49 protein-coding genes and 2 pseudogenes (1 of these 51 running past the window's edge) are annotated in these 57,671 nt (G+C 50.1%); 30 read left to right on the top strand and 21 right to left on the bottom strand.

All coding sequences use genetic code 11. The features are described from left to right. The 6 genes from ACO0LF_RS19680 to ACO0LF_RS19655 form a co-directional block, all read left to right on the top strand. A protein-coding gene (locus ACO0LF_RS19680) for a tetratricopeptide repeat protein (protein ID WP_423017065.1) crosses the window boundary here: on the top strand, positions 1-291 show its 3' end. It extends 864 nt beyond the left edge of the window; 291 of the gene's 1,155 nt are visible here — the last part of the coding sequence; its start codon lies beyond the left edge, outside the window; its stop codon occupies positions 289-291. A gap of 149 nt (positions 292-440) precedes the next feature. Next, positions 441-1,298, top strand: coding sequence for a DUF3034 family protein (locus ACO0LF_RS19675; RefSeq protein ID WP_423017063.1), 858 nt, complete (start codon positions 441-443; stop codon positions 1,296-1,298). A 10-nt stretch (positions 1,299-1,308) separates the two neighbouring features. Beyond that, positions 1,309-1,764 carry a group I truncated hemoglobin gene (locus ACO0LF_RS19670; protein ID WP_423017061.1) on the top strand — a complete coding sequence of 152 codons (456 nt, stop codon included), beginning with the start codon at positions 1,309-1,311 and terminating at the stop codon, positions 1,762-1,764. Positions 1,765-1,943: 179 nt separating this feature from the next. Then, complete coding sequence (locus ACO0LF_RS19665; protein WP_423017408.1) at positions 1,944-2,792, top strand: DUF3034 family protein; 849 nt, start codon at positions 1,944-1,946, stop codon at positions 2,790-2,792. A 46-nt stretch (positions 2,793-2,838) separates the two neighbouring features. Continuing rightward, the gene (locus ACO0LF_RS19660) at positions 2,839-3,276 is read left to right on the top strand and encodes a group I truncated hemoglobin (RefSeq protein WP_423017059.1); all 438 of its coding nucleotides are present in this window, start codon (positions 2,839-2,841) and stop codon (positions 3,274-3,276) included. Positions 3,277-3,303: 27 nt separating this feature from the next. Continuing rightward, the gene (locus ACO0LF_RS19655) at positions 3,304-3,963 is read left to right on the top strand and encodes a methylamine utilization protein (RefSeq protein ID WP_423017057.1); all 660 of its coding nucleotides are present in this window, start codon (positions 3,304-3,306) and stop codon (positions 3,961-3,963) included. Positions 3,964-4,007: 44 nt separating this feature from the next. Here ACO0LF_RS19655 and ACO0LF_RS19650 read toward each other — a convergent pair whose 3' ends face one another. Next, the gene (locus ACO0LF_RS19650; protein ID WP_423017055.1) at positions 4,008-4,961 is read right to left on the bottom strand and encodes a collagenase; all 954 of its coding nucleotides are present in this window, start codon (positions 4,959-4,961) and stop codon (positions 4,008-4,010) included. Between the two features lie 468 nt (positions 4,962-5,429). Here ACO0LF_RS19650 and ACO0LF_RS19645 point away from each other — a divergent pair, with 468 nt between their 5' ends. Together ACO0LF_RS19645 and ACO0LF_RS19640 are read left to right on the top strand one after the other, a co-directional pair. Then, complete coding sequence (locus ACO0LF_RS19645) at positions 5,430-8,162, top strand: TonB-dependent receptor (RefSeq protein WP_423017053.1); 2,733 nt, start codon at positions 5,430-5,432, stop codon at positions 8,160-8,162. A gap of 177 nt (positions 8,163-8,339) precedes the next feature. After that, positions 8,340-9,551, top strand: coding sequence for a M24 family metallopeptidase (locus ACO0LF_RS19640; protein ID WP_423017051.1), 1,212 nt, complete (start codon positions 8,340-8,342; stop codon positions 9,549-9,551). A 62-nt stretch (positions 9,552-9,613) separates the two neighbouring features. Here ACO0LF_RS19640 and ACO0LF_RS19635 read toward each other — a convergent pair whose 3' ends face one another. The 4 genes from ACO0LF_RS19635 to tagH all read right to left on the bottom strand — a co-directional run bounded on the left by ACO0LF_RS19635 (position 9,614) and on the right by tagH (position 14,108). Further along, entirely contained in the window at positions 9,614-10,132 is a 519-nt protein-coding gene (locus ACO0LF_RS19635; RefSeq protein ID WP_423017049.1) for a TssQ family T6SS-associated lipoprotein, read from the bottom strand. A gap of 11 nt (positions 10,133-10,143) precedes the next feature. Then, a complete protein-coding gene (locus tag ACO0LF_RS19630) occupies positions 10,144-11,877 on the bottom strand; it encodes a serine/threonine protein kinase (RefSeq protein ID WP_423017047.1) in 1,734 nt (577 codons plus the stop codon). Between the two features lie 101 nt (positions 11,878-11,978). After that, positions 11,979-12,770, bottom strand: coding sequence for a PP2C family protein-serine/threonine phosphatase (locus tag ACO0LF_RS19625; RefSeq protein ID WP_423017045.1), 792 nt, complete (start codon positions 12,768-12,770; stop codon positions 11,979-11,981). Positions 12,771-12,776: 6 nt separating this feature from the next. After that, positions 12,777-14,108 (bottom strand): type VI secretion system-associated FHA domain protein TagH, encoded by a 1,332-nt coding sequence (gene tagH / locus ACO0LF_RS19620; protein WP_423017043.1) that lies wholly within the window; start codon positions 14,106-14,108, stop codon positions 12,777-12,779. Between the two features lie 432 nt (positions 14,109-14,540). Between tagH and ACO0LF_RS19615 the strand changes: the two genes are divergently transcribed. Further along, positions 14,541-15,029, top strand: coding sequence for a helix-turn-helix domain-containing protein (locus ACO0LF_RS19615; protein WP_423017041.1), 489 nt, complete (start codon positions 14,541-14,543; stop codon positions 15,027-15,029). A 40-nt stretch (positions 15,030-15,069) separates the two neighbouring features. Here ACO0LF_RS19615 and ACO0LF_RS19610 read toward each other — a convergent pair whose 3' ends face one another. After that, positions 15,070-17,880, bottom strand: a complete 2,811-nt coding sequence (locus ACO0LF_RS19610; RefSeq protein ID WP_423017039.1) for a TonB-dependent receptor — start codon at positions 17,878-17,880, stop codon at positions 15,070-15,072. 474 nt (positions 17,881-18,354) lie between these two features. On the opposite strand from ACO0LF_RS19610, the gene ACO0LF_RS19605 reads away from it, so the two are divergent. Genes ACO0LF_RS19605 through ACO0LF_RS19595 form a run of 3 tightly spaced genes read left to right on the top strand, consistent with a single transcriptional unit; the run spans position 18,355 to position 22,236 of the window. Next, entirely contained in the window at positions 18,355-19,407 is a 1,053-nt protein-coding gene (locus tag ACO0LF_RS19605) for a proline racemase family protein (RefSeq protein WP_423017037.1), read from the top strand. Further along, positions 19,404-20,495 (top strand): M24 family metallopeptidase, encoded by a 1,092-nt coding sequence (locus ACO0LF_RS19600; RefSeq protein ID WP_423017035.1) that lies wholly within the window; start codon positions 19,404-19,406, stop codon positions 20,493-20,495. Before ACO0LF_RS19605 ends, ACO0LF_RS19600 begins: the two co-directional genes overlap by 4 nt. A 13-nt stretch (positions 20,496-20,508) precedes the next feature. After that, the gene (locus ACO0LF_RS19595) at positions 20,509-22,236 is read left to right on the top strand and encodes an MFS transporter (protein WP_423017033.1); all 1,728 of its coding nucleotides are present in this window, start codon (positions 20,509-20,511) and stop codon (positions 22,234-22,236) included. Positions 22,237-22,400: 164 nt separating this feature from the next. On the opposite strand, the gene ACO0LF_RS19590 is transcribed toward ACO0LF_RS19595, so the two are convergent. From ACO0LF_RS19590 to ACO0LF_RS19555, 8 genes are all read right to left on the bottom strand, one after another. Next, a complete protein-coding gene (locus ACO0LF_RS19590) occupies positions 22,401-22,910 on the bottom strand; it encodes a DUF1993 domain-containing protein (RefSeq protein WP_423017031.1) in 510 nt (169 codons plus the stop codon). Positions 22,911-22,993: 83 nt separating this feature from the next. Then, a complete protein-coding gene (locus tag ACO0LF_RS19585; RefSeq protein WP_423017029.1) occupies positions 22,994-24,358 on the bottom strand; it encodes a sensor histidine kinase in 1,365 nt (454 codons plus the stop codon). After that, on the bottom strand, positions 24,355-25,758 hold the full coding sequence (locus ACO0LF_RS19580) for a sigma-54-dependent transcriptional regulator (RefSeq protein ID WP_423017027.1): 1,404 nt from the start codon (positions 25,756-25,758) through the stop codon (positions 24,355-24,357). Before ACO0LF_RS19580 ends, ACO0LF_RS19585 begins: the two co-directional genes overlap by 4 nt. 122 nt (positions 25,759-25,880) lie before the next feature. Further along, entirely contained in the window at positions 25,881-27,083 is a 1,203-nt protein-coding gene (locus ACO0LF_RS19575; RefSeq protein WP_423017025.1) for an ABC transporter permease, read from the bottom strand. After that, positions 27,083-28,318, bottom strand: a complete 1,236-nt coding sequence (locus ACO0LF_RS19570) for an ABC transporter permease (RefSeq protein WP_423017023.1) — start codon at positions 28,316-28,318, stop codon at positions 27,083-27,085. Before ACO0LF_RS19570 ends, ACO0LF_RS19575 begins: the two co-directional genes overlap by 1 nt. 10 nt (positions 28,319-28,328) lie before the next feature. Further along, positions 28,329-28,994, bottom strand: a complete 666-nt coding sequence (locus ACO0LF_RS19565; RefSeq protein ID WP_423017021.1) for an ABC transporter ATP-binding protein — start codon at positions 28,992-28,994, stop codon at positions 28,329-28,331. Positions 28,995-29,022: 28 nt separating this feature from the next. Beyond that, entirely contained in the window at positions 29,023-30,270 is a 1,248-nt protein-coding gene (locus ACO0LF_RS19560; RefSeq protein WP_423017019.1) for an efflux RND transporter periplasmic adaptor subunit, read from the bottom strand. Between the two features lie 286 nt (positions 30,271-30,556). Then, positions 30,557-31,171: an OmpW/AlkL family protein gene (locus ACO0LF_RS19555; protein WP_423017017.1), complete on the bottom strand. Its 615-nt coding sequence runs from the start codon at positions 31,169-31,171 to the stop codon at positions 30,557-30,559. Between the two features lie 244 nt (positions 31,172-31,415). Here ACO0LF_RS19555 and ettA point away from each other — a divergent pair, with 244 nt between their 5' ends. The 5 genes from ettA (at position 31,416) to ACO0LF_RS19530 (ending at position 37,585) form a co-directional block, all read left to right on the top strand. Further along, a complete protein-coding gene (gene ettA, locus ACO0LF_RS19550; protein ID WP_423017015.1) occupies positions 31,416-33,083 on the top strand; it encodes an energy-dependent translational throttle protein EttA in 1,668 nt (555 codons plus the stop codon). 317 nt (positions 33,084-33,400) lie between these two features. Further along, positions 33,401-33,805 carry a flagellar basal body-associated FliL family protein gene (locus ACO0LF_RS19545; protein WP_423017013.1) on the top strand — a complete coding sequence of 135 codons (405 nt, stop codon included), beginning with the start codon at positions 33,401-33,403 and terminating at the stop codon, positions 33,803-33,805. A gap of 159 nt (positions 33,806-33,964) precedes the next feature. Then, positions 33,965-34,552: an IMPACT family protein gene (locus ACO0LF_RS19540; RefSeq protein WP_423017011.1), complete on the top strand. Its 588-nt coding sequence runs from the start codon at positions 33,965-33,967 to the stop codon at positions 34,550-34,552. A gap of 246 nt (positions 34,553-34,798) precedes the next feature. After that, positions 34,799-36,994, top strand: coding sequence for a protein kinase domain-containing protein (locus ACO0LF_RS19535; RefSeq protein WP_423017009.1), 2,196 nt, complete (start codon positions 34,799-34,801; stop codon positions 36,992-36,994). Positions 36,995-37,165: 171 nt separating this feature from the next. Further along, complete coding sequence (locus tag ACO0LF_RS19530) at positions 37,166-37,585, top strand: hypothetical protein (RefSeq protein ID WP_423017007.1); 420 nt, start codon at positions 37,166-37,168, stop codon at positions 37,583-37,585. A gap of 288 nt (positions 37,586-37,873) precedes the next feature. Here the strand turns inward: ACO0LF_RS19530 and ACO0LF_RS19525 are convergent, their stop codons facing one another. Next, positions 37,874-39,403: a sigma-54-dependent transcriptional regulator gene (locus ACO0LF_RS19525; protein WP_423017005.1), complete on the bottom strand. Its 1,530-nt coding sequence runs from the start codon at positions 39,401-39,403 to the stop codon at positions 37,874-37,876. A 189-nt stretch (positions 39,404-39,592) separates the two neighbouring features. On the opposite strand from ACO0LF_RS19525, the gene ACO0LF_RS19520 reads away from it, so the two are divergent. The 4 genes from ACO0LF_RS19520 (at position 39,593) to ACO0LF_RS19505 (ending at position 42,552) form a co-directional block, all read left to right on the top strand. Next, positions 39,593-40,144 carry a hypothetical protein gene (locus ACO0LF_RS19520; protein ID WP_423017003.1) on the top strand — a complete coding sequence of 184 codons (552 nt, stop codon included), beginning with the start codon at positions 39,593-39,595 and terminating at the stop codon, positions 40,142-40,144. A gap of 47 nt (positions 40,145-40,191) precedes the next feature. Beyond that, the gene (locus tag ACO0LF_RS19515) at positions 40,192-40,494 is read left to right on the top strand and encodes a hypothetical protein (RefSeq protein ID WP_423017001.1); all 303 of its coding nucleotides are present in this window, start codon (positions 40,192-40,194) and stop codon (positions 40,492-40,494) included. A gap of 45 nt (positions 40,495-40,539) precedes the next feature. Beyond that, the gene (locus tag ACO0LF_RS19510) at positions 40,540-41,598 is read left to right on the top strand and encodes a hypothetical protein (RefSeq protein WP_423016999.1); all 1,059 of its coding nucleotides are present in this window, start codon (positions 40,540-40,542) and stop codon (positions 41,596-41,598) included. A gap of 252 nt (positions 41,599-41,850) precedes the next feature. Further along, positions 41,851-42,552: a transglutaminase-like cysteine peptidase gene (locus ACO0LF_RS19505; protein WP_423016997.1), complete on the top strand. Its 702-nt coding sequence runs from the start codon at positions 41,851-41,853 to the stop codon at positions 42,550-42,552. Positions 42,553-42,754: 202 nt separating this feature from the next. On the opposite strand, the gene ACO0LF_RS19500 is transcribed toward ACO0LF_RS19505, so the two are convergent. Next, a complete protein-coding gene (locus ACO0LF_RS19500; RefSeq protein WP_423016995.1) occupies positions 42,755-44,713 on the bottom strand; it encodes a bifunctional diguanylate cyclase/phosphodiesterase in 1,959 nt (652 codons plus the stop codon). Positions 44,714-44,963: 250 nt separating this feature from the next. Here ACO0LF_RS19500 and ACO0LF_RS19495 point away from each other — a divergent pair, with 250 nt between their 5' ends. From ACO0LF_RS19495 to ACO0LF_RS19485, 3 genes are all read left to right on the top strand, one after another. Beyond that, complete coding sequence (locus ACO0LF_RS19495; RefSeq protein WP_423016993.1) at positions 44,964-45,263, top strand: DUF2288 domain-containing protein; 300 nt, start codon at positions 44,964-44,966, stop codon at positions 45,261-45,263. A gap of 99 nt (positions 45,264-45,362) precedes the next feature. Then, positions 45,363-45,998 (top strand): hypothetical protein, encoded by a 636-nt coding sequence (locus ACO0LF_RS19490; protein ID WP_423016991.1) that lies wholly within the window; start codon positions 45,363-45,365, stop codon positions 45,996-45,998. A gap of 214 nt (positions 45,999-46,212) precedes the next feature. Beyond that, complete coding sequence (locus ACO0LF_RS19485; RefSeq protein WP_423016989.1) at positions 46,213-47,493, top strand: tetratricopeptide repeat protein; 1,281 nt, start codon at positions 46,213-46,215, stop codon at positions 47,491-47,493. Positions 47,494-47,735: 242 nt separating this feature from the next. On the opposite strand, the gene ACO0LF_RS19480 is transcribed toward ACO0LF_RS19485, so the two are convergent. Genes ACO0LF_RS19480 through ACO0LF_RS19470 form a run of 3 tightly spaced genes read right to left on the bottom strand, consistent with a single transcriptional unit; the run spans position 47,736 to position 50,473 of the window. After that, complete coding sequence (locus ACO0LF_RS19480) at positions 47,736-49,340, bottom strand: ammonium transporter (RefSeq protein ID WP_423016987.1); 1,605 nt, start codon at positions 49,338-49,340, stop codon at positions 47,736-47,738. Positions 49,341-49,360: 20 nt separating this feature from the next. After that, positions 49,361-49,699, bottom strand: a complete 339-nt coding sequence (glnK, locus tag ACO0LF_RS19475) for a P-II family nitrogen regulator (protein ID WP_423008144.1) — start codon at positions 49,697-49,699, stop codon at positions 49,361-49,363. A gap of 15 nt (positions 49,700-49,714) precedes the next feature. Further along, positions 49,715-50,473 (bottom strand): TorF family putative porin, encoded by a 759-nt coding sequence (locus ACO0LF_RS19470; protein WP_423016985.1) that lies wholly within the window; start codon positions 50,471-50,473, stop codon positions 49,715-49,717. 429 nt (positions 50,474-50,902) lie between these two features. Here ACO0LF_RS19470 and ACO0LF_RS19465 point away from each other — a divergent pair, with 429 nt between their 5' ends. The 3 genes and pseudogenes from ACO0LF_RS19465 (at position 50,903) to ACO0LF_RS19455 (ending at position 53,958) form a co-directional block, all read left to right on the top strand. Further along, positions 50,903-51,145: an accessory factor UbiK family protein gene (locus tag ACO0LF_RS19465; RefSeq protein ID WP_423016983.1), complete on the top strand. Its 243-nt coding sequence runs from the start codon at positions 50,903-50,905 to the stop codon at positions 51,143-51,145. Between the two features lie 9 nt (positions 51,146-51,154). Then, a pseudogene (locus tag ACO0LF_RS19460) lies at positions 51,155-52,276 on the top strand (YifB family Mg chelatase-like AAA ATPase); the annotation flags it as partial. A 326-nt stretch (positions 52,277-52,602) separates the two neighbouring features. Continuing rightward, positions 52,603-53,958 (top strand): TniQ family protein, encoded by a 1,356-nt coding sequence (locus tag ACO0LF_RS19455; RefSeq protein WP_423016981.1) that lies wholly within the window; start codon positions 52,603-52,605, stop codon positions 53,956-53,958. A 621-nt stretch (positions 53,959-54,579) separates the two neighbouring features. Here ACO0LF_RS19455 and ACO0LF_RS19450 read toward each other — a convergent pair. Continuing rightward, the gene (locus ACO0LF_RS19450) at positions 54,580-54,924 is read right to left on the bottom strand and encodes a hypothetical protein (protein ID WP_423016979.1); all 345 of its coding nucleotides are present in this window, start codon (positions 54,922-54,924) and stop codon (positions 54,580-54,582) included. A gap of 230 nt (positions 54,925-55,154) precedes the next feature. Next, entirely contained in the window at positions 55,155-55,388 is a 234-nt protein-coding gene (locus ACO0LF_RS19445; RefSeq protein ID WP_423016977.1) for a hypothetical protein, read from the bottom strand. Between ACO0LF_RS19445 and ACO0LF_RS19440 the strand changes: the two genes are divergently transcribed. From ACO0LF_RS19440 to ACO0LF_RS19430, 3 genes and pseudogenes are all read left to right on the top strand, one after another. Further along, positions 55,387-55,521, top strand: a complete 135-nt coding sequence (locus ACO0LF_RS19440; RefSeq protein WP_423016975.1) for a hypothetical protein — start codon at positions 55,387-55,389, stop codon at positions 55,519-55,521. The two genes, ACO0LF_RS19445 and ACO0LF_RS19440, sit on opposite strands and share 2 nt — an antisense overlap. A gap of 353 nt (positions 55,522-55,874) precedes the next feature. Further along, on the top strand, positions 55,875-56,177 hold the full coding sequence (locus tag ACO0LF_RS19435; RefSeq protein WP_423016973.1) for a hypothetical protein: 303 nt from the start codon (positions 55,875-55,877) through the stop codon (positions 56,175-56,177). Between the two features lie 383 nt (positions 56,178-56,560). Continuing rightward, positions 56,561-57,671, top strand: a pseudogene (locus tag ACO0LF_RS19430) (hypothetical protein); the annotation flags it as partial.

The raw sequence follows: 57,671 nt of genomic DNA, 5'->3' as shown, positions 1-57,671 counted from the left end.
GATGCAGCTGAGCAGATGTTGCATGAATCACTGGAGCAATTGGCTAAACTCACCAATTCACGCAATTATGCGCTGACCATCAGCGTGCTGGCCGACGTCGCGCTGGACCGGCGCGATTACCATTTAGCCTTGAATTTGTTCACCCAGCTGGCCATGCTGCCGGGGGCGCAAGAGCAGGCAGATTTGCAGGAAACTGCCAGCCTGGGGCAAGCCAAAGCGCAGGCCAAACTCAAATCTCCAGCGCGTGAAACTAATGCCAACAAAACTGCAGTACTTGTTGCAAAGCGTTAATTCGTCTTGAACAAGTTTCACCTGGCTAGTATAAATAAGTCCTGTACGTTTCATGCCAGCAAGATGCTGGCTAACTATCATCAGTCGCGACGATTTATATCATGCTGCCTCGAAAACAAAAGCTTATTTTCTGTCTGACTCTGTTGTGCATGGCACAGACTGATACCAGCTTTGCCCAGAGTTTGCCCGCGCCGGATAAAGGCCGGTTGCTGGCAACTGGCGGTGTCATACAGCTCGAAGGCGCAGGTGGCGGTGGCCTGACACCATGGGCGACCATTACCGGTTACGGCAGTGAAGACAGCTATGGGGTAAATCTGCATATCACCCAGGTCAGCACCCAGGATTATCGTTTGCAAACTGCCGGAGTGGCTGTAGGCATCGCCGACAAGCTGGAAATGTCCCTTGCGACACAAAAATTTACAGGCAGCCTGGCCCCTTTGGACAAGCTGGAATTACAGCAAGACATCGTCGGTATCAAACTCAAAGTTGCTGGTGATCTGGTCACCGATCAGGATAACTGGCAACCGCAAGTTGCCATCGGGGCCATGTATAAGCGCAATCATGCAGTCAAAGGTCTGGAGGCACTGGGTGTGACCAGCGTCAAACAACTGGGGGCAGTGGACGATAGTGGTGTTGATTACTATGTGTCGGCGACCAAGCTGTTACTGGACCACAGCCTGCTCATCAACGGCACTTTGCGCCTCAGCAAAGCCAACCAGATGGGCCTGCTGGGATTTGGCGGCGACAAGCGCAATCATTACCAGCTCCTGCCCGAGGCCTCAGTCGCTTATCTGATCAATCGCAAACTGGTCGCAGGTGTGGAGTACCGTGCGAAGCCACAGAATCTGGCCGTCGATAATGAAAAAGCTTACTACGACGCCTTTCTGGCGTGGTTCCCCAGCAAGGCAGTCTCATTGACACTGGCTTATGCACATCTGGGTGACATCACCGTCTTCAATCCCAAAAATCAGCGTGGCTGGTATTTGTCACTGCAAATCGGCAATTGAGGATAAGCACATGAAACTGACACCTTCCGCTCCTGTCATGGTAGCCCTGCTGTTTGCTGTCATGGCAAACGCGCCTGGCGCCTGCGCCCAGACTGCAACGCCAAGCCTGTATCAAGCTCTGGGGAGTGAAAGCGGCATCAGCCAGATCGTGGATGAAACCATCATCATCGTCCTCCAGGATGAGCGTATCAAGGCTGCGTTCAAGGACACCAATATGCCCAGGCTGGCGCAATTACTCAAAGAGCAATTTTGCGTCATCAGCGCAGGGCCTTGCAAATACAGTGGCGATGACATGAAAACCGTGCACCAGGGCCTGGGCATCAATGCCGCACAATTTTATGCGCTGGCAGAAGATGTGCAAATCGCAATGGACAAACTGGCCATATCCTCCACCACACAAAACCGCCTGATGGCCCTGCTGGCACCGATGAAACGGGATATCGTTTTTCCCAAAGCCCAGCCTTAGCACTTGCGTGCGATCTTAGTATTTTTTTGCATCTCTCTGAATCTGAATTGCAGTCGTCTTCGTATATACAGCAGATGCACGGTTTTGCCGTGTGAAATTGCCGTTTGATCAAGAGGAATAAGATGCAAATAAAGAGAAAATTCATCACTCTGGCTTTGTTGGGGAGCGCGGCTGCCTGCATGCAAGCCAGCCAGGCGCAGGACATGCTGAAGCCCGATATGGGCAAACTGACTGCCACCGGCGGTGTCAGCCAGCTTGAAGGCGCAGGCGGTGGCGGCCTGACGCCATGGGCATTGATTACTGGTTATGGCACGCGCGACAGCTATGGTGCCAATGCCCACTATACCCAGGTCACTACCCAGGATTACAGCCTGAAAACCTATGGCGTCGCGGTCGGCATCGCAGACCGGGTAGAGTTGTCACTGGCCAGCCAGGAATTCACCGGCTCACTGGCCCCCCTGAATGCCTTGAACATCAAACAGGATATTTTTGGCGTTAAAGTCAAAATCGCAGGCGATGCCGTCTATGAGCAAGACAGCCCGATGCCGCAAATTGCCGTGGGTGCCATGTATAAGCGCAACAAGGGCATAGGCGGCCTGGGAGCACTGGGCGTGACGAATGTCAAACAACTGGGTGCAAAGGATGACAGCGGTGTTGACTACTATGTCTCTGCCACCAAGATCTTGCTGGAACAAAGTCTGTTGCTGAATGGCACGCTACGCCTGACCAAGGCGAACCAGATGGGCATTCTGGGTTTTGGCGGCGACAAGAAAGATAGCTATCGGCCCATGCTGGAAACCTCGGTCGCCTATTTGCTGAACCGTAAACTGGCCATCGGTGCCGAGTACCGCATGAAACCGCGCAATCTGGGAGTCGACAATGAAAAAGATTATTACGATGTCTTCGTGGCCTGGTTCCCGACTAAAAATGTATCCGTCACTGCCGCCTATGCGACCTTGGGCGACATTACCATCTTCAATCCTAAAAATCAGCGTGGCTGGTATTTGTCCCTGCAAGCCGGATTCTGAGAACCTGTGTCCGATTCGCTACTGATCATTTATAGAAAAACATATTATGAATATTTTCTCTCGCCTGTGTAAAACCTTGGTCGTTCTGATTTTCCTGGGCGCTGGGTCTGCCCATGCGCAAACCGGCAATGATGCACTGTATCAAAGCCTGGGTGGCAAGACTGGTATCAGCACTTTTGTCAATTCCTTTGTCGCCATCGTGCTGGAAGATGCACGCATCAACAAGGCTTTCAAGGATACCGATACCGAACGACTGGCCAGCCTGCTGACTGAACAATTTTGTGAACTCAGTGGTGGCCCTTGCAAATACAGCGGCCGCAGCATGACGGAAGCGCACCATGATATGCAAGTCACGAACGCGCATTTCAATGCCCTGGCAGAAGACTTGCAAGTCGCGATGGAAAAACATGAAGTGCCGTCATCAGTGCAAAACAAGCTGATCGCCAAACTGGCTCCCATGCAGCGATCCATAGTCAGCAAATAAGCAATGCAAAGAAAGACGACAAACAAAATGAAACTATTCTTTCTGCACGCACAGCGCCTGCTGCTCACCCTGGCACTGGCAATCGCCGCGCAAGCACCAACACTGGCACATGCGGCCAAACTGAATTTCCAGGCTGTCGATAAAAATGGCAATGCCATGGCGGATGTAGTGGTGTATGCGACACCGATAGGCATGCCCCTGCCGGCCACAGAGAAAACTGAAGCCACCATCGCACAAAGTGATATGCAGTTCTCACCTTATGTAACGGCAATACGCACAGGCTCGCTCGTCAAATTCCCCAACTATGACAAGATGGAACATCATGTAAAATCCTTCTCGGCCATCAAGGAATTTGAAATCAAGACTTATGAACGCGGTGTCGTACCACCACCTGTGATTTTCGACAAACCCGGCATCGTCATCGTTTACTGTCTCTTGCATAACTGGATGCGTGCTTACGTACTCGTGCTGGACACGCCTTACTTCGTCAAGACTGATCAAAGCGGCGCTGCCATGCTGGATAAACTACCGGACGGCAATTATGAAATCAAGGCCTGGCATCCGAATCTGGGCAGCATCAAACCGGCATTGAGCCAGACTGTTAAAGTGAATGACCAGTCAGTGCCCATCAAATGGCAATTTGACTTTGTGCCGGTACCAAGAAAATCAAAATCTGCTGGCTACTAAAAGAAAAAAATGTAGCCGGGCGCGAATGCCCGGCCACACTCCAACTACACTTTACCCAGATTTTCGAGCCATGTCGCAAACTCTCTATCCATGCTGGTGCCCCAGGACCTGACCAGGGATTGATAACGTGGGTAGTCACCACTGCGGGTAAACACCAGCATCTTTTCTATCTCGGCCCTGTGCTGCTCCATCATGAAGCGCACGGCCAGATAACCCCAGCTATAGATCCTGACCGTACCATTATTGTTTTCATAGCCAGTGTCAAATAGCTGGCTCAATGCATAGGTCTTTTCAGCCGCCGCCTTGAGGGCTGGCGGATTATCCTTACCCCTGGAGACATACTCGGCAACGCCTTCCGTCCACCACACCAGATAAGGCGTCAGTGGCGCAGGTTTGGCGCAGTTTTCTGGTGGTGCGTGCGAGTCGTGCAGGTTGGCGCAAAAATCGCCATACAGATTGAAACGGCCATCGAGGTAATGCACATACTCATGGCCCAGATTGAGGACACTGCCATCTTTTTTCTGGTTGGCGACAAACTCAGCCTGGTTACCCGGACGCTCAGGATAGCCTTCCAGATACATGCCACCATTATCAGTGGGCATATCAAAATGCTGGGTTGCATACTTCTGAAAGTCTTCTTTGGACTGATAGATATTTGCCCTCAGACTGGTGTTGTGATCATCTTTGACAGGCTTGCCTCTGGTCGCAAACATGTCGTGGAATTGTTGCTCCAGCACCCCCAGCATCTGGCAGGACTTGTTTTCATCTTCTGGTGTCAGGGCTTGTGAACGCAGGCTCAGGCTGGCACTGCAAATATGGGTGCGGGAAAGCACTTTATTGATCTCAACCTCCCCCCTGGCTTCCTGTTTTGGCATATTGTTGGCACAGCCTGACATCAAGCCAGACAGCATCATTACAGTAACAGCATATTTCAAAGCACATCCCTCCTTGGCATAAAAGTACAACAGACCCATTCCTGCACGAACCAGAGATTTCATTGTAGCTGCGCTGCCGGTTCAAGTTGTGCTGACACAAGGCTTAAGCCCATACACAAACACGCACGGATTTATTCTCTACGTCTGGCATCAGCAAGAAGAAACAAATATACCACAATGATTTTATAAATATATCCTTAATATATTTATTTTGGTATATTTCGTTTCGCCAGTAAGGCTTTCAAATTTTGATTCAGGATGTTTTTGCAAAGCTGTCCACCACGCAAAGCCAGCAATCCCAAATATCAGATCAAAAAATGAGTCATATCCCGGTTTCATGTGAATGACTCTTAGTCCGGGCCCAAATCTCGTCTGAGCTAAACAGCAGGAAAACAGCTCAGGCTGACAAGCCCGTATGAACATTGCCGGAAACCAAATGCAGAACGCCCTGGCCATGAAGCGTCTCATTGAGAAAATAGCTAATTAATAGTCAATAAGTTAATAAGTAGCCAATAAACAGGAGAGTTAGGAATGTGGAATGAAAAAACAAGTGTGCGCCTGGTTCGCATAGCGCTGGCAGTCATAGCCAGTGCAGCCGTCACCGGTGTTTATGCACAAGAGGAAAACAAGGCTGGCGACAAGATACAGCGCGTAGAAGTGACGGGATCAAACATTAAGCGCCTGGAAGTCGAGGGTGTTTCGCCGATTACCATCATCTCCAAAGACCAGATATTGCGCTCAGGCGCAGAGTCCGTGCTGGATTTGATGCGCAACCTGACTTCTGCTGGCGGCAATGGTGCAGAATTCACAGACGGCAATAACTTCAGGAATGGGGCAGCAACTGCCAGCCTGCGCGGCATGCCTACCTTGATTTTACTCAACGGCAATCGCCTGCCTGTTTCTGGCTCGGATGACTCCGACGGCTTCACATCGGTAGATATCAACTCCATTCCCCTGGCTGCCATAGAACGTATAGAAGTGCTCAAGGATGGTGCTTCTGCTATTTACGGTACAGATGCGGTAGGCGGCGTCATCAACTTCATCATGCGCAGCAATTATGAAGGCTTTGAAGTCAACGCTGGCTATGGCAAAACTACCTCCGGCGGTGGCGATGTCAGCAAATTCTCTTTGACAGGCGGTTTCGGTAACCGTGCCACGGACAAATACAATGTCTCCTATAGCCTGTCGGCAGAAGATCAAAAACGCATACGCGGCGAAGACCGTGACTGGGCTAATCATATAGACTTCACCAATAAACCTGGCGGCGTGCAATATGCCAGCGTATATGGTGCACTCGCCAATGGGCAGGCTGGCCCGGGTACGCTCTCCATCGGCTCCACCCGCTTCCCGGATCCAGAGTGCGCAAAAAGCGCCCAAATGCCCTACCCTAGTGGCGCAGACTGGTTTCCGTCTGCGATCCGCAATGGCTGCCTGCACGGTACTGCCGCGTTTTCTGACCTGGTCAAACCTACCCAGCGTTTTGGTGGCACATTCAATGCCAACTGGGACATTAGCCCAGAGATGACGGCATTTGCTTCTGCCTTTGTGACCAAGTATCACAAGCGTATCTACGGCGAAACATCCTGGCTGCAAAATCGCAATCGCGGCAATATCTCTGTACCTGCTGACAACCCCTACAATACATATGGCAAGACCGTGTCGATACGCGCCAATTTCCCGGGTGAAGGCGGTCTGGAAACCGATCTCAATACTCTGTGGCTGGTGGGTGGATTGAAAGGCCAGGTTGGCAAATGGGATTGGTCTGTCACTCTGGCTCATACGGTAGAAGACACCAATGCCGTTACCCTGGGTTCCTACAAGCTGGAAGCCTTCAATAAAGCCATAGATGATGGCCGTTATAATCCTTTTGGCGCGAATAAAAACTCGGCGGCCCTGATCAGTGAGCTGGCTGGCAATATGTATGTCAAGGCCAAGAGCAAGTCAGACTCGATCAAGCTGCAAACTTCGACAGAGTTCGGCAACTTACCTGGCGGCGCAGTGGGCGTTTCCATAGGTTCTGAATTCCGTAAAAACTCTCTGGATTACAATCCCTCGAGCGACTGGCAACAAGGTCTTCTGGCAAAATATGCTGTGCTCCCCGCCATTCGCGGTTCAGAATCGCTGTCTGCTGTGTATGGCGAAATGCGCATACCTGTGCTGAAGAATCTGGAAGTTCAGGCTGCTGTTCGTCATGACCGTTATGAACTGGCTGGCAATACCACCAATCCTAAACTGGGTGTCTTGTGGAATGCTGATAAAACCTTCCTGGTACGCGCAAATTACAGCACCGGCATGGTAGGACCATCTTTGCCACAACGTTTCAGCCAGGGTCGTGACGTATTCTATACAGTCAACGATATCAAGCGCTGTGTTGGCGGTGATGCTTATTTTGATCGTTATTGCAGTACCCAGGTCAATACAAAAAACACCGGCACCAAGGACTTGAAGCCAGAAAAGTCCAATCAATACAATATTGGTTTTGTGTTTGAGCCCATCAAGGACTTGAGCCTGGGCATGACTTACTTTGACATCAAGTGGAGTAACAAGATTGATGTCCTCGATACCGTGACAGTTCTGGGTAATGAAGATGGTGCCTACAAAGCCAATGTTAATCGTGCCGCCGTCACGCCCGAAGATATCGCTGCCTATGCAAATTTATCTGCGGCCGACAAGGCACGTCTGGGCCCTTTGCGTGGTGAGTTGAAATCGCTGACCACCGGTTTCGTCAATCGCTTTGAAGCACATACTTCTGGCATAGATGCTGACTTTGCTTACACCTTGCGTACGCCAGACTTTGGCAAATTCAAGATCTCCGGTGAAGCGACTTATACCATCAAGTACAACACCGTATTATTGGCGGACAATGTGTATATCAATTGCGCCAACAATACCTCTTGCGATACGGGTGAATATAATAACCCACGCTTGCTGGCCAACCTGGGTGTCAGCTGGGATATGGGTCCATGGTCGGCAACAACGCGGGCAAATTACACTGCTGGTTTCCGCATAGACCGCACACCTAATCTGGTCATCAACTCCTGGTACAATCTTTACACCAACGGTGGCGTGGTATCACCCATGACGACGATAGATGCATCCATGTCTTATTCAGGCTGGAAAAATATGGTACTGCGTGCAGGCGCGAATAATCTGTTTAATCGCGATCCTTCATTTGATGCGACTTCCAGTCTTGGCTACAACTCTGCCTGGGGCAACCCTCGTGAACGCTATGTCTATATGAATGTGAACTATAAATTCAAATAAGACTAAGCCTTACTAAGCATAAGGCTCATCCATAAATCCCGGCGTGCATCACATGCATCACGCCGGGATTTTTTTTCCTATGCGGATTTCTGCATGATGAAGCGCAAAATTGATCAAGACTAAGCTTCTGGTATATCTTATGCTCATCCCTCTTTTTACTTTCGCATGGGCGGTAGCATGAACTTTGGCATAGGCGGATCCAGCGCATCTGCAGAATTGGCAGGCATACAGGCAGACTTGAGCGATGTCAGCCCCATCAGTGCTGCAGAACGCCAGGCCAGGGTAGAGAAAGCCGCCAGGCTGATGCAAGAAAATGGCATCGATGCCATGATTTTACCTGCTGGTAGCAGCCTGTATTATTTCACTGGCCTGCGCTGGTATCCCAGCGAGCGCCTGACGGCAGCCATCCTGACGCCGGATGCCAGGCTGACTTATGTCTGCCCTGAGTTTGAAGATTCCAAACTGCGCGAGACCCTGGGTGCACATGCCGACATCCGCCTGTGGCAAGAGGAAAATGATCCCTGCCTGCTGGTCAAGAATTTCTTGCAGGATGCTGGCTACAAAACAGCTGTCATTGCACTCGATGAAAACGCCCCCTTCTTTGTTTTCGATGGCTTGCGTCGCGTCTTGCCGCTGGCACAGATCATCAATGCCAGCAGCGTTACGGCTGAATGCCGCATGCATAAATCAGCTGCCGAGCTGGCCATCATGCAAAAGGTCAAGAACCTGACGCTGGAAGTGCAAAAGAAGGCTGCGAAAATCCTGCATGAAGGTATTTCTTCTTTTGAAGTCGCCCGATTCATAGACCAGGCCCACCGCGCCTATGGCGGCAGTGCATCGACCTTTTGCATCGTCAGTTTTGGTGCAGCCACTGCCATGCCACATGGCCCGGATGCTGAGCAATTCCTGCGCGAAGGTGACATGGTACTCATCGACACCGGTTGCAAGCTGCATGGCTATAACTCGGACATCACCCGCAGTTATGTGTTTGGCAAACCCAGCCAGCGCCAGCGTGATATCTGGGAACTGGAAAAAGCTGCCCAGGCCGCAGCCTTTGAGGCAGCACAAATCGGCGTGCCTTGCGAGCAAGTCGATGCCGCTGCCAGGAAAGTATTGACGGCAGCGGGCTTTGGACCAGACTACCAGTTACCTGGCCTGCCGCACCGTACCGGCCACGGCATAGGCCTGGACATCCATGAGTGGACGTATCTGGTGAAAGGCAACCAGCGTCCGCTGGCGGCTGGTATGTGTTTCAGCAATGAACCCATGATCTGTATAGAAGGCGAATTTGGCATACGCCTGGAAGACCATTTCTATATAACGGAACAGGGGCCACGCTGGTTCACAGGCCAAAGCCACACAGTCGATGCGCCATTTGGTCGCGATTGAGAGCTACTACCGGCATATCAGTTGCCGGTAGTGTTTACTTACCTACTTACTTACCAACTTACTCACTTAGCGGCAGCAGTGCCTTCCTTTTTCTTGACAGGCGCTGGTGCTTTGACGGCATTCTTGGATTTCAGGAATACCGGTCCCCAGACAGGATGACCGATTTCTGCGGCTGACAAATTGAAAGCCGGATCCAGCTTCAAGGCCTTGTCAAATTGCTGGCGGCACAATTGCGTACGTGAAGTCACGCAATAGCTGAATGCCAAAATCTTCAGGGCGCCGAGTTGCACATCCTTGTTATGTCCATTCCAGATTTCGGTCGCGGCATTGAGTTTTTTGATGGAACCATTGTAATCACCACTATCATACAGAGCCGTGCCATCCTTCAAGGCCTGTACATCTGAGCTGAGCGCAGGGGCAGAGGGCTCTACTGGAGGCGGTGCCGGTGGTGGTGGCGGTTCTTTTTGTTTTACCACAGGCTTGGGAGCCGGTGGCTGCTTGGGGGCAGTGTCACAACCCTGCAAGAGGGTACATGCCATCACCAGACCCGTCACATACAGCGTTTGGGCTAATTTCTTCATTTTTTTCAGCTTTATTTATTCGTGAACTCATGTTCTATGGTTGCAGCACTGCTTTTCCCCGCATCAATCTCAGTGATGAAGTCGGGGAAGCCGGGATTGGTTACCCGTATCTTATGCTTACCTGCAGCCAGGCTTATATGTTTCAGGGGTGGACTGGCCCCCTGCTGTACGCCATCAACGAAAACCGTGCCCCAGGGCTTGATTGCCAGCTTCAGATTCAGTTTGCTGGCAGCTGCCTTGGCCGCTTTGACTTCTTTCAATCGTGCTTGTGCAGCTTCTACAAATTTACCCTGAGGATATTGCTGCAAAAATGCGCTAAGCGCCTCAGGGCTGACTGTATTATCGTCCTTTAATTTATCCCATGCCAGTTTCTCAGGATCTGGCTTGTCTGTTGCCTCGACGGCACTGGCCGTCACAGGGCTGGCATTGCTGGCAGCAGCCGCTGCGTTTTTTTCAGCCGCTGCAACTACGGCAACAGATGCAGGAGTGGGTACTGACTGCGATGCAGTCGCCGCGTTAGAAGCAGGGGCCGCGGCAGATGCAGCAGCCAGAGTTTGCCCGGGTTTGTTCGCCCCCTGGCGGCTGGCTAAATAAGCGATCGCCAGGATCAACACTCCGGCCAATGCCAGCATGGGCAGTAACAACTTGCCAGATTTGGTTGACACGGCGGCCCCGGCTTCTGCAGTTTTGGCTTCTGGCCTGTGTGTTTTTACTGCAGTCACATCCTTGACGGGCAGGGCATGCAGATGATCCTGTCCTTCTGCCTGCATGCCAGCGGCATGCTCTTCCCTGCCTTTGCGGGATTTGCGTACAGAGGCAAAAGAACTGATACCCAGCAATTGGCGGAATTCATCCATGCTTTGTGGCCGGTCTTGCGGCTGTATGGCCAGCGCCAGGTCTATGGCCTTCAAAAACTTGGCACTGAAGCCAGCATGCTCACCGTCTTGCAACGGCAGCATGGTGTCTTTGACCACCCGGCCTACCGAGATAGGTGGCGGCGACTTCATGATGGCAAAATACATGACCGCAGCCAGGGCATAGATATCCGTCCATGAACCCTGGGGCATTTCTACATCATCGGCATATTGCTCTATAGGTGCATAACCAGGCTTGAGGATCACCGTCATGCCTTGCGTCATGTCACCAATGATCTGGCGGGCAGAGCCAAAGTCCAGCAAGACGGCCACGCCGTTCTTTTGCACGATGATATTGTCAGGCGAAATATCCCTGTGCAGTATCTTGGAGCGGTACAGGCTGTCCAGGGCTTCAAGTATCTGCTTGAAGATGAATCTCAACCAGGCCTCGGTTACCAGCTTGGGGCGCTTGTTGACGATTTGCTTGAGCGTATGACCATCATAATGGCGCATGACCATGTAGGCAGTCTTGTTTTCTTCCCAGAAGCGATACACCTTGACCAGCGAAGGATGATCAAACTGGGCCAGCAGGCGCGCTTCATTGATAAAACTCTTCAGGCCAGCTTCAAAAGTGGCTTTGTGACGCTCGGACCTGACGGTCACACTGGTATCGGCAGAACGCCCGGCCAGGGAACCTGGCATATATTCCTTGATGGCAACAGTGCGCTGTAAAGAATGATCGAAGGCCAGATACACGATACCAAAGCCACCCTCACCCAGGATACCGGTGATTTCAAAGTCATTTAGCCGCGTGCCGACAGCGAGACAATTCTCGGTACCTGCATGAATTGCAGTTGATGCTACAGTGGCGAGTACTTTTTCTGTGTTCAAGGCTTACTCGGATAATAGTTTCTTGCCTGAAGCAAAAGCGGCATGATATCCATGATATCCACGTCCAGGCCTCTGTTTCATGCTTAACATTTCACGCTCAATTAGCGGTTAACTTGCTTGTCATGCAGACAAATCGCAAAAGCTGAGAAATTATCCCTGTTAATTGCTTTTGACGTACTAATATTTTTTTCTGCAATGGCATTCATTTTACTCAACCAGGCCTCACTACTGCCCGTCGTTGCCAGACAAAATTCCATTTCATGCTCATGTACCCATTCCCAAAAACCATCGGTACACATGAGAAATGCATCGCCATCGCGCAAATCCATGGCATCTGCCGTTACTTCAGGACTACTGTCACCTTCTGCTCCTATCGCCGCAAACAGCATATTGCGCTGGGGATGCTGGCGTATGCGGCTATAGTCGACAATACCAGCATCTACCAGACGCTGGGCCTGGCTATGGTCTTTCGATACCATCTTGATCCTGCCCTTACGAAACTGATAGATCCGGGTGTCGCCCATATGCGCCCACAGGGCGCAACGATTACTCTTGTCTATCAATACGGTGGCGATGGTGGTACTCATATGTCGCTGCACCACATTCTCGCGCTTGCTTTGCGCCACTCTGACTATGGCCCAATCCAGATAAGAGCGCAAAGCCCGGGCACTGAACGAAGCTTCCTGGACAAATTTCTCTACGACAGCATCAATGGCGACCTTGGCCGCCATCTCACCACCGACATGGCCACCCGTGCCATCGGCCAGCACAAAACAAGCCAGCTCATCTTCATTGGCCCAGGCCAGCGCATCTTCATTGGTTTTTCGATTGCCTATGGCAGTGAATTGCGCAGTATCCAGATGCATGGCCGGAATGTGGTTAAGTTTAAGCACAGAAATCTAGCGATTTGATTCTGCTTTTTCGACTTCTTTCTCATAAGCAAGTAAAAATTCCTTGCCAAACATGGCCTGAAACTCATCTTTCTTGCCAGCTGAAATAGTATCAAATAACTCACTGAACTGGTCCCACATCGCTGCCTTGCGGCGTCCGGGATTAATCTGGTCCAGCAGGCCCGGCGTACCCAATTGCGCCTCCACATTGCCTGGTTGCAGGGTTTTCAGGATGGCATCGGTCACCGCCCTGTTTCCTGCTGTTACACCCATCTGATGCGCACGTATATCAAAAAATGCATCTTCCATGGCCTCTGAGGGCGCCATGAAGCCTGGCATCTTCTTGCGCAACATTTGCGTTAATACGGTTTTACTGTCAGGGAAAAATTTTAATGGATTGTTTTCCCTTAGCACAACCATGGTTACTTCTGCTTTCACTTCGCGCTTGAGCAGGGCACGTTGTGACAACTCTTCCATCGCCCCCTGTACCGAGGCTGCCATGAACTTGCCGAGAGTTTCCATCAACTCTACAGTCAGGCCGGAAGCCAGGTTCAGTTGCTGCAAACCTGCGCCCTGCAAGAAGGCATGCATGAGTTCTTGCGCGTTGTGACTAGCATGACTGGCATGGCTTGCTGGCTTGACAACATCGGCTTTGGCCGCGCTGGCAGGCACATCAGCAGCAGCTTCTGCAGTGGCTACCACAGGTTTGCTGCTGACTTCAGTGTTGACTTCTGCCGTCGCCTGTATGGCTTCGGGCCGCAACAGGAACTGTGGCGGCTGTGCTGCCACGCTGTCTTTTGCCACAGGTGGCACTACAGGCTGGCCTGTAATAACACTGTCGGTAACATTTTCAGTAACAATGCCAGTATTACTGTCCTGAGCAACTTGCGCGGCAGGCTCGCCCTCAGCTTCCACCTCAGCCGCCTGGGCTATAGTTGCAGGGGCAGCTGTGTCGGTAGTGAGGTCTTGCTGTGCGTGTTCATTTTCATCAGCAGCAATATCGGTCGCTGCCGCGGCCTCGGCCAGTCCGGCAGCTTCGGCAGTTAACAGGTATAAACCTATCTGGATTTGATCTCCGGGATGAATTTCAAATGCCGTCTCGGCTTTGATTTCCTTGCCATTAATGCTGACAGGATTGGCCAGGCTGAGATTATTGATGAAATGCTTGCCATCCTTGCTCCAGGCATGTGCCTGGGTGCGCGACACAAAGTGCTTGGGGTCAGGCAAGGCCAGGAAATTTTCTACATTCCGCCCTATCGTCGCTGGTTCCGGCCCAAATACCGCAGAAATCGGCGTTTCTGGTACTTCGTTATTATAAGAAACAACGGCAATCTTTATCATTAGTGGCACTCCAAAACCATTTTATATAGCCTGTAAAATAAGTATCCTGAACAGGCAGTTTGAGATAATCTTACGACAGTGCTTTTTATGCTGACTACGACACAGAAACAACAGGGGGCAGCCGCAAAAGAAACTCAGCCATTTTGCGTCCATCCCCAAGTTGATAACTTGCCATGTCAACACGTACTCGAAGCTTACCTGATTATCATGAAATCGGCGACTCAGCCGGACCAAGTTTTATGGTTTGCAGCAAACATTGAGACAAAGTACGACATTTAATGGCAATTAAGTAATTTAATTTTGATATTGCGGACTTGGTTGCGGACTTAGGTGCAGGTGCTGCACGCCACTCAGCATGATCAGTAAAATAGTTCTTGAGCGTTTTTATCACGACATAGTGTCGGGGAATTTGTTATATATGAGGCAATGGTAATGAGCAAGTCTGAGCAAAATGAACCTGCTCTGTCAGAAGTCACAGGTACATTTCATTATCAAGAGTTGATTGAATCCCGCCTGGGGCAACCTATTGCCAGTGATTTACTGGAGCTTGCTGCTTCACCTGGGGCCAAACTGGCGGCAGGCCGCAATGCCCTGGGCTGGACAGTGGAGCAAGTGGCCGCCCAACTAAGGCTGGCACCAAGACAAATCATTGCGCTGGAAAAAGACGACTATCCCGCCCTACCGGAGGCGGCGATAGTCAAAGGCTTCACACGCGCATATGCGAAGCTGGTGAAACTCGATCCCGAACCCATCCTGGCCTTGGTCACGAAGGAGTCGGATAAAAATAAAACGTCGTCTGGCAAGTCCGCAGCAAGCAAACGACCCGGTAGCCCGACAACAAATCAGGCTTTCCCGCTAGGCATTTTTATATGCCTGTGTATTGCTGCAGCCCTGGCTTATGCCTATTTCAATCTGCAGTAATAAATTACCCGTGCTTGTCGGCAAGCACAGGTAAGCCCCATCAAAAACTGTAAGAACCCGTCACGTAGAAAGTACGGCCCAGAGCATCGGTATAACGACCATCGTAACCAACCTGGTCACCATTGCCTTCCTTCAGGGACAAGGGTGGGTTGACATTCAGCAGATTGCGTACACCCACGGTCAAAGCCAGATTCTTGCGCAATTGCGCGCGGGTTTGCCAGTCAAATGTGGTGTAAGAAGCGACATCACGTTTGACGGTAACGAAGTCACCAAAACTGCCATTGGCATTCACTTCACGTACCGAAGCTGAAGCATCGTGATAGCCAGAGCGGTAATTCATGGTCAGAGCATGCGTGAAAATATCTGAGGTTTTCAGGGTAGCCACCAGTTTGCTGATGACACGGAAAGCCACGGCATTGTTTTCATCATAGCGACCTACACTCTGCACAGTAGGGTTACCTGGAATGTCCAGATCAGACATCAGCATATATGTCCCCGTCCAGTTCAGGCTCAGCTTACCCACAGGTGTGGATGTCTTATAGCTATGATCCCAGTCTATGCCACGATAATGCGCATTCGCAATATTGTAATAAGGCAGAGTGCCAACCAGGATATTGCCGCCCTGGCCTGCTTCATAGAAGGTCGAAAACAGCTTGGAATAATTCTCCGGGTGACCGAAAACGATGGCCTCAGGCAGTTGTGCAATCTGGTTGGACATTTTCACATCCCACAGATCCAGACCCACAGACAGACTGGAAGCCGGCTCGAAGCGAAAACCTATGGTCGCCTGCTTGGATTCTTCCGGTTTCAAGCCATTTTCGCCAGTCAGGCGATTCCCACCTGTCAGCACATCATACTGGGTGGCCCCCATGCAATTCACCGCACGTGGATCTGGTGCTTTGACTGGGCAAGGATAGGTGCCACCTGTATTGCCACTATGTATCAGCGGCGAAGTGATGTCACTCATGCTGGCCATCTTGAAACCCGTGCCATAAGAACCGCGCAACAAGAGATTATCAAAGGCACGATAGGCGGCAGACAGCTTGTAAGTCAGCTTGTCGGCTTTATTACCCTGGGTTTCGGCAGCGATGGATTTGCCTTGCTCATTGAAATTAGCAGTATTGGTCACGGCACTGTAATCATCGTAACGCAGGGCCGCAGTCACATCGAATTGCTTGCTGACTGGCAGCAAGAGCTCGGCAAAGCTACCCCAGTTTTTGCGGCTGGCAGCAATCGGCAAGTCACCTGGTGAATCTCCCAAAGGCGCATCAGTGTAATTGGGTTGCAAGGCATTCGTGCCCATGCCTATCGGTGTCGCCGTATAGTCATAACGCTGTTTGCTGAAATCCACACCCATACCGAGTTGTGATTTACCACCACCCAGGGCAAACAATTCGCGTGAGCCACGCAAGCTCAAGACATCCAGTGTGCTTTTTGAACTAGACCAGTTTTCATGCAGGACGGCAGGTGCCAGAATGGCCGCTGAAGAACCGGCTGGTGCAAAAGGATCATATTTGCCGCCGTCGACGATGGCATAGAACTTGTCCTTGCTCAAAAAACCACCGGCAAAATCACGTATGCGCTTGGAAACGGAATGGGTATAAGACAAATTGTAGTCAAAGCCAAAAGCATTGCCATCGACACCCAGCACCAGATGCTGGGCTTCTGTGGTGTAGGCCGTATTACGACCGCCAGCGTCAGAAATACGCAAGCGCATTTTGGCGGAATCAAGATTAGCCGGGTTGACCCCCAGTGTGGCCAGATAAGGTGATACATATTTGGCAAACAGCGGGCTATCCAAGCCCAGGTTCAAGGGCTGTGCCGCTGGTGCATAGCGACCGGTCTGGGTGAACTTGGAGACCACAGCCTCAGCAGACAGCGTGGTATCACTATTGAGTTTGTAATTCAGAGAAGAAAACAGACTGTCGCGCTTGGATTCAGGGATCAGTTGTACCGTCGATGCATAATCAAAGCGGCAGCGGTTTTCTACCTGGAAGGTATTCGGGCCGCAGCTCTTATCCTTTAGATAATTCGGTGAGAACAGGATGGGATCGGCACCATTCTTGAAGTTCAGCTGCGCGATTGCAGGACTGGAATTGTCTGACAAGAACCAGGTCGCGTAATTTTTGCCATTTTCAGAAAACCGCCTGACGCCGGTATCAGCAAATGAACGCTGATTGGCATTGAGCATGCTTTGTTCATCATGGCTGTAAGACAGCAGGATGTTATAGCCATCTTTGTCCAGATCACCAAAACCTTTGGACAGTCCCAGGCGATAAGACTTGCCGCCCGATTGTTGCGGTTGGGTATAGCTGAGATCGACTGCAGCTTCTGTCTGGTTCTTGCGCAAGATAAAGTTGACTACGCCGGCAATCGCATCCGAGCCGTACAGGGTCGATGCACCATCCGTTAATATTTCTACCCGCTCGACAGCCGACAAAGGAATGCTGGCCAGGTTAACCGTACTACCCGCACCATAAGAAGCCAGTCTGTGGCCATTCAACAAAACCAGGGTATAAGCAGCACCAATGTTGTGGATGGAGGCAGTTTGTAAGCCACCGCCGCCGCCATTGATGGTTTGGTTGGCCGTGCTAAAACCCTGCATACTGGGCAAGGCGGCGATGAGGCTTTCAACATTGGTGGCGCCGCTTTTTTCTATATCAGCGCGCGACAGGGTTTGCACTGGCAATGCAGTTTCCTGGTTGATACGTTTGATCGATGAGCCCGTCACTTCGACGCGCTGCATGGCAGGGCTGGTATCTTGCGCCTGGGCCTGGGCAGCGAAGATGCTCAAGCCTAGTCCGCTGGCGAACATCAGTCTCAGCGAATGGGATAATACTTTTTCTTTCATTTGTCTGCTCCGGATTTGAAAAATATTTTTTTGATCTTTTTCTTGCCTGCTGATGTGAGTCTTTTTTTTTGGAAAGCTGAGCTGTTTTCTTAACTGACATGCAGGCCTTTGCTCATACGCAAAAACCGATCAGTTTTGTCTTGTGCAATTCATCGTTTGAATCGCTTTTTTGCAGATGACAAACAGGCTGGATCACAAACTGTCTGCGTTCTTTCCTGGTCACATCCCCGTAGTCAACAGGCGCGACCGACTCTGTAGTTTCACGAACATTCAGGCTCTTTTTTCATCGAAAATCTTCATGTCGTTTTTTAATATATCATGAATATATTTTAAATATACGTAAACATTTGCGGAAATTTTAAGCAGATGGAAATAGTTTTTTGTTGTGCCAATTTCTCCGCAAGGGCGCAGGCAAAGCGTCAAGACAAGCATGCTCATGCCCTCTAAGCTGGCGCTTTTATGGCAGGAGGATGCATGCGAAGCGCAACACAGGCCGGAGCTTTTTCTGAATGGCTGCCAGGGCCTGAGGTATTACAAATCAATAGCCTGGATTGCCACACCGGCGGTGAGCCCTTGCGCATCATCACCAAAGGCTTTCCTGTCTTGCCCGGCAAACGCATCCTCGACAAGCGCGCCTATTGCCAGGCCAACTATGATCACTTGCGCACCGCTTTGATGTTTGAACCACGTGGTCATGCCGATATGTATGGCTGCCTGATCGTTGCGGCAGAACGTGCCGACAGTGATTTCGGTGCCCTGTTCTTGCACAACGAGGGCTATAGCACCATGTGCGGTCATGCCATCATCGCCCTCACCCGTGTCGCACTGGAAGCTGGCGTCGTAGCCAGCAGCGGGCCCATGACAACCATCAAGATCGACGTACCGGCCGGGCAAATCACCGCCTATGCAGAGATGGAAAATAATAAGGTCACGCGCACTTATTTTGATAACGTGCCTTCCTTTGTGGCAGCTCTCGATGTCAAGGTCGAGGTACCCAGGCTGGGTAAGGTGAATGTCACGCTGGCCTATGGTGGTGCTTACTACGCCTATGTCGATGCCCCCAGTCTGGGCCTGTCGCTGGCGGCAGATAATCACCGCCAGATCATCGCCATGGGGCGCAGCATCAAGGCAGCAGTGCAGGAACAAATCGCCATCCATCATCCCTACGATGAAGAACTCAGCTTTTTGTATGGCTGCATCTTTTCTGCGCCATCACAAACAGCTGGTGTGCATAGCCGCAATGTCTGCATTTTTGCCGATGGCGAGCTGGACCGCAGCCCGACTGGCAGCGGAGTATCCGGCCAGGCTGCCATTCTGCATGCGCGCGGTCAATTGCGCCTGGGTGAAAGCATCACCATAGAAAGCATACTCGGCAGCCAGTTCAAGGTGACGGCCTATCATCCGCACAGCTATGGCTATCACAGTGCCATCATCCCGCGTGTGGAAGGCAGCGCCCATGTCACCGGGCGCAGCACTTTCTACCTGGATCAGCAAGACCCTCTGATACAAGGATTCATATTCCGATGAAAGCTGAATTCACGCAAAGGCTGGGCCAGTTACGTCAGCAGATGCTAGACCAGGAACAACAGGCACTACTGGTTTTCTCTCTCGATCATCTGCGTTATCTCTGCAATTATTCTGGGGAAGCCGCCTATGGCATCGTCACGCTGGATCAGTTTTTTTTGATCACTGATTACCGCTTTATCGAACAGGCCGAAACCGAGTGCTTTGAATGCCAGCTGATATGCCGTAACCGCGACCAGCAAAGTCTGGGGCAAGCGATACGGCAAGTCCTGGACATGCAGCACATCAGCAAACTGCTGTTTGAAGCTGCCCATATCAATTTACAGATGTGGTCAGGCCTGGCGCAGGAACTGAGCGGCATCAGTTGCACCAGCAGCGCGGGGCTGGTAGAAGAATTACGCAAGACCAAGGATGCCTGGGAGATCGCGCAAATTCGCAAGGCAGCCGCGATTGCTGACCAGGCCCTGCATGACTGCATGCCCCTGTTATGCCTCGGCGTCAGCGAACGCGACTTTGCACTGGAGCTTGAGTACCGCATGCAAATACTGGGCTCTGAAGGCTTGTCCTTCCCCAGCATAGTCGGTTTTGGTCCACGCTCAGCGCTGCCGCATTGCATACCTACAAACAAGACCCTGGCTGAAGGTGATCTCATCGTTATTGATTTTGGTGCGGTCGTACATGGCTACCGCTCGGACATGACGCGCAGTTTTGTCGCAGGTAGAGCCAGCGCGCAACAAAGAAATATCTACAACACTGTGCAACAGGCGCAACAGGCAGCACTCGCCAGCCTGCATGCTGGTCAAATGGCTACCGTCACCAGTGCCGCCGCCAGCGATATTTTGCAAGCATCGGAATTTGCCGCCTATACCAGCACGGGCCTGGGCCATGGTGTCGGCATACAGTTGCACGAGCAGCCCTTTATCAGCCCGGTTTGCCGGGATACGCTGCAAACTAATTACGTTGTCACCATAGAACCAGGTATCTATATACCGGGCTATGGCGGTGTGCGCATAGAAGATGATGTCCTCATCCAGGCAGATGGCTATAGCTTGATCACCCATGCACCCAAGATTTTTGAGCTGGAAATTTAAAAAAATATTCATCATGTCCACTACTCCGCATTCTTCGGCTCGCAGCCCCTTCCATAAAAATTTCTATGTCGCCAATAGCATGGAAATTTTTGAACGCCTGGCCTGGTATGGTTTCTTTACCCTGTCTTCCCTTTACATGACCAGTCCGGTATCGCAGGGTGGCCTGGGTTTGAATGATCAGGAACGCGGTTTCTTGCAGGGCATGATTCCCTTCCTGCTGTATCTGTTGCCGGTAATTACCGGTGCACTGGCTGACCGTTATGGTTACCGCCGCATGTTCCTGATTGCCTTTAGCATCATGTGCCCGGCTTATTTCCTGCTGGGCCAGGTGCACGGTTTCTGGAGTTTCTGTGCTGCCTTCCTGGCGGTCGCCATAGGTGCAGCCTGCTTCAAACCGGTGGTAGTCGGCACCATAGGTCGCACTACCGACGATAGCAACCGCGGCCTGGGTTTTGGCGTGTTTTATACCATGGTCAATGTCGGTGGCTTCCTGGGCCCACTGGTGGCTGGTTATGTCAGGGCCATCAGCTGGGACATGGTGTTTCTCATGTCCTCGCTGTGGATTTTGCTGAACTTCATACCAGCCATCTTCCTGTACAAGGATAGTGAACATCATGAAGGCGGTGCCGATCAGCGCAGCTTGCAGCAAGTCTTGCTGGAAACCCAGGAAGTGCTGGGCAATGGCAGGCTGGCCCTGCTGGTGGTACCTGCCATCATCGGTATCATGATCGCGGCCAAAGGTGGCATCAGTTATGCACAATATTTCATTGCAATGGCTGCCTGGCTGGGTATCAATCTGCTGTGGAGTGTCCTCAACAAATCCGGCCACCAGCAGCACTGGTATCAGCAAGGCATACGCATAGGCAATGCACAGTTCGTCATTTACCTGCTCATCATGACAGGCTTCTGGACTATCTATAACCAGGTCTTTATCACCCTGCCCTTGTATATCCGTGACTTTGTTGATACCACCGACCTGGTCCTGCTGATAGGCAAGCTCAGTCCGGCTGCCCTGAACTTTCTGGCAGCAGTGAATATAGAACAATTGACGAACATCTTGCCTGGCCTGGCCGCCAAACAGGGGCCCTATGCAGATACCCAGTTACTGGAGCAATTGCGGCTGGAACTGGTGAACTACAAAGTCATGCCACCGCTGGAACAATTACAGTCAGGCTTGCAGGCCCTGCATGCTGGCAAGATCAGTGCCGCACAATTGGCCGCTGACTGGGGCCAGGCTTACCGCCAGGTCAATCCTGAATACATCGTCAACCTGGATTTTGGCGCTGTCGTCCTCTTGCAGATCATCATCAGCACGTATGTGCAGCGCTGGAAAGCCTTGCCGGTGCTGGTCATGGGCACGCTGGTATTAAGCCTTAGCCTGTGGATGACGGGGCTTTCGCATGCCCTGCTGTTTGGTGGCGTCAGCGTTTGCATGGCTGTGTTTGTATTTGCCCTGGGAGAAATGATCGCCTCACCCAAGAGCCAGGAATATGTGGCAGCTATTGCCCCAAAAAGAAAAACCGCCATGTTCATGGGTTATTACTTTGTCTCCATGGCGCTAGGCAATTTGTTCGCCGGGCTATTGTCGGGATGGTCATACACCGTGCTGGCGCGACAAATGCATCAACCCATGCTGATGTGGAGTTTGTTTGGGGGAATAGGTGTGATTACTTCGATTGCCTTGCTGGTGTTTAATTTGCGGCTGAAGAAGTCTGCGCAGGGTTTTGCTGTGGCGGCATAAAATGCATGCGTTGAATCACGCATGCAGATTTTCCTACGTAGGTTGGGCTACGGGGTATCAGCCCAACACTGGGCCTTAACAAACGTATACGTTATTAAGCGCCGAGTGTTGGGCTGGTAAATCGTAGCCCAACCTACGAGGTGAACTTAACCTACAAAACTAAATCAACGCAAACCCATAAAATCTTTTTTACCAATTTCCACACCGTTATGACGGAACAATGCATACGCCGTCGTCACATGGAAAAAGAACTGGGGCAAGCCATAGTTCAGCAAATACGCCTGGCCAGTGAAAGTCTGTTCTTTCGGTGTACCTGGACGCAAGACGATGTTGCGGGTTTCGCTGCCTTCAAATTTGGATTCATCCAGTGTCGCGATGAAAGCCTTGGTCTTGGCAATGCGTTCTTGCAATTCGGCAAAAGTTTGCTCATTGTCTTCATAGGCTGGCAATTCAGCCTGAGCCAGACGACCGGCAACACCCTTGGCAAAATCAGCGGCGATCTGTACCTGGCGTGTCAAGGCCAGCATGTCGGGGAATAAACGTGTCTGCAAGAAGTTTTCTGCAGGGATATTCTTGGCTGTTGCATGCGCTTCAGCTTTTTTCAGAACGTCGCTCAGGCTATCAAGCATCTGGTTAAACACGGGAACAGAGGCGGCATACATGGAAATAGACATGGAAATCTCCTGACAAATGACTGAATGGAGCTGCATTATAGGGTGTATAGAAAATTTGCGTATGAGGCTAGAAATTTTCTGATTCAGCCTGGAATGAGAATATCAAAGCTGGTCTCGCCCTGGCTATTTGTCATCAATTTATGGCTGTAGCCATGCCTGTTCAATACTTCACGCACAAACATCAGGCCTATACCCTGGCCGCCTTTCTTGGTGGTAAAGAAAGGGGTGAACAATTGCCCATGAGGTACATCTGACAAAAGATTTGCAGAATCGCTGACCGATAAGTGGATTTGCTGCTCATGCGTGTTTCTCGTCAGGCTGATGTGCACATAACCCCTTCCTCTCTCTTGCTGACCACTTCTGATGGCAGCCTCGACAGCTTCTATGGCATTTTTGACGATATTCAGCAAAGCCTGTTCCATCAAGGGCGCATCCAGTAACAGCAAGGGCAATTCATCCCGCTGCAGCCAGTTGAAACTGATCCCCAATTCACTGCATTGCTGGCGATACAGATAGATGATGCCATCGAGCATGGCTGCCAGATCATGCGGTTTCAATTCAGGTTCAGGCATTTTGACGACGCGGGTGAATCGCTCTATGAATTCACCGAGATTGCCATTTCTCTTTCTGACGGCAGCGATGGCGGTGCTGAAATCCTGGCTATCTTCAGTACGCAATTGTCCGCTATAAAACAAGAGTGACTCCAGTACCGAGCCTGTGGCGGCAACGGTATTATTGACCTCATGCGCGAGTACGCGTATGAGTTTTTCATAGGTGGTTTTTTCCGAGCTGGCGAGTTCAGCGGTAATCTCATCTATCAATAAAAAATCGCGCTTGAAACCGCGATCGGTAAATTGATTTCTCTGGCAGCGATAACGCCGGCCTTCCGTATCGCTATATACCGTGCTCTCGCCGGGCAGCAAATCATGCAAACTGCCCAGCAATTCACGCTTGGCCGCTATTGCATGGTCCTGCAATAATTCAGGCAGGCTGAGCCTGCTCATTTCTGTCACGCCCAGCAAGCCCTGGGCACTGGCATTCATCAGGCTGATCTTGCCATCGAAATCAAAGACGATGACTGCCGTTGGTGTTGCCTCCAGCAAGCGGTCGAGGAAGCCACGCTGCTCACCGAGTTCCAGTCTTTCCTTATACAGGGCTTCCAGCATGCGGTTGAATAAAACAATCAATTCATTGATTTCCTGATTGCTGTCCGGCTTGAGGCGGCTGGCATAATTTTCATCCTGCAAGAGATCATGAAATTGCTGGGCAAAATCCAGCGGTTGCAAGACTTTATTGACCAGGTAAATACCCAAAGCCAGGCTGCATGCCAGGCCCAGCTCCAGAACTATGATCAGCAGGGGCTGGCTCAGATAAAAACTGAAAGCCAGTACCAGGAAAATCCCATGAATAAAAAACAAATAAGCCAGCAAACGTCGCTTCAGGCTCATTGCTGACCTTCTGCATCAACTTCATTGCTGCTGATCTGGTGTTTTTCCAGACGTCGGTACAAGGCAAACCTGCTCAAACCCAGGGCCTTGGCCACGCGGGTGATATTGCCCTGATGCTGCTCCATGGCTTTTTCTATCATGAGTTTTTCTACCTGGTCCAGCGTCATGCCAGCGATACTCAGGTTCTGGCCTTGTGCTTCTTCATGCTGCTCAGCAAATAAAAAGTCATTTTGCTCTAACAAGGGTTTATCGACCAGCAGCAAAGTGCGTTCCAGGCATTGTTTGAGCTGGCGTATATTGCCAGGCCAGCTACGACTACTCAGCCAGTGCAAGGCCGACGGTGCCAGGCTGACTGCCTGCATGCCATAACTATTGACCAGGGCCGTCATCAGACGATGGGCCAGCAGGGGGATATCACTGCGGCGTTCACGCAAGGGGGGCAGGCGTATGGTAATCAGGTTTAAGCGATAATACAGATCTTCACGAAACTCATTCGTGGCGACCAGTTCAGCCAGTTCACGATTGGTGGCAGAGATAATCCGCACATCAGCCTGCTCAGTCTTGCTGGCACCTACCGCCTGATAACTCTGGTTTTGCAATACCCGCAGCAGCTTGACCTGGTCATTACGATTCAACTCGCCTATCTCATCGAGGAATAAACTACCCTGGCTAGCCATGGCGAAATGGCCTTTGCGATCACTCTTGGCATCTGTAAAAGCACCGCGTACATGACCAAACATTTCGCTTTCAAACAAGCTGGTCGTCACCGCCCCCATGTTAACCTTGACGATGGGCTTGCCAGCACGCGGGCTATTGCGGTGTATGGCATCTGCGATCAATTCCTTGCCTGTGCCGCTTTCGCCCAAAATCAGGACTGAGGCATTGGTCCTGGCCACCCGCCCTATGGTGGCCAATACTTTCAGCAATTCGGGATGCTCACCAATGATGTCATTGAAATTATATTGCTGGTCCAGTGCCTGGCGGCTGGCATTGCCAGGCATGGCGCCTTGCGCCACATCCAGGGTAGTGCGTATCAGTTCCTGTAACTGGGTATTGCTCCAGGGTTTGGTAAAAAAATCTGCAGCCCCCAGTTTGACGCCACGTACCGCCAGGGCGATCGAACCCCAGGCCGTCATCAATAAAACGGGCAAGGCTGGATAAAGGCGCTTGATGTCAGCCAGCAGCGCCAGGCCTTCTTCACCGGTGGTTTGCAGAGAAAAATTCATATCCTGCAAAACCAGGTCTATCTGCTGGCTAGCCAGTATCTGCATGGCTTGCTGCGGCTCATCGCAACTGACACTGGCATAGCCCGATTGTTTCAACAGCAAGGCCAGCGACACCAGCACCGAGTTGTCGTCATCTATGATCAGGATACGTGGGATTGCTAAAGCTTCTGGCATGACCTTATCTATTGCAGTGAGTAGGAGCAGGAATACAGCATCCACACCCGCAAGTGTGGATGCTGTGATTGCCTTGAGGGGCTATCTTAAACGTTTTAGCCTGAATTCAGGGCTAAAATATTTTATTCATAGTGCAATGCTTCGGTAGGACTCAGGCGACTGGCCCGCCAGGCAGGATAAAGCGCGCAAAGCGTAGAGATAGCATAAATGACAGCCATGGAAATCGCAGTGGCTGTCATGAAGATAGGCCAGTTGATGGACTCTCCCAGGACACCAGTCAAAGGTAGTTGTATCAACAATACCATCCCCACCAGCATGGCAATGGAACTCAGCAATAATTGCTCAGTCACGATTTGCTGGTAGATATGCCCGCTATGCGCCCCGATAGCCCGGCGCAAACCAATTTCTGGTATACGCTGCGTGGTATTTTGCCAAAGTACGCCAAACAAGCCGAAGCCCACCATGATGAGCAGGAAAACCGCCATGATTGCCAGGATCACCAAAGGTATGGTGTCCTCTGTCATCTTGGATTGACGCATATCCGCCAAAGGTGAGATTTTATAACCCCAGTCGCTGCGTATGAGTTTCAATTGCTGATGCAGTTTTTCTTCAAAGGCACGCGCAGTACCCGGCTTGACTTTGACCAGTGCAGTTTCCATGCGTCTTTCTCCGGTGGCTTTGGAATAACGCATGATGGCAAATGTGGTGGGTGCCATGAACTCGCCTTTATTGCGATAGTCTTCGAATACACCCATGACACGGAACAGCTTGATATTTTTTCCACCAGATTCAGTGTCGGCAATCACTTGTCCTAGCGGGCTCTTGCCGGGAAACATTAGCTCTGCCATTTTTTTATTGATGACAATGGCTCTTTCAGCCCGCCCCTCATCCTCACTGGAAAACCAACGCCCTTCCAGCAATTTCATTTTTAACAGCCCTGGTGTTTCATCTGCCATTTCTGCCATATGGATGGAATATCTGAAATTACTATCAGGCAGATAAAAATCCGTAGTCCAGGTCGCGTTGCTATAAGGTGAATGAGTAATGAAACCAACTTGCTCTACCTCGGGCATGGCAGCCAGGCTGCGTTGAAAATTTTCAGTTACCCTGGCATCGTTCTTGGTATCGGCTTCACCTGTACCCAGCATGCTGACTGACCACACATCCTGATAGGCAAAACCTGTAGGCAAGTGATACAACTGAAAATAGCGTGCGCTCATCAAAGCCAGCCCGAATACCACGCAAAAGGCCAGCAGAATTTCCAGACTCAATAATAAATTCTTGAACTTACGCTTCCAGATAGGTTTGAGTATATGGAAAAACATTATGCAGCTCCTTTCAAGGCGAGCACAGGATCAAGCCGAGACATTTTCCATGCCGGAATAACGCCAGACAAGACGCCAAACACGATGGCGATGGCAAAGCCATAGACAAACACCATGGAACTCAAATCCACTTTCATATAGGGCACCAGATCAGCATTGCTGAGCCAGATCAGGGTCAGTTTGGTGAGTATCAGCCCGACAATGCCACCCACCAGGCAAAGCAGGATATTTTCCATGACGAATTGCTTGACCAGCTCACGGTTACTCGCACCAAAAGCCTTGCGTACACCAATCTCGGCAGCTCTTTCCATGATGCGCCCGGAGTTCAGATTGACCAGATTTAACGCCGGTAACAGCATGAAGAGCAACATGGCGAGCATGATGCCGCCCACAAACATCGGTGCCCCCGAATCGGCCATATCATCACGGCTTAACAAGCCCCTGGCAAAGAAATCCAGTTTGCCATCCGCCCAGATATAGGTATGCTCCCAATGCTTGGGGTCGTCAGCATTGATCTGCTTGACCAGTTGCAAGAGTTCATCCTTGATCAAGGGCAGATCTGCAGCACTCTTGCCCATTAACAGGGCATTGAAATTCCCTGCATATTGCTCGCGGTATTCTGAACTTGGAAAAGTGGTGACCGGTACCCACAGGTCAGAATAAGCGTTCAGGTGCAATGTGTCTTCGACGACGCCGATAATTTCAAACTGCTGGCCACCGGTATTGATTTTTTTTCCTACGGCGGCTTCACGCCCAAACAATTTCTTTGCCGTGCTTTCATTGATCACGGCCACAAAACGCCCCTGCTTGACATCGTCTTCGCTCGGTACTCTACCTGACAAGACCTTGAAATCGAGTATCTGCCAATACTCGGCATCAGCACGGCGCATCATGATTTCATTGACACTATCTTTTTGATAAACAGAAACAGATTCAGGCCCGGTCACCCCGGCCACCTTTTCAACCGTTTTCATCTTGCGCAAATACTGGTCTATGACCTTATAGCCCACGGGACTTCTCATCGTACCGTTCTTGCTGATTTGCATGACAGTATTGATTTGCAAGAAACGCTCGCTCTTACCTTCCACCCCCTTGGGATAAAACGCCGTTTGCAAGATAGCCGTCACCACCAGCAAAACCACCATGGTAAGCACAATGCACAAAAGGTTAATGGCAGTAAATAATTTACGCCGCATATATACTTTGCAGGCAATCTGGAAATAATTCTTTAGCATGACATCACCTCTAAGCGACCAGTTGGCCGTCAAATACCCGGACTATGCGGCCGCCTTGTTTGGCCTGGCGCTCATCATGGGTGACCATGACCACGGTCGTGCCTTCATGGCTAAGTTTGAGCAGGATATCCATGACTTCGGCACCCATCTGGCTATCCAGGTTGCCGGTAGGTTCATCGGCCAGCAAGACACTGGGGCGACCGACCATGGCGCGGGCTATCGCCACCCTTTGCTGCTGCCCACCGGATAATTGATTGGGATAATGGTCCATGCGCGCAGACAAGCCCACCCTGGCCAGTGCTTCTTCTGCCAGACGGCGGCGCTCTTTGGCGCTGCAAGAGCGGTACAATAAAGGCAGCTCTACATTGTCGATGACACGCAAATCATTGATCAGATGAAAGCTTTGAAATATGAAACCAAAGGTACGGTTACGCAGCCTGGCCAGTTCTTTATCACGCCAGACTTTCATCTCGGCCCCGTCCACTTCTATCTTGCCCTTGCCTGGTCTGTCGAGCAAACCTATGAGATTCAACAGCGTGCTCTTACCGCAACCGCTAGGCCCCATGATGGAGACAAACTCTCCCTTTTTTACATGCAAATTGATATCGCGCAAAGCCAGGGTTTCGACTTTATCGGTTTGATAGGTTTTGCTGACATTGTCCAGTTTGATCATCATTGCTCCTGATTAGATTTTTTGTTGAATTTTATTGAAATACCCTGAAACTGCTTAAATGCTTGAGATGGCTGATATCTGAAATCACCAGCCTGTCTCCCGCCTTTACCCCCTGCAATACTTCAACCAGCTTGCTGTCACCCAGGCCTATTTCTACGCTGCGTTTGACTGCCTTGCCACCTTCCAGCACATACACATCCTGCCGCCCCTTGCCACTGATCGCCGGGCCATTTTCAACGACCAGGCTGCGGGCTTTTTGCTCGGTGATGATATTCACATCCACCCTGAGTTTGTGTCTGAGCGAGGGATGGTTAGACTGATCCAGTATCACGATGAGTTTCACCGTGCCGTTTTGTATCTCGGGCAAGATGGTTTGCACTTCACCAGCCATGATTTGCCCACTGTATTCCACTCTGACTTTTTGGCCAGGGTTGAGATAACGCGCATAAAAATCGGATACTGTCGCCTCTACCTTGAAATTACTCAGCTCTGAGACCTTGGCAATCAATTGCCCGGTATTGACGCTGGCACCTTCGTCAGCCAGCATCCAGGTCAACAGACCATCAAAAGGTGCCTTGACCTGGGTTTGCTCCAGCAGTCTTTGCTGTAATTCCATCTGCTTTTGGAAGATGGATTTTTGCAGACGTCCGGCCTCGATATTGCTTTGTGTGGTGCGGCGGGTATCTGTCAATGTCTCTTTGTGCTGGCGTATTTGCACTTCATTACGCTTGACCGCCAGCTCAGCAGCCTGCAAATCCACTGCCGAAGTGATGCCTATGGCGCCCAGTTTTTGAAAGCGTGCCAGCTTGACTTTATTGCTTTGCAAATCCAGCTCCAGCAATTCCATTTCACTGGCAATTTTTTTCAGGTTGGCATCCATCTCCATGGCCAGCACCTGGCCCTTGATGTCCTGCTGGGAAATCTGTTCACGCAAATTATCGATGGCCAGGCGTATGGTGTGGTCATCCAGTACCATCAGCAATTCACCGGTATGTACTTTCTGCCCCGCCTTGGCAATGACTTTTGTGATGCGCGATTGATTCGGGCTGGATAATTGTTCTTCATGGACGGGGACTACCACGCCTGCTGCATTGATGGTGTTATCGATCGCGCCGACGCGCACTTCTCCCACCCGGATTTCACCCAGACTGACACCCGGGCTGATCATGCGATTCACAGCCCAGGCTGCACCAGTGAGGGAAATGGCGATGGCAGCCAGCAAGAATATGGTCCTGTGCTTGCGCTTTTTAAGTGTGTCCTGGCTAATAACCTGATCCATATCCAAACCTGAGCTGAGTGTATTGCCAGATCAGGTTTGCAAGCGCCGTGCCTGCTGCAGATATAAAATTAAATCATTTAAAATCAGTCACTTAGATAATCTCAAATGAGAAAAAGAGGGAATATTGCGTTCGCCAGCGAACGTCAGTGTGCGAATTAGCACGGTGCATGAGGGAGGGAAAGTATCGCCCAATAAAAAACCCCCTTCTTGTCAGGAAGGGGGAGCAGGGCTACATTTGTTCTGTCTGTGTTTGAGGCTGGCTTAAAATATTGCCAGCAAGGCTACATCAGAAGCGATAGCCCAGACCCACGCCTACCAGCCATGGGTCTATCTTGACTGCACTGACTTTAGCGCCAGCGATAGTCACGTCGCTGCGGATTTGCACTTTTTTGATATCCAGGTTCAAAGACCAGTTTTTATCCAGTTTAAAATCCACACCCGCCTGTATGGCCAGACCTATGCTGCTGTTTTCCAGGCCGCCTGCGCCTTTGAGCAAGTTCACGTCCGAGATGCGGGTGTAATTCAGACCAGCACCAACATAAGGATTGATTTGTGCATCGGGCGCAAAATGGTATTGCGCCGTCAACGTCGGTGGCAAATGCTTGAAAGTACCAATGATGACACCATCGAGCATAACGTCATGTTTTTGTGGATAGGTCAAAATCAATTCTGCCGACCAGTTAGGGCTGAAGTAGTAAGTGAAATCCACCTCCGGGATTTCCTTGCTATCGACAGTGATGCGATTTGCCGCACCAACACCGGCGACCGGGTCGGACTTGTCTGCCGGGCTGATATTCACCAGACGGGCGCGCACTTGCCATGGGCTTTGCTCCTGCGCCATGGCCTGGCTAGCAGTAAAACCTATGGCGGCCAGGGAGAGGGCAATGACTAATTTTTTCATTTTTATTTCCTTTTCTCAATAATCAACAGGGATGAACAAAGTGTAAATCCACACTGCTGGCAGGGACTTGAGCTAGCGCAAAACTGTTGCAAAGCACAAATTTGCGTGTTTGCAGGACAAACGAACTGCGCTGATGTGCCTTAAACCTGTACAGACTGGACATAATTTGGATCGCATATTCCGTCACAGGCTGGCTTGAGGTATCCTTGCAGGCATTCCTATTCCCTATGAAAATTCAAGAAAAATGGCCAATTACGTCTACACCATGAATCGCGTCGGCAAGATCGTTCCGCCGAAACGCCAAATTCTGAAAGATATTTCCCTGTCCTTCTTCCCTGGCGCCAAGATAGGCGTGCTGGGTCTGAATGGTTCAGGCAAGTCTTCCCTGCTGAAAATCATGGCAGGCATAGACAAGGACATACAGGGCGAAGCCGTGCCCATGCCTAACCTGAACATTGGTTATCTCCCGCAAGAACCGCAGCTTGATCCTGAACAAACCGTGCGCCAGGCAGTTGAATCTGCGCTGGGCGAAGTGTTTGAAGCCAAGGCCAAGCTGGAAGAAGTGTATGCAGCGTATGCAGAAGAAAACGCTGACTTTGATGCCCTGGCCAACGAGCAGGCGCGTCTGGAAGCCATCATCTCCACATCTTCAGGTGACAATGTAGAACTGCAACTGGAAATGGCTGCCGATGCGCTGCGCCTGCCAGCCTGGGATGCCAAGATAGCTGTCTTGTCCGGTGGTGAAAAACGCCGCGTCGCCCTGTGCCAATTATTGCTGTCCAAGCCAGACATGCTCTTGCTTGATGAACCAACCAACCATCTGGATGCAGAATCTGTCGACTGGCTGGAACAATTCCTGTTGCGCTTCCCTGGCACTGTGGTGGCAATTACCCATGATCGCTACTTCCTCGACAATGCGGCTGAGTGGATTCTGGAACTCGATCGTGGTCATGGCATCCCTTGGAAAGGCAATTACTCTTCCTGGCTGGATCAGAAGCAAGCCCGCCTGAAGCAGGAAGAAGCGACCGAATCCGCCCGCCAGAAAGCGCTGCAAAAAGAACTGGAATGGTCACGCCAGAACCCTAAAGCGCGTCAGGCCAAGAGCAAGGCACGTCTGGCCCGCTTCAATGAAATGAGCGAGCATGAATACCAGAAGCGCAATGAAACCCAGGAGATTTTCATCCCTGTGGCCGAGCGCCTGGGTAATGAAGTCATTGAATTCAAGAATGTCAGCAAAGCCTTTGGTGACCGCCTGCTCATCGATAACCTGAGCTTCAAGATCCCTCCTGGTGCCATCGTCGGCATCATCGGCCCTAATGGTGCCGGTAAATCGACTTTGTTCAAGATGATCAAGGGCCTGGAAACACCAGACAGTGGTGAAGTCGTACTGGGCCAGACAGCAAAAATCTCGCTGGTAGATCAATCGCGTGAAGACCTCGGCAATACCAAGACCGTGTTTGAAGATGTGGCCAATGGTGCTGACATCCTGACGGTAGGTCGTTTTGAAATGCCTTCGCGTGCCTACCTTGGCCGCTTCAACTTCAAGGGCGGTGACCAGCAAAAAATCGTTGGCAACCTCTCTGGTGGTGAGCGTGGTCGTTTGCATCTGGCCAAAACCCTGCTGCAAGGCGGCAATGTCTTGCTGCTCGATGAACCGTCCAATGATCTGGACGTAGAAACCCTGCGTGCGCTGGAAGATGCCTTGCTGGAATTTGCTGGCAGTGTCATGGTCATTTCGCATGACCGCTGGTTTCTTGATCGTATCGCCACCCATATCCTGGCGTTTGAAGGCAATTCACAAGTCAGCTTCTTTGATGGTAACTACCAGGAATATGAAGCCGACAAGAAAAAACGCCTGGGTGAAGAAGGTGCAAAACCTAAACGCATCCGTTACAAGCCTTTGACCGTATAAGTCTTAGCTAGCTGGCAGGTATGTCATTTGCATAGGCCAGTTTGATAGCAAACCGGCCTATCGCAAAAACCAGGCAAGACAAGGCAATGAAGTAAATTTTTTATTTGGTTTTAAGTTGTTTTTAAGTTGTTTAACAGAATGTTTTGTTGCAATGCGGTAAGCTAAAGATCAATACGGCGGGGCTTACACAATATTGTCCCGGCAAGGCAATGGCGAAGACGGCTGGTTTTAGTAGCTGGCCGCTCACGATGACTTTGCTGGCGCAGTTTTATGTCAGCCCTGACATTCTCGGGCACTGATACGCACGGATAAATCTCATGTTGAAAAAACACTTACTCCCTTTCTTGCTGTGCCTGGCTCTCTTCATGCAAACTGGTCTGGCCAGCGCCAATTCTGGCGGCAGTGCCAGCGCAGGCGGTGGCTCTACGGCCAAGCTGGAAGCTTTTGTTGTTAATCTCTCCACTACTGAACGCTACCTGCAACTCAGCATGGCCTTGCAAATTGCCAATGCAGAAGTCAGCGAAAAAATAAAGATGTTCATGCCCAAGGTCAGGCATACCCTGATCTTGCTACTGAGCAGCAAGGATGGCGAACAATTGCAAAGCCTGGAAGGCAAGCACCAGTTGATGGAAGAAATCAAGGATCGCGTCAACAAGACCCTGGAACTCAAAGAACACGATGGTGTGACTGATGTGTTTTTTGAAAACTTCGTTATCCAGTAAGCCCTGGCAAAACCGCTGGGCATGATCCTGTTACGACAAGTCCTGCAGTTAGGCTGAGCCAGCACCAGCAATTACGCCAGTCTGGGCGTAATCCCGCATTTATGTATACCGGACAGCAATTAGCCGCCAGAATAGCGGCTTTGCCCTATCGCGCATCCCATGTACCAGCTCGCCGCCCCTGCTTTTGCCGAAATAGAAATCAAGAAAAGCCGTTTCCTGGGCCAGCTCTACCCGCTCAACAGCCGCGCCGAAGCACGCCAGCAACTGACCAGCATACGCGCCCAGCACCCGGATGCCGTGCATGTCTGCTGGGCCCTGATCTGCACCGGCGACTCTGGCCTCGATGATGATGGCGAACCATCCGGCACTGCCGCCAAACCCATGTACAACGTGCTGGTGCACAAGAACGTCACCAATGTATTGGCCGTGGTCGTACGCTACTGGGGTGGCATCAAGCTCGGTGCTGGCGGCCTGACCCGCGCCTATGGCCAGGCCATTTCGGATGCCTTCAAGGTGGCCGAGCTGACAGAAGTTGAATACATGTTTGAGTGGGACATCATCTGCACCTATGCCGACGAATCCCATGTACGCCGCCTGTGCGACAAATTCTCCGCCAGCGTCACCGAGCTGGCCTATACCGAATCCACCATCATCAGCATCAGCCTTAAGCAAAAACTCGCCAGCAACTTTGAAGCCGAGTTGATAGAAATGCTAAAAGGGCAAGTCAGCATCATCAAGCCTGACTAAAACCATTCAACTTCCCGCTCCTACGCTCAATTTGGGCGCATAAGCTTTTTACATGTAAATTACTGTCAATTAACATGTCATTTACATATAAAATAGGTCTACTTGTCACTCTGAGTACACAGTTTTGTAATAAAGTTCGCAGTATTATTGCCCTTACATTTGCTTACGAATAGCAACTATCTTGCGTGGATAGATAGCTGCAAGTAGCAAACGCGGCATCAAAAATAATAACCATGCAAGAAACAAATGCAAAATACCAATCTGGCTAGCAGCGGCATTACTGATGTGAATGAAGAAAGCGTCAGCCTCAGACATTACGAATTCAAAAAACGTCTGGGAGAAGGCGGCTTTGGGCAAGTCCATGAAGCCTGGGACAGCAAACTCTGTCGCCCTGTCGCTATCAAACAGCTCAAAGCCACAGAGGGTGCAGCACAAACCACCAGCCTGCTCAAAGAAGCCCGCCTGGCCGCGTCCCTCAAGCACCCCGCCTTCGTCAAGATCTTCGCCATTGAAGATGAAGATAATAGCCATTCCATCGTCATGGAACTGGTGCCCGGCCTGACCCTGAAGCAATTACTGCAGCAACACCCGCAACAACCTCTGCCAGAACAGCAAGTCATCAACATCATCAGCCAGGTCGCCGAAGCCATGCAAGAAGCCCACGCCAGCGGCCTCATCCATGGCGACTTGAAACCATCGAACCTGATGGTAGAACCCGGCGGCAAAGTGCGCATACTCGACTTTGGCCTGGCCTCACAAATCGACGCCCAGGCCACCACGTCCATGAGCCAGCTGGACCCGCAAGGCACGATAGCCTACATGGCCCCGGAACGCATGATGGGCAATCCTGCCAATGCCCAAAGCGACATCTACGCCCTCGGCGTCATCCTCTACGAAACCCTGACCGGCCAACGCCCCTTCGCCAACGCCAGCGGCCTGGCCCTGGCTGCCGCTTTGATGCAATCGAACTCCGACACCTGGGAATTCCCGACAGGATGCAAGCCAGAACTGATCAAGCTGGCGCGGGCGATGACGGCCAGACAGACTGAGAAACGCCTGAGCAGTATGCAGCAGGTGCATGAGCAATTGCGTGGGTTGGTGAGTGTGCCTGTAATGGTGACAGCGGGTGGTGCTGGGAATGTAAGCAGCGTTTCAGGCAAAGGATGGAATAAGCTCAGTAAGCCTAAACGCTTTGCTATCGTCGGCGCCATTATCGTCGCACTGGGTTATGGGGCTTGGCAAGCAATGCCTTACCTTGAAATTGACAAGATGTCGTTGAAACCATTTTCAGAATCATTGGCGATGAAGCTAGGGCTGGAAGCTCTCAAGGTCTTTGACCGACCTGGAAGTATCGATATAGCAGTAAAGAATTTTGAATCAATCCTTACACATAATCCTAACAATGCAGCAGCGGCGGCTGGGCTATCTTTAGCCTTCGGATTCCGCTACGCCAGCGATGGGAAAGATGAAATTTGGTTACAAAAAGCTATAGCCAGCGCACAACAAGGTTTAAGGCTCGGAAATCAAATCAGTCTTACCCATGTTGCATATGCTTGGGTACTTGATAGACAAGGTAAAAGTAATGAATCCATTACAGAATTTGATCAAGCATTAAAACTAGATCCGGGAAATTTTTTTGCACTTTATGGAAAAGTTAAATCGCTTACTCAGTTACGTAGATTTGAAGAAGCAACGCAATTAGCAAATGATAGTTTCAAGAAATTTCCTCAAGAAAGAGTATTTGCTGACGCACTTGGAACTATATATTTTCAACAACATAATTACAAAATGGCAGAGGAATTGTTTAGGCTTAGTATCAAAATACAACCTGATGCTGTAGTTGCTTACTCAAACTTAAATGCTGTCTTACTATATCAAAACCGTCTTGAAGAAGCACTTCAAGTGCTACAGCAGGGTCTACAAATTCGACCCAGTGCATCTCTTTTCGCAAACTTGGGAAACGCTCTTTTTGCACGCGGCGACTACGCAGCGGCGGCAGATGCCTTTGAACAAGCTGTCTCCCCTGATAAAGGAAATCCAAACAACTATTTAGGTTGGGCAAATTTGGCAGACACATTACTTTGGCTACCCGGAAGAAAACTTGAAGCACAGAAATCCTATACAAAAGCCAAAGAGTTATTAGCCACCAGCTTGCTTAGAGCACCAAATGACGTAACGCTTGTTTCACGTATGGCACTCTATGAAGCAAGATTACAGCAACAGTCCTCTGCAGAGACGCTCATAAAACAAGCCTTAAGACTTGCTCCCAAAAGCGCAGATGTTCAATTTCGTTCTGGCCTGGCATATGAATTGCTTGGTAAGAGAGAGCCTGCGTTGGATGCAATCCTGCTGGCGAGAGAATTGGGCTATCCTCAAAAAATGATCGAGTCAGAACCTGATTTATTAGAACTTAGAAAAGACCTGAGATACAAAGCAAATTAGCGATATCGCCAACATAAATAAAACATCATCTATAGGAAATAATGGTGACTAGATGCATGAAATAATTCTTGCAATTAGCTTTCCATTTACTAAACGGAAGTTTTTTGATTTGGGAAATCCCCTTGTTAATCTAAATTAAATTTTTCAATCTTATTCATAAAGGAGAAAACCTTGGCTGACTATATTTTTACAATTCCCTATGATAGAAGAGGGAATGCCGTTGGACAATATACATCCGATCCACTTCCACCAATAGATCCAAAAACTGGCATTCCCAAGTTTAACGATGGGGATACGATCAGTTTTCAATATACCTTCATAAATCATGGAATTTCTGAAGGACCTAACTCTGCTGTAGTATCTAATAGCATAATCAATGCTACTCCAGCAAATACGAATGGTGAAGGCCCCTTCCCAAATGGGGCGTATACTTATGTCTTAAATGCAGAAAATAATTTCACTGTAACTTTAATAAATAATACAAAAATTAAGGACGCATGGAGACTTAGCGGGTCCTTTATATCCTCGCTAACTAATTCAGGCGTCACGGTAAAATGGGATCCAGAAGTCGAAGTCGGTACAGGTGGATAGCGATAGCGTGCATTCATACTTTGCTTTGCTAAAGTAAAAGATGGGGCGGATGTCCGTGGCAAAGATTTGTGCACGTCAAGAAATATTCAAAACAAGCATAGGCAAGTTAAAATTTTCTTGCCTATGCTACTGCCAACCGTGGTGGCTTAATATTCCATGGGCATGGCAGTGATTTCATCATGCGCTGCTACCAGTCACTTGCATTGATGCATTGCATTTCCAGTCGTACAGCAGGCGAAAGAAGATGCTAGCAATAATGATACCGCGGAGCATGTGGCCTTTCTGTAGTCAACGCAGCGGAACACGCTCCACCACCTTCAAATACCGCCTCAAAGCCTCACTAGGCGTTTTCAATAGCGCGGCACAAACCTCTACATCGCCAGCACTGGTCACCAGTGACTGGCGAATTTCTTCTGTGGGTATCTGTTCGGCGCGGCGTATCTGGCTGTGGTTGTCGAGCAGTTTGTACATGGATGGGCGTGAGACCCCTAGTTCTTGTGCTGCGCCCTGTATATACCAGTCGTTGTTTTCCATGGCACGTAAAACATCGTCGTCGCTGAGTTCTGCCAGTTTTTTGCGTGGTATTGCTGGCTGCGGGATTTTGCTGTCTGTGCTGATGCTGGCCTGTGCCACGCTCGATGGAGTTTTGTGCGTGGTTTTGACGAGGCTGGCGAGTTGTGGCACTTCGCCGAGTTGCAGGGCCAGCAGGGCGCGGCGCAGGACGTGGGATAGCTGGCGGATGTTGCCCGGCCAGTCGTAATTGGCAAATTCGCTGACCAGTGCGACTGGCAGGCTGGTGCCCAGCTCATTAGGTAGTTTGCTGTTGCTGAGCAGGTGCAGCAGCAAGACGCCGATGTCTTCACGGCGGGCGCGTAATGGTGGCAGATGGATGATGAAGCTTTCGAGGCGGCGCAGCAGGGCCTGGTTGAAGCCTTCGCTGTATAAGTCCTGGTCGGTCGCGGCGATCAGGCGGGCGCTGGACTTCTGGTCTTGCTGTGCTCCTAGCGGGCGGTAGTCGCCACTCTCCAGTACGCGCAAGAGCATGGGTTGTATGGTGGCTGGGGTATTGCCTATCTCGTCGAGGAAGAGTGTTGCGCCTTCTGCCTCGGCAAACAGGCCTTTGCGGGCATTTTGTGCACCTGTGTAAGCGCCTTTGACGGCACCAAACAAATCAGCCGCCGCCAGGGCTTCATTCAAAGCGGCCATGTTTACACTGACCAGTTCTGCACTGGCGCGCTTGCTGTAGGCGTGGATGGCGCGCGCGGCGATTTCTTTGCCTGTACCCGTTTCACCAAGCAGCAAGACCGGTAATTCCGTCCCGGCGACCTGGCGTATCTGGTCGCGGGCGACGATGGCGGCACTGCCTACACCGATAAAGCCGTGGGCAGGATTGTGCTTGGGCAGACAGCGCATCCAGTGCAGGCAAATCACGATGGCACGGCCCAGGCCCAGGATGACACCTGCTTCTATCTGCTCACGACTTAGCGCCACCGGTACATTGATCTCTATGCCATTGACTTCGACCACCATGCGGCTGGCCGGTGGCGTGATGAGGACGCTGTCATTGGCATCGCGGGTGATGCGCACCGGGTCACGCGAGATACCGCCATAACCCAGCGGCAAACCGTCTTTGCCAGGGTGGCGAAATAGCGGCAGGAAACGATTGATCTCGACCAGACCGTCGGGGTTACTGGCCATGAACTGCTCGCCTATGCGCTGGCTATCTGGATGCCAGATGATGGTCAGGCCCAGCAGGGCCGCCGCATTGTCGGCCAGCTTGGCCAGGGGCGAGGTCAGCGTGTAGTCAGTATCGGTCATTTTGTGAGCAGCAAATTTTGGACGCAGATGTAAAGCGACAGTGTAAAGCGCCAATGTAAATTTGTATGCTTTACATGTCAAATGTGGTCGAAAAAACCTTATCCCCATAGGGAAGCGATGCTGGCACGGGCTTTGCAAATAGGCATGTATAGCGCAAGTGAACCTGCTTGCCATCTGAAGGAGAGAATAATGCCCACCACACAAATCATGCTTGCTGTACTTAATCTGCTGTTATTCATGCTGCTTTCAAAAATGGCCCTGAAAGCCAGGCTGGCCCGCAATATTGCCATGCGCTTGCTGACGGATGATGTGTATTACCATGAAACCCGCGGCTTACTGATACAGAAGAATACCGAGAGCGCCAGGCTGGCCCATGGCCGTGTCAGGATCAGTAGCATCGCCAAAATCCCTGCGAGCCGGCCGCAAGACCCGCAAGTTGCCTGGTTTGCGGCGGTCCACACCTCTACCCATATGCGTCTGCGCCCTTTGCCAGAACCAGCACCATCAGTGCTGGAAGTGCCATATGCCTTGTGGGCCACGACCTGGGCATCGAAAGACACGCCCTGGTCTACCACGCTTAGCCTGAAGCAGGATAAGCATGCTGAAACTCTAGCTGAAGTCGCTGTTGAGGCTATCAAAGAAAAGCCAGCACGCAAACCTGTACTGAAACCTGCCCACAAACCTGGCAAGAGCACTCAAGACTTGCTGGACATGGGAATGATGCAGCCCGCTGCATGTTAGGAAACCTGTAGCACTGAAGCATGCCCACCGTATTTCAGGAGTCAGCTATGAAGCCCGCCCAGCCATTCACGACTGCAGACATGTTATTGAAATTTGATCCTGTTGGTGACTTTGAACTGTACCAGGGTTGCTTGCCACCCATGCTGAGGTTGCAGGCCAATCTGTTTGGCGAGCGCATGCCGACTGAAGCAGAAGAAACAGCAGCAATAGAGAATTTTCGTGCGCTGTATGGCGCAGCCAGGGGTGGCTTTGACAGGCGCAAGACAGATCGAAGGCTGGACCCGGCCAGGGTAGGGATGGCCCCAGCCTATCAGCGCCGCAAGAGTGACGATAGCAATAACGGCATGTGAGCACCGGAACAAAAAACCAAAACCAAAACAAAGTCAGGATCAGACATGACGTCAGAAAAAAGAATGCTCGCCTTGCATGAACAAGATACGCTGGTCTCTTTTGCGCCAGAAGAACCCGGCCTGCAGTGGCAGCGCATCAATGGCATGGCAGTACACGACGATGCCAACTGGGACCTGGAAATTTGCCGCATGACGTGTATGACGCTGGCCGAAGCCAAGAGCTTTGCAGCAGCAGATGATCGCATCACTTTTTTCTTTTACGTCAAACATTACGCCATCATGCGCCGCCACCAGGTCTTGCACGCAGGTGACGTGGTGTTTTTTTCTGGCACACCCACCCTGATTGCAGAAAGCGGTGCCGACAGTTTTGAAAAACCGGCGGCGGCAGGCAGCAGCTTTAGTGTTACGGCTGCGCCTGGCAATAACTGGGTCAGCATACAGGCGCAAATGCAGGTACCGTTTTTGAGTAGCGAGCAAGCCCATGCCTATTTATGGCCATGCCTGCTGCCGGGACATGGCCTGGGTACAGAATTGCCGGGAGGTGGCTTGCAGGCGGTCCTTAGTTATTGCCCACCACATGCAGACAGCACTGATATGTCAGGACACCCCTTTGCCCAGGGCGGCTGGTGGGTATGCGGGCAATATGTGCATGCAGGCGGCAAGCCACATCCTGCGCAAGCCTGTTTTGGCGGCCCTTGCATGGCAGTCAGCCCCGGCGATGTATTAAGTTGCCGCATCGTGTATGAGGCAGCCAGCCGTAGCTGGCTGCAAACCATCACAAATACCAGCAACAAAAACAGCGTGTCTTTCCCGGTATCGGCAAAGCAGAGTTCAGGGCAGGTACAAGAAAAAAATACACTCAGCTTTTGTTTGAAAAAATTGCTGTCCTCACCGCATGCGCATGCAAGTACTGGTGCCAGCCATTTATATCAATGCCTGAGTTTGTACAATGTAGTCGCCAAGCTCGCTTTTCCGCAGGCTAATCTGGCGCAAGACTTGAACCATCTGGCGTTTGTGGAAAACGCCAGGCTCAGTGATGACCATACCAGTCTGCACCTGGGGCGTATCGTCTTGTACAACCCCATGATGCATGTAGGCGAATGAACAGAGCACCTTGACCAGGCGCGTACGTTGGAGAACGTGGGACTTGCATTATGCATAAATAGTCAAATTGGCATTTTTGATTCGCACTGTGCTTTGGGTGAATTTTAATCAGGATTATCTTTCCCTGGCTGGCATGGTTTGTCTATTGAGTAAGGGCATATATAACAATTTTTAAAATCACAAATGCCACTATTGCTGCACCAGAAACAGCTACACTGTTGCTCTCGTTCATGCTTACCAGAGCAATCATCCATGCGCAGTCACACTGCCAAAATCGCTGCCAGTCTGTTTTTGCTGCTAGGCTTGCTCAGCCCGGTGGTGCTGTCTGGCCTGGTGGATTTTTCGCCTGGCCTGATAGAATCAGTCAGCAAGCGCTTTGGGGCAGAGGGGCCGCGTCGTCTGACGCAAATGCAAATTGCCGTCAACAAGATCAGGGCGGCAGCTGGTAAAGACTTTGCCAAAAATGCAGGCCGTTCAGTCGATGCCCAATATGAAATGCCGGTTTTACGCCAGGTGAATGATTTCTATAATCACGTGCCCTACTTCAGCGACCAGGAACACTGGGGCGTCGAAGATTACTGGGCTACGCCTGTGGAATTTATTGCATCATGGGGCGGCGATTGTGAAGACTATGCGATCGCCAAATACATGACACTGAAAGACCTGGGCATACCGACAGAACGTTTGCGCATCACCTATGTCAGGGCCATCCGCATAGGCGAAACCCATATGGTGTTGGCGTATTACCCCAGCCCCGCGGCCGAACCCTGGATCATGGATAATCTGGTAGAAGAAATCCAGCCCGCCTCAGCCCGTACTGACCTGGTGCCTGTATATAGTTTTAATGATGATGACTTATGGCTGGCCAGCGGCAATACCCGCAAGGGCGGGGCATCGACTGTGCGTTTGTGGAAAGATTTGATAGAGAAGATGGCCAAAGAAAAACGCATGTAATGGGCTTACGGAAAATTGCTCCAGCTGCGTTGCAGCTCCTGAATTTAGCAAAATTCGGTACTAAAGTACTGTCTTCGTCGCTACGGTGCAGTTGGGGTTTCGGACAACATGTTGTCCGCCAACGGAACGAACCGCCCTTGCGAGGGCGGTTTCTTAAAGCGATAGCCTTGCTGGAACAACTTTCCGTAATCCCTTGCATGCCTCACTCTGCCACTGCCAGCACCACCTTTTCCGGCGCGCCAAAATAAAAACCCTGGCCGCATTCTATATGGTCGGCAATCAATAATTGCAGGCTGGCTTCGGTTTCCACATTTTGTGCCACCAGGGAGATCCCCAGGGATTGGGCAAACTTGACGATGGCGCGCAAATGGGCGTGGCTGCTTTCGTTATCAGCCACTTCCTGTACCAGGCCTCCATCAAGCTTGATGTAGTCTGGTGGCACTTCCCGGATGAAGTTCAGGGCATGCGGATCAAGGCCAAAATGGTCGACTCCAAAACGCACGCCAGCTGCGCGCAAGGCGGTGACAAATTTACGGGTGATGGCATGGTTTTTTGAGCAGGCAGATTCACTGATTTCTACCGACAGACGGGTCGCCAGTTCGGGTGAGTATTTCAAACGGGCCGTGAACCAGTCGCAAAAATCCTTGCTTTCCATGGATTGCAGCGAGACATTGACGGCGATACTTTTATAGCTGCCGCGATTTTTTTGCAGCATGTCCATGATCAGGGTGATTACGGCCTGATCTATTTCAGGCATCAATTCATGGCGCAAGGCCATGGGCAGGAATTGATTGGCTGGCACCAGGTTGCCCTGGGTATCAAGCAGACGGGAAAAAACTTCATGATGTACCAACTGGCGCAATTGCAGGCGCATGACAGGCTGGGCAAACAAGACCCAGCGGTTTTCTGCCAGGGCATTGCTGATCAGGGTACGCCAGCCGTGCGAACCGGCGATCGCGGCTTCACTGTCTTCCATGTGGGTCAGGGTGATTTGTCCATTGCCGGACTGGCGCATGGTTTCTATGGCCAGGTCGGCGCGGGCAAAGATGTCTCCACGCGGCTGGCTCGGACCAAAGACGACAGCACCGGCCGCCAGGCGGACTTGTCGTGAGGCACGCAGCAAGACTTGATTCAAGCGGTAATGCAGGGACTCGACCAGCAAGTCAATGACTTGCTGGTTAACATCAATACACACGGCAGCCATGGAGCTGCCACCTATGCGGCCCAGGATATAGCTATATTTGCTGACCACTTCACGCAATACGGTCGCCACGTCGGCCAGCAAGGCATCGCCTTGTTGATAACCATAGTGATGATTGTATTCTTTCAAGCCATCGAATTCGAAGACAAAAATGACAGCGCTTTCAAAGCGCCCATCTTCCGACAGCAAAAGATTAAAGCGCAGGTCAAAGCCATGGCGGTTTTCCAGGCCACTGACTTTGTCGATGAAGGCATCACGTCGAAAGCCATCAGCCCGGCTGATTTCTGCATCCAGCATGCTGGAGATGCGCTCTGTCATATGATTCATGGCTAGCACCACGCGTTGCAGCTCGCGGGTTTGGGGCAGCACTTCTATGCGCTGAAAGCGCTTGGCCTGTATGGCGATGGCGACTTCTTCTATTTTTTCCAGCGGGCTGAGGATGATCCTCAGCAAGACCACAGTCAGCCCCCACACGACCAGGTACATGGCAAACATCCATAGCGCCATTTCTTTCATGGAACGCCACAGGTATTCATAGGCATATGCCGGGTGGCTGACCACGATGACCTTGCCTAGTTGACGCCAGCCTGAGGAAATAAAGGCTTCGCCTGCCGGGGTTTGCAAATCAAACAGGGCGGGCATCCAGCTGGGTACGGTTTCCTTGTTGCTGGCCAGCTCTTTATTCAGCATGACCTTGCCTGCTGGATCAAGTACCACGATTTTCTTATAATAGCCGCGATCAAACAGGGTAGAGATTTGTATATTTGCCAGGGTCTGGTCATTTTTAGCCAGTGCTTCTTCCAGTGGCCGTGACAAAGCCGTAGCGGCATCCTGCGCATGCGAGGCCAGTTGCTGTTGCAAATAATCCCGTGTCGTCAACACTGACAAGATTTGCAATCCAAGAAACACGGCAAAAAAGATAATGGATATGGCAAGCAGGAGTTGGCGTCTGAGCGTCATGGTGTCTCTTTATAGGTTTTCATTTCCCGTTTTTATCTGTGCTTTTATCTTTGTTTTGATCTTTGTTTTGATGGCAGGTTTTACCACTTTTTTATCATTTATTTTTATGTTTTTCCTGCGCATGGTGACTTTAACAAGAAAATAGTGTGTTTCGCTTATTTCTTCTGCTTTATTTCAAGATTTACATAAAATCGTGTTGAAGCTGTGGTCACCCGGTTTTATTTTTTCAATGTATTTTAATAAATTTCATATGTCCAATACCGATATTTTACGCAGCAAGATCAATCTGGAAACAGCCGCTTACCCCTGGAGTGAGCTATTACGCCACTTTGCCAGTGGTGCAGTGCTGGTGGTCCAGCCCGGCCTGGACCTGGTGGAAGTGGCGCTGTTGATGGCCAATGACCATGCCGATGAAATTGCTGCCCTGCTGGGTGAAGGCTATCTGGCCAAGGTCAGTGATGCGCAAGCCCAGTCCTGGCTGGAGCAAGATGCCCAGCACTGGACTGTGGTCGTCAAACCCTGGGTGCTGGTGCAAGAACGTCAGGCATAGTCAAAACATAGTCAGCCATGACAGCAACATCAAAGCACCCTTGAACTTTTACTAAGCCCCTAAGGTCACAATCAATGACTTAGCTTTTGAAAAGACAAGATGCAATTTGTGCTGACAGAAACGAGCAAGCCTTTCAAGCAATCGGGGCGTCCGGTAGTGGCTATCTTATTGGTAGTCTTTGCTCACATTGTTTTTTGGCAATTATTACGCCAGCCAAATAATTATTTGCGCCATGCCGCGACCCATGCTGTTGTGAACTACTTGCAAGTTTTGCAGATAGTCCCCAAGCCACTCATGGCGAAACCTCCGGTAGAAGCTGCCAAAACTGCTGACCCTGCGGTCCCGGCCGAAAAACTGGCAAAAAAAGAAAACACCGCCAGCAAGCGGCCATCTGTCACCCGTCCTGCCTCAATCCAGCCGATGACAGAAACCAGCCCGGCTACCAGCAAATCGCCCGAACCACTCGCCATACACGAGGAGCCTGCTGCCAGCCCGGGGCTGAACCTGGATGCCCTGCGCAGTTCAGCCGTCGCGATGGAGCGTAAGCGCAAACCCACGGAAATCGAGCAAATCCAGGCTAGCCACCGTCAGTCAGACAGCCTGGAAAAACGTCTGGGCGAAGGCACCAAAAGAGCAGAAAAGAAAGAATGTCTGAAAGCCTTTTCTGGCTTAGGCGTACTGGCTGTCATCCCACTGGCAGTGAGCACCGTTGTGGACACTGGATGCAAATGGTAATGCGCCAGTCAGCTCGGCTATAATGCCGGATTCCGTATTTTGATTTGGCCGGAATGGGGCTGAAGCAAGATGGCTGTAGCATGACATGAATGGGTATCCCAGATTGATACCCGCCCCTGTTGAGTGATAGCCCTGCTTGAGCGCATCCTTGATTTGTTGACCTTGACTAATTGCTTGTTACATATAAGCAATTTTATTTTTATCTGGATCATTCATGAAAAAAACTTCTTATCTGTTCGCCGCCATGTTGCTGGCAGCACTTGGATCTGGCTTCTCCCCCGTGACTGTCAATGCAGTTCAGGCGCAAGAAGCGGCTGATCCTGCCAAGCTGACTGTGCGCGCAGAAATGGGCAAACCTCTGGCTGAAATTCAAGAATTGCTGAATGCCAAGCAATATCCTCAAGCAATAGAAAAAATCAATGCTCTGGATGCGCTGGACAAGAAAACCCCTTATGAGATATTTGCCATCCAGCGCATGCGCGCAGTGGTAGCTTCCAGCACCAATGATACTGCCCTGATGGCCACATCGTTTGACAGCATGATCAATAGCGAATTTCTGAAAGAACCAGAAAAGCTGCGCTTGATTGAAGCTATGGCTGGTACTTATTTCAATGAAAAGAAATATGTGCAAGCCAGGGAATGGGCAAACCGCATTCTGGCGAAAGACCCGGGTAATGTGGGCATGAACAATCTGGTGGCACGCGCCTACTATCTGGAGAACGATTACCCTAATGCCATCACTGTATTGAATAAGCAATTGGCAGAAGATGACAAGGCCAAGCGCAATCCTACACAAGAAAACCTGAAATTGCTGGCCAGCTCCTATCAGCAAATCAAGGATAAAAATGGCTACGCGACCGTATTGGAACGCATGATTGCCTTGTATCCACAAAAAGAATACTGGCCTGACATGCTCTACTCGGTAGAACGTCGTCCTGGTTTTTCTGACCGCCTGCGTCTGGATTTGTATCGCTTACTGCTGAAAACCGAGAGCCTGGATGACGGCCCGCAATTTGTCGAAATGGTGGAATTAGCTCTCCTGGCAGGTTTGCCAGCAGAAGCCAAAACCTCAGTCGATGCTGGTTATGCCGCCAATTTGTTGGGCACAGGCAAGGAAGCAGCAAAACATAAGCAATTGCGTGACAAAGCCTATAAACAGGCTGCCGACGATATCAAGACCCTGGATGCGGGCGAGGCTTCTGCCAAGAATGCAAAAACCGGTGTGGGCTTGCTCAACATAGGCTACAACTATGTCATCAATGGTCAGCATGAAAAAGGTCTGGCATTGATGGAGCAAGGCATGGCCAAGGGTGGCCTGAAGTTTGCCGATGAAGCCAAGCTGCATCTGGGCATGGCTTACTTGCAGGCAGGTAATCGCGAGAAGGCAAAAGAAGTATTTGCTACTATCCAAAGCACAGACGGCACAGCCGACCTGGCGCGTTTGTGGTTGCTGGTTCCTGCTGCTGGAACTGCTGCTGCCCCGGCCGCTAAATAAGCTCTGGATTTAAGTTAGTTTCAAGTTTGCTTTGAAAAGCGCGGCATACCTCTGTGTATGCCGCGCTTTTTTATCTTCCGGGATTGATTTTGAACAAAAAAAAGCTGTCTTGCGCAATGCAAGACAGCTTATCAAGTTCAGGACCGCAAGCTCTGATTACGGTACTGACGGTACACCTTTGGATACTCTTTAACTACCCGGCCAAACCCCAGGTCTGGCCGAGCATGAACTGTCAACTGCGATCAGGAATGATAGGCAGACTCACCATGGCTGGTGATGTCCAGACCTTCACGTTCTTCATCTTCTGGTACACGCAGACCAACCACCAGATCCACCAGTTTGTAAGCCACGAAGGACACTACGCCTGACCAGATGATAGTAGTGCCGACTGCAGTCGCCTGTGTCATGACCTGGCCAAACATGTCATAAGGATCAGCCGACATTTTGTTGGTGATATAGTCGAATATGCCCTGGCCGCCGAGAGAAGGTGCCGCAAACACACCCGTCAGCAAGGCTCCCAGGATACCGCCTACGCCATGTACGCCAAAGACGTCGAGGGAATCATCTGCACCCAGCAAACGCTTGAGACCATTGACACCCCACAGACAGACTATGCCTGCCAGCAAACCGATGATCAGCGCACCCATAGGGCCGACGAAACCACAAGCTGGCGTAATCGCTACCAGACCGGCTACCGCACCGGACGCACCACCCAGCATGGAAGGTTTGCCTTTCGACATCCATTCACCAAACACCCAGGAAACAGTAGCTGCCGCCGTTGCCAGCAAGGTATTGATGAAGGCCAGTGCAGCCACGTCACCCGCTTCCAGCGCAGAACCGGCATTGAAACCAAACCAGCCCACCCACAACAGCGACGCACCTATCATCGTCATCGTCAGGGAGTGCGGTGCCATGGATTCTTTACCATAGCCCACGCGCTTGCCGATCAGGTAAGCACCCACCAGGCCAGCCACCGCGGCATTGATATGCACGACCGTACCACCAGCAAAATCAAGTGCGGATTTTTGCTGCAAGAAGCCGCCTTTGGCCAATTCAGTTGCTGCAGTAGCTGCATCTTTGATGGCATCAGGACCGGTCCAGAACCAGACCATGTGCGCAATAGGCAGATAGCTGAAGGTGAACCACAAGACCACGAACAACAGCACAGCAGTGAACTTTGCACGTTCTGCAAAAGCACCGATGATCAGACCGCAAGTGATGGCTGCAAAGGTCGCCTGGAAGGCCACGTAGGCAAACTCAGGAATCACCACGCCTTTGCTGAAAGTCGCTGCCGTAGCAAATGTTGCCTTGGCCGGATCCCAGATACCTTTCAGGAAAACACGGTCAAACGAACCGATGAACTTGCCACCTTCAGTGAAGGCCAGTGAGTAACCATAGATACACCACAGTACGATAATCACGGCAAAGATCATGAAGACTTGCATGAGTATGGACAGCATGTTCTTGGAGCGGACCAGGCCACCATAGAACAGGGCCAGACCAGGTATGGTCATCAGGATGACCAGCAGGGTGGCCACCATCATCCAGGCAGTGTCGCCCTTATTGGGTACAGGCGCTGGTGCGGCGGCGGCACTGGCTGCCGCAGGGTCTGCCGCTGCCGCCGGAGCAGAAGCTGGCGTCACTACCGTGATTGCAGGTGCAGCAGGTACAACTGGTACAGATGCGGCAGCCGGTACAGAAGCGCTGGCCGATGCAGTTACCGATGCCGCAGAGGCTGCTGCCGGTTCTGCCTTGGCCGAGGCATCCTGTGCCCATGCGCTAGAGCTAAAACCGACGGTGACCAGCAAGGCCGTCCCTGCCAGTATGTTCTTCAACAGTTTTTTCATGTGAACTCCCTGGTAGGCTATCAGAGTGCGTCGTTGCCGGTTTCACCGGTACGAATGCGCACAACTTGTTGCAAGTCATAGACAAAAATCTTGCCGTCACCAATCTTGCCAGTGCGGGCCGCGGTTTCTATCGCCTCGATGGCGCGGTCGAGGATGGCATCATCCACTGCTGCTTCGATTTTTGTTTTAGGCAAAAAATCGACAACATATTCAGCACCGCGATATAACTCGGTATGACCTTTTTGACGGCCAAAGCCCTTGACTTCAGTCACGGTAATCCCTTGTACGCCGATGGCAGACAAGGCTTCACGCACTTCATCAAGCTTGAAGGGTTTGATAATTGCAGTAATCAGTTTCATGCTGACCTCGGATGATTAAAATGTTTTGACTGCAGACAACAGCAATGTCGTCTTGCCTGTGAATTTGCCACCTGGTGTGACATACAACTTGCTATCGGCATTGGTACCCAGGGCAGCGATACCAAAATTGATGCCAAAGAATTCTTTATTCACACCGATTTTCCAGTCGGAATAAGAATAGGCACCATTGTTCTTGATCGTCTGGCGGCCTACATGCAAACCCAGGGTATAACCCTCAGGCAATTCAATATTTGCCCCCAGATCCAGATAACCACTGTTCTTGCTATTCACAAAACCAAACAGATTGGTGACGGAATGCGAATACTTGATATACGCTGGCCCCATGCCTACCTGGCCATAGATTTCTGTGGTGTTGGCATCGACAAAGCCCGGCACCTTGTTCAAACCATTGGATGGATAGACATAAGAAAGAATACCGACGTCATATGACACATCCTTGACGATCTCGCCTTTTTTACCGGCATACAAATCCCATTCAACATCACCACCACCGCCAGCATCCTTGGTCCACTTGATTGTCGACAACCAGGTCCCGGCATAAAAGCCGCTGGGATTGTGCACATAGTCAGCACCGCCCTGCAAAGCAGGATCAAGACGCGACTGCGAAATAGCGCGATAACGGTACTCGCTGACGACGCCTGCATTGAAGCTGACTTCATTGTCTGGCTTGGCTTCAGGCTTGGCATCTTCTGCATGGGCAAAACCACTCAGGAATGTTGTGGCTACAGCAGCGGCGATTACTAATTTTTTCATTGCGCTTCCCCCTATTGAATAAAGATTTGATTTGATATAAACCGTGGCAGAACCCGTTTTCCATGGCATGCAGGACTGCGTGCTCGTCCGAACTGCCTGTGGCGGATTCTTGAATTCTTCTTTCCCCTTCCTGTTAGCAGGAGTCGTGCCACCCATCCAGGATTAATGAAAAATTCAGCTGAAATACGAGTGACAACACTGTATTCATACGCATACAGCCAGACGTGGCGGGCATGCGGACCGGTTTTAATATTGCAGCGCAATACCAGCAATAGTGTGAGCAAGATGCGCTATCATTGCCCTATAGGTAAAATGGCAAGCGAAAAATCAAGATTGCGCACCATTTGCGGGAGATATCTAGGCCGCACAAAAAAGTGGCAAGACTTGATTTGCACCATAATTGTGCAATTACAAAATAGAGGATAAATAATGGACAAGCAAAATTTCTTTAATGACATGCAGGCTAAAATCAGCCAGGCACTGGAAAACTCACCCGCCAAAGACATAGAAAAGAATGTCAAAGCCATGATGAGCCAGGGCTTTTCCAAGCTCGACCTGGTTACGCGCGAAGAATTTGACATACAGGCACAGGTGCTGGCCAAGACCCGCGCCAAACTCGAAGCCCTGGAAGCCAGGGTAGCTGCACTGGAAGCCCCACAAAAAGACGACTAAGCAGCACGCATGTCACTCGCCGTCCTTAAAAGCCGCGCCCTGAATGGCATGGATGCGCCGCAGGTCACTGTAGAAGTGCATCTGGCCAACGGTTTACCTGCATTTACGATCGTTGGACTTCCTGAAACCGAGGTCAAGGAATCCAAGGACAGGGTCAGGGCGGCCCTGCAAAATGCCCGCTTTGAATTCCCGGCCAAGCGCATCACCGTTAACCTGGCTCCGGCAGACTTGCCAAAGGAATCTGGCCGCTTTGATTTGCCGATTGCCCTGGGCATTTTAGCGGCATCAGGACAAATCCCGGGCGATGCGCTGGAGCAATATGAATTTGCCGGTGAGCTCTCATTGTCTGGCGAGTTAAGACCGATACGCGGTGCCCTGGCCATGACATTTGCGATTTGCAAAAGCCAGCAACATACGCAACAGGAGCCCGCCTTCATTTTGCCGCGCGCCAATGCCGATGAAGCCGCCCTGGTCAGCGATGCGGCAATCTACCCGGCAGACTCGCTACTGCAGGTATGCGCCCACTTTGCGGGTGTGGATGGAGAACAGAGACTTGCACGCCACAGACCCACTTCCAGGCCGCAGCGCCCACAGTATGCTGATTTTGCCGAAGTCAAAGGCCAGCTCCAGGCCAAGCGCGCACTGGAGGTAGCTGCGGCGGGCGCGCATTCGGTACTTTTAATCGGTCCTCCAGGGACAGGTAAGTCCATGCTGGCCGCCCGCTTCCCCGGTATCTTGCCTACCATGACCGATCAGGAGGCACTGGAATCCGCCGCAGTACAATCCCTGACTTCTGGCTTTTCCATAGAGAAATGGAAAGCGCGCCCTTATCGCTCACCCCATCACACAGCCTCTGCCGTGGCCCTGGTGGGTGGTGGTGGAACACCCAGGCCAGGCGAGATTTCCCTGGCCCATCGTGGCGTCCTCTTCCTAGATGAGCTCCCTGAGTTCGATCGCAAAGTGCTGGAAGTTTTACGCGAACCGCTGGAATCTGGTCACATCACCATTTCAAGAGCGGCAAGGCAGGCGGATTTCCCGGCCCGCTTTCAGTTGATCGCAGCCATGAATCCATGTCCTTGCGGATACTTTGGCCACAGCAATGGCAAATGCCGCTGTACGCCTGACATCATCTATGAGATTACATAAGAAAAATATAAAAAGCAGAAGTACAGTATAAAAATACATAAGATAAGTAAATAAATATTAACTTAACTACATGATTTTTATAGATAATTCTTAAAATACGGAAATTTACAATTTTCTAAAAATTTATTATTTCGCTTCATTACTTTCTCAAAAAATTTCTCGTAGCAAAATCCCATGATACCAAATTGGCATACCTGGCCGACTCTCGATTCGTTAGCCAACTCGGATAAAAAAATGAAAACGAGGTTAAAAAATAAGTATAAAATAAGCAAAAATAGGTTGTCTTTATAATAATTTCGAATCAAAACTAAATGTCCAGGCAACTATCCTTTGACTTTTCGGAAGAGGTGACATTTCCTATCACGACGCCACTTCTCCCCATTCGACCCAAACCTCTTGAAGGCGAAATATTGTCGTCTTGGCTAACGCGATTGGCCTTTCACAATGGAATAGCACCAAGTCAACTTTCTTATCAACTCATTAGCACCAGTTATTTGCTAAGCATAGAAGTTGATCGAATTCCGTCTCAGCATTTATTAAAATCCATCACTGCTCACACAGGAATAAGTGAAAATGAGATACTCAAAATGGCGTTTTCAAAATACGAAGACAATATTCATTTGCGTTTTGAGAAGCATGGAAACATCCCGCACGTTATAAGCCCAGGCTACAAAAATATCAAAACTGGAGCTCTCAGAGGATTTGCTTTTTGCCCAGATTGTCTTCGAGAAGACCGGGAGCCGTATTTCAGGAAGCAATGGCGATATACATTTGTAGTATCGTGTAACAAACATGCTCGACTGCTATCCGATGAGTGCAGCAATTGTGGTTACTCTTTTATATATTTTCGGTCACTAGGGAACCGCGAAGAAAAGTATGAGAGAGACTCTATTGTGATATGTCAGCACTGCGCTTTTGACATTAGGAACACCGTCACAAAACCAACCGGCGACAAGATCATCCCATTTATTGCTGAAATACAGAGAAAACTTATCGGAGCGACTGTTAAAAGATGGAGCGTGGATTTCGACAATTTTGAGACTGTCTACCATGCAATTCCATGGTTCGCTGGCATTAAATTATTGGTTCGATTTCTGTCATCCTACGCAACGTCATCAGAGTTGATCCGAGACATCATAGATGGAAAGGGTCTGCCATTTGATCATACCGACTTTAAGACCATACTCCGATCAAATTCCCAATTTCCAGAATCATATCCAGCTCACAAGATTGTCTCAGTCGGTGTGAACTTTGAGCATAAAACCATCAACGGAAGAGCTGCGACTTTGGCGATTCTGAGCGTCATTTTAGATAATTGGCCCCAGTCAATACGGCAAGTACTACAAAATAGCACTCAATCTCAACAATATTGGGCCTTGTTGCTCAACGCTGATACTCCACACTGGATATATGAAGCTTTAAATCCTTGCATACAATTTGCTAAACTGCTGCCTTTCGAAGAAAGGGGAATGATCAAGCAATATCTCATCTCAAAAGGCTACTCAAAACCGACTCAATATCATATAAATAATTTCCACCAGACAGGCACCTTCCCTCTTTTAAATGACAAAGAAAAAAAGCAAGCCCTGCTTGAGTCTAGAGCGCGCTTCATACATAAGGATGACATAGAGAAAAAAATGAAGCGGCTTAGAAAGAAATCAACATAAACGATCTTACCCCCTCCGTTGTGGTGGATACACCTTGCATATTGCCTACGGTAAGTAGTCAGCAATAATTATGCTATACCATCATTTAATGCCTTTTATATAACAATTTTATCAATAATACTGCTATAGCAGATTTATAAATCAAGATAGTGCGGTTGTGTGTGAACTCACAATTAAGCTTTTCCCACCAGCCAGGGGCTGAAAATTTGCATCAAAGTTTCCAGTTATTTTCAATGAAAACTGCCATAGAATTTCAACGAAAGCTGCTATCAGTTTTCAAATCAAACCTGCCGGTCGCGCTGATTTCACAATTCCGCACTTTGCGTTTGCTGACTGTATTGACTCGGAAATGACTTTTTTAGTGTTGGATAGGGCAATTTGCAGAAATGGGTTCGTTACCACCAATAATTCCTACTTGAAGCCAAATTTTTTGCTTCTGAGGGGCAGATCATTTACCAATACCGATTTTTGGTGGAAGCATATTTGTAGTGTGGTGCGGGCTGAAAATTGCCTGAGACGGAAAAGCCGCTCTTTGGGCGGCTTTTCTACAACTAAGGCAATACTTGTTAGTTTGCGCTGGATTATGACCCGGCGTTTGCATTAAATTCTGTCCCACTCGTTTTAATGTCTTTTAAGGGTTAAGTTGATGTTAGTTTGGACTTTTCCTCCTTTGCGTGTTCGTTTGCTGGCTGAATTGACCCTGTCAGTTTGATCCACCTTCCACTTCCTGGCAAAGGCTGCCATCCGGTCATACCATCCCTCAAATCCCAGTTCTTTCAGATCCAAGTGAAGCTGTTTTAAGCTGCGTCGTTGCTTCCGATTTTTACCCGCTTCGGTTTTAAGCCAGTTTGAAAGCTGCAATGCATATTTGTCGATCGCACTGATTGTTTGTCGTTCCGCATAGGCTGGCTCTGTGATTTCAGAGCGCAGATAGCGTCGCGCGGATAGCGCCGAACTGTGTTGCAAGAGATGCCCAGTCGTTTGGCGATCTCCCGTAATGGGATCTGGTCACGAATGTGCCAGCGTCGAATAATACCTAGTAATGCCACGTCAATCACTCCTGCTCCCTACTCATCAAGATAAGTAGGATTGTGGGCTAAACGTGTGTCAGTTTTAGATGCAATTTATCCAGAAAAGTGGGGCACTTTTCAGTGCAAATCAACATTTCTGGCCCTACTTCAGATTAAGGCAGTGCTTTACTTCCTATTTTCTTTCAGCATATTGCAGAACATGGCTCCTTGTTCAATTGAATCGTCAAGCGCAATATGAGTATGAGGAAAATCATCGAACCAGGCTTTAGGCATATATTTTTTCGCACTTTTCTTGAAATCCGACTTCATGACTGCCATAGCGAATGACTTCATATCCGGGGCGGAAAAGCTGAATGGGCTCTCACCTGCGAAACGAATCAAATGCCAGTAGACGAACATGGAATCGAAGCCGGCCGGAAACGCGACGAAAATCGGTTTGCCTGGTAATAATTTGATCGAAGTGACTTACTGGGTCATCGCAGCTCGCAGTGACTCCAGATTCGAACGGCAAGGCACCCAGGCATCTGGTTGAGTAAGCCACCATGCCGCAGTCGTGGGGTCTGCAGAGTTATCAGACAATGTTTTCAAATTGGCGGTGTACGTTCCAATCAAATTCTTCTCGACAGTATAGGCGGCTGAGCCAAAACTAAGCATGGAGTATGCCCAGGAATTGGGCCGTTGGACGGTAGCTCGTCTACAGGTCAGAACAGGCAAATAAAAGTTTGGTCGTCGAGAGGCTGGTTTAGATAAGTATAAAAGAAACATTGGCGAAAAAAAGCATGCTGCCTTATCAATTATTATTGATAAGCAAACCTTGGAATTATTTGATGTATAGTTGATATCATATAAAATAATTTTCTACCTAGTTACTAATGAGTCTTACTTATGCAGCGAGCTCTTGAACGTTTCGGCGTTCCAGAAGAAAATCTGAAGGCAGCAAGAAAATGGGCCGAAAAGCAGAACATTGAAATTTTTCAATGCTATGTACCTACGCGCAAGGAAGTGGCTAAATTAAGTCCCAAGAAAATCACTAAAATCCTGGTGAATTGGATGTGTCACAGTCCAGTCGAAATTATCCCTAGTAAAAGCCAGATCATCGAGGTCAGGAACATCCTGCTCTCGCGTGAGGATGCAGACACACTCAGCAATGTAATAACGATGTGCAATTACTATATTGCAAACGACTAAATTTCCGTTATTTTGAAAAGTATAAAAAAAGCAGCCCAAAGGCTGCTTAAAAACGGAACCAACATCGAGGAGATGTACGCTTTAACTATAGCAGTCAGGTATTACAAATCAATGACTTATTATCGTATTTGTTGCGTAGCAAAAACAAGCGTCAGTTTTCAGACAATTCATTTCAAAAGTCACACCGAATAAGAAAATTTTTGCTATACATTCTTATATAGTCATTAACAATAAATTTTTTTGGACATTCTGCACTAAGTGTAATAACTAACGTGTAGTACTTATGTATTAGAAATAATGGCGTTTTTGAACGCCTGAGATATGGCCGTTCGATTATCGTACGATCACTTTTTCGACAATACCCAGAATGTCTATTTAAAATCGTGGCTACCCAAAATTTCATCGCGTCAATCAGGAAGTGGGCTCAAGAACATGCTTTTTTGAGATACAGCTTCACGTTTATTGTCGGATGGTCGGTTATCGTTTTTATCCTGATTATGGCCGTCTGGCGTACGCACTATTTCACGATAGAGCAGGACAAAAAATTAGTTCGATCAAATGCCCTAAAGGATGTTGCATCGCTTTCACGAGCTTATGCACGATATCTTACCCGCACGATTGAACAAATCGATCAGGTTAGTATGCATGTGAAATATGACTGGGAACATTCCAGGCACTCATTAAAGCTGGAAGAGCAACGATCCCAAGGACTATTCATCGCCCCTCAGTTTGAACTGGTCGCCATTATTGACGCTAAGGGCAAGCCAGTTACATCCACCATCCCCATCGAAAAATGGCAGGACACGACATTACGGGGGCAGTTTTTCTATCATCAAAACAATAATTCCAGTGCTATGCAGATTGGACTTCCTGCTGTTATCAACAGTTCTGGAAAGTTGGTCATACAATTTACCCGCAGATTGGAGGATGCTGATGAGGCATTCGACGGGATGGTCGTTATCTCGGTAGAGCCTTCCTATTTTTCTTCTTTTTACGACAGCCAAAGCCTGGGTAAAAGTGGCTTAATCGCTATTCTGGCAAGCGATGGCACTGTTGGCGCGTCAAGGTTAGGAGATGTTATTCCGTTTGGCGGCGGCAGCGTATTCGCGCGCGATATTCAATTCAACACGGCGGTTGGGACAGGGCATTTTTCTGGCCCATCGACCTTCATCGATCAGCAATCACGTATCTTGGGCTGGCAGAGTCTTGAAGCATTTTTTCTAACCGCTGTCGTCGGCTTGGATGAACAAGAGTTGTTTGGCAACTATGAAGCCATTTGGGCTCAAGCAAAAAAGACTGCTGCCACCACAACAATCGCATTGCTTCTATTTGGCTCAATTGCCATATTTTCATCAACCAGACTTGCGTGGAAAAAGTATCAGGCCAAGCAGGTTCGCGACACTTACCGGCTTGCGACAGAAGCGACCGACGAGGGTTTCTATATGATGAATGCGCTCAGGGATGTACACGGAAAAATCATCGATTTTCAAGTAG

The organism is Undibacterium sp. Di27W (assembly GCF_049340345.1).
Taxonomy (GTDB): domain Bacteria; phylum Pseudomonadota; class Gammaproteobacteria; order Burkholderiales; family Burkholderiaceae_D; genus Undibacterium.
Note: the sequence above shows the minus strand (reverse complement) of the source record. Positions and strands in the feature narration are given on the sequence as shown.

Coding starts and splice junctions, on each gene's coding strand:
- ACO0LF_RS19675 (WP_423017063.1), top strand. CDS start 441: ATGGCACAGACTGATACCAGCTTTGCCCAGAGTTTGCCCGCGCCGGAT.
- ACO0LF_RS19670 (WP_423017061.1), top strand. CDS start 1,309: ATGAAACTGACACCTTCCGCTCCTGTCATGGTAGCCCTGCTGTTTGCT.
- ACO0LF_RS19665 (WP_423017408.1), top strand. CDS start 1,944: ATGCAAGCCAGCCAGGCGCAGGACATGCTGAAGCCCGATATGGGCAAA.
- ACO0LF_RS19660 (WP_423017059.1), top strand. CDS start 2,839: ATGAATATTTTCTCTCGCCTGTGTAAAACCTTGGTCGTTCTGATTTTC.
- ACO0LF_RS19655 (WP_423017057.1), top strand. CDS start 3,304: ATGAAACTATTCTTTCTGCACGCACAGCGCCTGCTGCTCACCCTGGCA.
- ACO0LF_RS19650 (WP_423017055.1), bottom strand. CDS start 4,961: ATGAAATCTCTGGTTCGTGCAGGAATGGGTCTGTTGTACTTTTATGCC.
- ACO0LF_RS19645 (WP_423017053.1), top strand. CDS start 5,430: ATGTGGAATGAAAAAACAAGTGTGCGCCTGGTTCGCATAGCGCTGGCA.
- ACO0LF_RS19640 (WP_423017051.1), top strand. CDS start 8,340: ATGAACTTTGGCATAGGCGGATCCAGCGCATCTGCAGAATTGGCAGGC.
- ACO0LF_RS19635 (WP_423017049.1), bottom strand. CDS start 10,132: ATGAAGAAATTAGCCCAAACGCTGTATGTGACGGGTCTGGTGATGGCA.
- tagH (WP_423017043.1), bottom strand. CDS start 14,108: ATGATAAAGATTGCCGTTGTTTCTTATAATAACGAAGTACCAGAAACG.
- ACO0LF_RS19615 (WP_423017041.1), top strand. CDS start 14,541: ATGAGCAAGTCTGAGCAAAATGAACCTGCTCTGTCAGAAGTCACAGGT.
- ACO0LF_RS19610 (WP_423017039.1), bottom strand. CDS start 17,880: ATGAAAGAAAAAGTATTATCCCATTCGCTGAGACTGATGTTCGCCAGC.
- ACO0LF_RS19605 (WP_423017037.1), top strand. CDS start 18,355: ATGCGAAGCGCAACACAGGCCGGAGCTTTTTCTGAATGGCTGCCAGGG.
- ACO0LF_RS19600 (WP_423017035.1), top strand. CDS start 19,404: ATGAAAGCTGAATTCACGCAAAGGCTGGGCCAGTTACGTCAGCAGATG.
- ACO0LF_RS19595 (WP_423017033.1), top strand. CDS start 20,509: ATGTCCACTACTCCGCATTCTTCGGCTCGCAGCCCCTTCCATAAAAAT.
- ACO0LF_RS19590 (WP_423017031.1), bottom strand. CDS start 22,910: ATGTCTATTTCCATGTATGCCGCCTCTGTTCCCGTGTTTAACCAGATG.
- ACO0LF_RS19585 (WP_423017029.1), bottom strand. CDS start 24,358: ATGAGCCTGAAGCGACGTTTGCTGGCTTATTTGTTTTTTATTCATGGG.
- ACO0LF_RS19580 (WP_423017027.1), bottom strand. CDS start 25,758: ATGCCAGAAGCTTTAGCAATCCCACGTATCCTGATCATAGATGACGAC.
- ACO0LF_RS19575 (WP_423017025.1), bottom strand. CDS start 27,083: ATGTTTTTCCATATACTCAAACCTATCTGGAAGCGTAAGTTCAAGAAT.
- ACO0LF_RS19570 (WP_423017023.1), bottom strand. CDS start 28,318: ATGCTAAAGAATTATTTCCAGATTGCCTGCAAAGTATATATGCGGCGT.
- ACO0LF_RS19565 (WP_423017021.1), bottom strand. CDS start 28,994: ATGATGATCAAACTGGACAATGTCAGCAAAACCTATCAAACCGATAAA.
- ACO0LF_RS19560 (WP_423017019.1), bottom strand. CDS start 30,270: ATGGATCAGGTTATTAGCCAGGACACACTTAAAAAGCGCAAGCACAGG.
- ACO0LF_RS19555 (WP_423017017.1), bottom strand. CDS start 31,171: ATGAAAAAATTAGTCATTGCCCTCTCCCTGGCCGCCATAGGTTTTACT.
- ettA (WP_423017015.1), top strand. CDS start 31,416: ATGGCCAATTACGTCTACACCATGAATCGCGTCGGCAAGATCGTTCCG.
- ACO0LF_RS19545 (WP_423017013.1), top strand. CDS start 33,401: ATGTTGAAAAAACACTTACTCCCTTTCTTGCTGTGCCTGGCTCTCTTC.
- ACO0LF_RS19540 (WP_423017011.1), top strand. CDS start 33,965: ATGTACCAGCTCGCCGCCCCTGCTTTTGCCGAAATAGAAATCAAGAAA.
- ACO0LF_RS19535 (WP_423017009.1), top strand. CDS start 34,799: ATGCAAAATACCAATCTGGCTAGCAGCGGCATTACTGATGTGAATGAA.
- ACO0LF_RS19525 (WP_423017005.1), bottom strand. CDS start 39,403: ATGACCGATACTGACTACACGCTGACCTCGCCCCTGGCCAAGCTGGCC.
- ACO0LF_RS19520 (WP_423017003.1), top strand. CDS start 39,593: ATGCCCACCACACAAATCATGCTTGCTGTACTTAATCTGCTGTTATTC.
- ACO0LF_RS19515 (WP_423017001.1), top strand. CDS start 40,192: ATGAAGCCCGCCCAGCCATTCACGACTGCAGACATGTTATTGAAATTT.
- ACO0LF_RS19510 (WP_423016999.1), top strand. CDS start 40,540: ATGACGTCAGAAAAAAGAATGCTCGCCTTGCATGAACAAGATACGCTG.
- ACO0LF_RS19505 (WP_423016997.1), top strand. CDS start 41,851: ATGCGCAGTCACACTGCCAAAATCGCTGCCAGTCTGTTTTTGCTGCTA.
- ACO0LF_RS19500 (WP_423016995.1), bottom strand. CDS start 44,713: ATGACGCTCAGACGCCAACTCCTGCTTGCCATATCCATTATCTTTTTT.
- ACO0LF_RS19495 (WP_423016993.1), top strand. CDS start 44,964: ATGTCCAATACCGATATTTTACGCAGCAAGATCAATCTGGAAACAGCC.
- ACO0LF_RS19490 (WP_423016991.1), top strand. CDS start 45,363: ATGCAATTTGTGCTGACAGAAACGAGCAAGCCTTTCAAGCAATCGGGG.
- ACO0LF_RS19485 (WP_423016989.1), top strand. CDS start 46,213: ATGAAAAAAACTTCTTATCTGTTCGCCGCCATGTTGCTGGCAGCACTT.
- ACO0LF_RS19480 (WP_423016987.1), bottom strand. CDS start 49,340: ATGAAAAAACTGTTGAAGAACATACTGGCAGGGACGGCCTTGCTGGTC.
- glnK (WP_423008144.1), bottom strand. CDS start 49,699: ATGAAACTGATTACTGCAATTATCAAACCCTTCAAGCTTGATGAAGTG.
- ACO0LF_RS19470 (WP_423016985.1), bottom strand. CDS start 50,473: ATGAAAAAATTAGTAATCGCCGCTGCTGTAGCCACAACATTCCTGAGT.
- ACO0LF_RS19465 (WP_423016983.1), top strand. CDS start 50,903: ATGGACAAGCAAAATTTCTTTAATGACATGCAGGCTAAAATCAGCCAG.
- ACO0LF_RS19455 (WP_423016981.1), top strand. CDS start 52,603: ATGTCCAGGCAACTATCCTTTGACTTTTCGGAAGAGGTGACATTTCCT.
- ACO0LF_RS19440 (WP_423016975.1), top strand. CDS start 55,387: ATGGAATCGAAGCCGGCCGGAAACGCGACGAAAATCGGTTTGCCTGGT.
- ACO0LF_RS19445 (WP_423016977.1), bottom strand. CDS start 55,388: ATGTTCGTCTACTGGCATTTGATTCGTTTCGCAGGTGAGAGCCCATTC.
- ACO0LF_RS19435 (WP_423016973.1), top strand. CDS start 55,875: ATGCAGCGAGCTCTTGAACGTTTCGGCGTTCCAGAAGAAAATCTGAAG.